Annotated in this window: 34 protein-coding genes; 26 read left to right on the top strand and 8 right to left on the bottom strand. The window is 33.7% G+C overall.

All coding sequences use genetic code 11. The annotated features are described in order from the left end of the window. Positions 1 to 210 precede the first annotated feature (210 nt). Together FLACOL7796_RS17125 and FLACOL7796_RS17120 are read left to right on the top strand one after the other, a co-directional pair. Entirely contained in the window at positions 211 to 603 is a 393-nt protein-coding gene (locus FLACOL7796_RS17125; RefSeq protein WP_173971949.1) for an SRPBCC family protein, read from the top strand. A 204-nt stretch (positions 604 to 807) separates the two neighbouring features. Further along, on the top strand, positions 808 to 1467 hold the full coding sequence (locus FLACOL7796_RS17120) for a hypothetical protein (protein ID WP_173971948.1): 660 nt from the start codon (positions 808 to 810) through the stop codon (positions 1465 to 1467). Between the two features lie 111 nt (positions 1468 to 1578). On the opposite strand, the gene FLACOL7796_RS17115 is transcribed toward FLACOL7796_RS17120, so the two are convergent. Continuing rightward, complete coding sequence (locus tag FLACOL7796_RS17115) at positions 1579 to 2319, bottom strand: biotin--[acetyl-CoA-carboxylase] ligase (protein WP_173971947.1); 741 nt, start codon at positions 2317 to 2319, stop codon at positions 1579 to 1581. A 93-nt stretch (positions 2320 to 2412) separates the two neighbouring features. Here FLACOL7796_RS17115 and rsfS point away from each other — a divergent pair, with 93 nt between their 5' ends. The 8 genes from rsfS (at position 2413) to FLACOL7796_RS17075 (ending at position 9221) form a co-directional block, all read left to right on the top strand. After that, positions 2413 to 2784 carry a ribosome silencing factor gene (rsfS, locus tag FLACOL7796_RS17110; RefSeq protein WP_065447466.1) on the top strand — a complete coding sequence of 124 codons (372 nt, stop codon included), beginning with the start codon at positions 2413 to 2415 and terminating at the stop codon, positions 2782 to 2784. Positions 2785 to 2799: 15 nt separating this feature from the next. Next, positions 2800 to 4725, top strand: a complete 1926-nt coding sequence (gene ftsH / locus FLACOL7796_RS17105; RefSeq protein ID WP_173971946.1) for an ATP-dependent zinc metalloprotease FtsH — start codon at positions 2800 to 2802, stop codon at positions 4723 to 4725. Positions 4726 to 4839: 114 nt separating this feature from the next. Continuing rightward, positions 4840 to 5445: a lactate utilization protein B/C gene (locus FLACOL7796_RS17100; protein WP_173971945.1), complete on the top strand. Its 606-nt coding sequence runs from the start codon at positions 4840 to 4842 to the stop codon at positions 5443 to 5445. A gap of 1 nt (position 5446) precedes the next feature. Continuing rightward, entirely contained in the window at positions 5447 to 6334 is an 888-nt protein-coding gene (locus FLACOL7796_RS17095; protein WP_173971944.1) for a phosphatidate cytidylyltransferase, read from the top strand. Then, positions 6324 to 6977 carry a phosphatidylserine decarboxylase family protein gene (locus FLACOL7796_RS17090; RefSeq protein WP_065447462.1) on the top strand — a complete coding sequence of 218 codons (654 nt, stop codon included), beginning with the start codon at positions 6324 to 6326 and terminating at the stop codon, positions 6975 to 6977. The genes FLACOL7796_RS17095 and FLACOL7796_RS17090 overlap by 11 nt, the downstream gene beginning before the upstream one ends. Continuing rightward, complete coding sequence (locus tag FLACOL7796_RS17085) at positions 6977 to 7246, top strand: acyl-CoA-binding protein (protein WP_173971943.1); 270 nt, start codon at positions 6977 to 6979, stop codon at positions 7244 to 7246. The genes FLACOL7796_RS17090 and FLACOL7796_RS17085 overlap by 1 nt, the downstream gene beginning before the upstream one ends. Before the next feature lie 8 nt (positions 7247 to 7254). Then, positions 7255 to 8037, top strand: coding sequence for a superoxide dismutase (locus tag FLACOL7796_RS17080; protein WP_173971942.1), 783 nt, complete (start codon positions 7255 to 7257; stop codon positions 8035 to 8037). A 239-nt stretch (positions 8038 to 8276) separates the two neighbouring features. Continuing rightward, positions 8277 to 9221 (top strand): hypothetical protein, encoded by a 945-nt coding sequence (locus tag FLACOL7796_RS17075; RefSeq protein WP_173971941.1) that lies wholly within the window; start codon positions 8277 to 8279, stop codon positions 9219 to 9221. A gap of 53 nt (positions 9222 to 9274) precedes the next feature. On the opposite strand, the gene FLACOL7796_RS17070 is transcribed toward FLACOL7796_RS17075, so the two are convergent. After that, positions 9275 to 11143 (bottom strand): alpha-amylase family glycosyl hydrolase, encoded by a 1869-nt coding sequence (locus FLACOL7796_RS17070; RefSeq protein ID WP_173971940.1) that lies wholly within the window; start codon positions 11141 to 11143, stop codon positions 9275 to 9277. A gap of 404 nt (positions 11144 to 11547) precedes the next feature. Between FLACOL7796_RS17070 and FLACOL7796_RS17065 the strand changes: the two genes are divergently transcribed. The 7 genes from FLACOL7796_RS17065 to FLACOL7796_RS17035 all read left to right on the top strand — a co-directional run bounded on the left by FLACOL7796_RS17065 (position 11548) and on the right by FLACOL7796_RS17035 (position 20952). Beyond that, positions 11548 to 13194 carry an OstA-like protein gene (locus FLACOL7796_RS17065; RefSeq protein WP_173971951.1) on the top strand — a complete coding sequence of 549 codons (1647 nt, stop codon included), beginning with the start codon at positions 11548 to 11550 and terminating at the stop codon, positions 13192 to 13194. Between the two features lie 263 nt (positions 13195 to 13457). Continuing rightward, the gene (locus tag FLACOL7796_RS17060) at positions 13458 to 14654 is read left to right on the top strand and encodes an aspartate aminotransferase family protein (RefSeq protein ID WP_173971939.1); all 1197 of its coding nucleotides are present in this window, start codon (positions 13458 to 13460) and stop codon (positions 14652 to 14654) included. Between the two features lie 276 nt (positions 14655 to 14930). Then, positions 14931 to 16328, top strand: a complete 1398-nt coding sequence (locus FLACOL7796_RS17055; RefSeq protein WP_173971938.1) for a tetratricopeptide repeat protein — start codon at positions 14931 to 14933, stop codon at positions 16326 to 16328. Next, a complete protein-coding gene (locus FLACOL7796_RS17050; protein WP_173971937.1) occupies positions 16328 to 17077 on the top strand; it encodes a shikimate dehydrogenase family protein in 750 nt (249 codons plus the stop codon). Before FLACOL7796_RS17055 ends, FLACOL7796_RS17050 begins: the two co-directional genes overlap by 1 nt. Positions 17078 to 17147: 70 nt before the next feature. Beyond that, the gene (locus FLACOL7796_RS17045) at positions 17148 to 17897 is read left to right on the top strand and encodes a lipid A phosphoethanolamine transferase (protein WP_173971936.1); all 750 of its coding nucleotides are present in this window, start codon (positions 17148 to 17150) and stop codon (positions 17895 to 17897) included. A gap of 248 nt (positions 17898 to 18145) precedes the next feature. Beyond that, a complete protein-coding gene (locus tag FLACOL7796_RS17040) occupies positions 18146 to 20137 on the top strand; it encodes a DUF349 domain-containing protein (protein WP_173971935.1) in 1992 nt (663 codons plus the stop codon). Positions 20138 to 20532: 395 nt separating this feature from the next. Beyond that, positions 20533 to 20952: an OsmC family protein gene (locus FLACOL7796_RS17035; RefSeq protein ID WP_173971934.1), complete on the top strand. Its 420-nt coding sequence runs from the start codon at positions 20533 to 20535 to the stop codon at positions 20950 to 20952. Between the two features lie 74 nt (positions 20953 to 21026). Here the strand turns inward: FLACOL7796_RS17035 and FLACOL7796_RS17030 are convergent, their stop codons facing one another. Both FLACOL7796_RS17030 and gyrA read right to left on the bottom strand, forming a co-directional pair. Next, complete coding sequence (locus FLACOL7796_RS17030) at positions 21027 to 22295, bottom strand: tetratricopeptide repeat protein (RefSeq protein ID WP_173971933.1); 1269 nt, start codon at positions 22293 to 22295, stop codon at positions 21027 to 21029. Positions 22296 to 22333: 38 nt separating this feature from the next. After that, a complete protein-coding gene (gyrA, locus tag FLACOL7796_RS17025; protein ID WP_173971932.1) occupies positions 22334 to 24973 on the bottom strand; it encodes a DNA gyrase subunit A in 2640 nt (879 codons plus the stop codon). Between the two features lie 258 nt (positions 24974 to 25231). On the opposite strand from gyrA, the gene FLACOL7796_RS17020 reads away from it, so the two are divergent. From FLACOL7796_RS17020 to FLACOL7796_RS16995, 6 genes are all read left to right on the top strand, one after another. Continuing rightward, entirely contained in the window at positions 25232 to 27778 is a 2547-nt protein-coding gene (locus tag FLACOL7796_RS17020; RefSeq protein ID WP_173971931.1) for an ATP-dependent Clp protease ATP-binding subunit, read from the top strand. Positions 27779 to 27921: 143 nt separating this feature from the next. After that, on the top strand, positions 27922 to 29292 hold the full coding sequence (gene rimK, locus FLACOL7796_RS17015; RefSeq protein WP_173971930.1) for a 30S ribosomal protein S6--L-glutamate ligase: 1371 nt from the start codon (positions 27922 to 27924) through the stop codon (positions 29290 to 29292). Between the two features lie 104 nt (positions 29293 to 29396). After that, positions 29397 to 29912, top strand: a complete 516-nt coding sequence (locus tag FLACOL7796_RS17010; RefSeq protein WP_173971950.1) for a DUF421 domain-containing protein — start codon at positions 29397 to 29399, stop codon at positions 29910 to 29912. Positions 29913 to 30019: 107 nt separating this feature from the next. Continuing rightward, positions 30020 to 30355 (top strand): PadR family transcriptional regulator, encoded by a 336-nt coding sequence (locus tag FLACOL7796_RS17005; protein ID WP_173971929.1) that lies wholly within the window; start codon positions 30020 to 30022, stop codon positions 30353 to 30355. After that, the gene (locus FLACOL7796_RS17000; protein ID WP_173971928.1) at positions 30352 to 30969 is read left to right on the top strand and encodes a hypothetical protein; all 618 of its coding nucleotides are present in this window, start codon (positions 30352 to 30354) and stop codon (positions 30967 to 30969) included. The genes FLACOL7796_RS17005 and FLACOL7796_RS17000 overlap by 4 nt, the downstream gene beginning before the upstream one ends. Next, entirely contained in the window at positions 30966 to 32279 is a 1314-nt protein-coding gene (locus FLACOL7796_RS16995; protein ID WP_173971927.1) for a serine hydrolase domain-containing protein, read from the top strand. The genes FLACOL7796_RS17000 and FLACOL7796_RS16995 overlap by 4 nt, the downstream gene beginning before the upstream one ends. A gap of 79 nt (positions 32280 to 32358) precedes the next feature. Here the strand turns inward: FLACOL7796_RS16995 and FLACOL7796_RS16990 are convergent, their stop codons facing one another. The 4 genes from FLACOL7796_RS16990 to hutH form a co-directional block, all read right to left on the bottom strand. Then, positions 32359 to 33744 (bottom strand): SMI1/KNR4 family protein, encoded by a 1386-nt coding sequence (locus tag FLACOL7796_RS16990; RefSeq protein WP_173971926.1) that lies wholly within the window; start codon positions 33742 to 33744, stop codon positions 32359 to 32361. A gap of 171 nt (positions 33745 to 33915) precedes the next feature. Continuing rightward, on the bottom strand, positions 33916 to 35256 hold the full coding sequence (locus tag FLACOL7796_RS16985; protein ID WP_173971925.1) for an inorganic phosphate transporter: 1341 nt from the start codon (positions 35254 to 35256) through the stop codon (positions 33916 to 33918). A gap of 32 nt (positions 35257 to 35288) precedes the next feature. Next, on the bottom strand, positions 35289 to 35933 hold the full coding sequence (locus tag FLACOL7796_RS16980; RefSeq protein WP_173971924.1) for a DUF47 domain-containing protein: 645 nt from the start codon (positions 35931 to 35933) through the stop codon (positions 35289 to 35291). Positions 35934 to 35981: 48 nt separating this feature from the next. Continuing rightward, positions 35982 to 37496, bottom strand: a complete 1515-nt coding sequence (hutH, locus tag FLACOL7796_RS16975; protein ID WP_173971923.1) for a histidine ammonia-lyase — start codon at positions 37494 to 37496, stop codon at positions 35982 to 35984. 725 nt (positions 37497 to 38221) lie between these two features. Here hutH and thrA point away from each other — a divergent pair. From thrA to thrC, 3 genes are all read left to right on the top strand, one after another. Continuing rightward, on the top strand, positions 38222 to 40669 hold the full coding sequence (gene thrA, locus FLACOL7796_RS16970) for a bifunctional aspartate kinase/homoserine dehydrogenase I (RefSeq protein ID WP_173971922.1): 2448 nt from the start codon (positions 38222 to 38224) through the stop codon (positions 40667 to 40669). Positions 40670 to 40818: 149 nt separating this feature from the next. After that, the gene (locus FLACOL7796_RS16965; RefSeq protein WP_173971921.1) at positions 40819 to 41754 is read left to right on the top strand and encodes a homoserine kinase; all 936 of its coding nucleotides are present in this window, start codon (positions 40819 to 40821) and stop codon (positions 41752 to 41754) included. Positions 41755 to 42160: 406 nt separating this feature from the next. After that, positions 42161 to 43450, top strand: coding sequence for a threonine synthase (thrC, locus tag FLACOL7796_RS16960; protein ID WP_173971920.1), 1290 nt, complete (start codon positions 42161 to 42163; stop codon positions 43448 to 43450). Positions 43451 to 43917 lie beyond the last annotated feature (467 nt).

The following is a 43917-nucleotide window of genomic DNA, read 5'->3' as shown; positions in this document are numbered from 1 at the left end:
TAGATTTTAGATTTTAGATTTTAGATTTTAGATTTTAGATTTTAGATTTTAGATTTTAGATTTTAGATTTTAGATTTTAGATTTTAGATTTTAGATTTTTAGATTTTGAAATTTCATTTCAAATTCTTAAATTGAGTTTGGAATTTGGAATTTAAAAAATTGGAATTTATCCTTTCTCTCTTAAAAAAACAATTAGTAAAAAATTAAAATATGAACTTAGAAAGTCCAAAAGTTACTGTTCAGAAATCAGCTCAAGATTTATTTGATTTATTGACTGATGTTAAGAATTTTGAAAAATTAATGCCGGATAATATTGCTAAATTTGAAGTGATTGGCGAAGATGCTTTTATTTTTGGATTGAAAGGTATGCCGGAAATAAAACTTAAGATGAAAGAAAAAACAGCACCAAGCAAGATTGTTTTGGGAGCTGCAAGTGATAAACTTCCGTTTACTTTGGTTTCGAATATCGATAGTATTTCGGCTGCTGAAAGTGCTGTTCAATTGCAATTTGAGGGTGAATTTAACCCAATGATGGCAATGATGATCAAAGGACCTATTAGCAAGTTCATCGAAACTTTAGCAACTAATATGACGAAACTATAATTATCATTATAAGTTATAAATTTAAAGCCTGATTGTAAAATCAGGCTTTTTTTTGAAAAAAAACCTTTGAACCTTTGCCCCTCTAACCTCTGTGCCTTAAAGAAAAAACATTTCATCCTAAAAAAATAACAGTTCAGAACTATAAATTATTAAACCCAAAATTATTCTTCGAAGTTTGATCCATCAAAACTAACAAACATCAAAATGGAACAAACTATTAAGATTTTAATTTACATTCATGCCTTTTTTGGAGGAATTGGTTTAATTACCGGAATTGGAAGTGTATTGGTCAAAAAAGGAGGTTTACTTCATAAAAGAATGGGAAAACTATTCTCTGTAGGAATGGTTGTCAGTTCTCTTATTTCTATACCAATTTGCTGGATGCCCAAACATCAAAATATCTTTTTATTTTTAATTGGTTTGTTTACAATCTACCTCGTAATTGCCGGAAACAGGGTTTTGACTTTTAAAACTAAAACAAAAGCTGACACCATCGATTTTATAATCTCGGGAAGTATGTTGTTCTTTTCGGTAATAATGATCGCTTTGGGAATTTATTGTCAGTTGTCAAATATCGAAAACGGAATCTTATTTACTTTCTTTGGTGGTTTTGGTCTATATATGACGATTAAAGATTTTATATTCTATAAAAATACTTCGGAAATAAAAAAGCAATGGTTATCTAAACACATTGGTAAAATGATCGGAGCTTTAATCGCATCTGTAACTGCTTTTATCGTAGCCGGAATAGGCATTGGAAACATAATAGCATGGATGACACCATCGATTCTGGGAACCATCTACATTATGTACTGGAATAGAAAAATAGCGCCTAAAAAGCCAATATTACAAAGTGCAAACTAATGTGATAGCACGCGGATTTGGCGGATAAAACAGATTTACACAGATATTTTGATGAGATGAAAATCAAAAAAAGCTTAGAACCTTAGCAACTTAGAATCTTAGCACCTAAAATTAATACAACATTTGAATTTCCTTGATTTCGAATTCTGAAACTGAATCGTCTTCTAATAAAATTTGAATTTTACCCACAGAAGAAACTCCCTGAATGATTCCCATAAAGTTTTGTTCAGGATTTTTAGTATTTAGTTTTTTAAATGGCATTGGCACTCCCTGACGAAATAGTGAATTAAAGTATTCTTTCCATAAATCTAATGAGGTAGTTTCCCAGATTTTAATTTTATGCTGTAGTTTTTCTGCTATAAGTAATACCAAAGCATTTTTATCAAACTCGGTTTTACAAATTACTGCCAACGAAGATGCATTGGGCAAATGATCAAAATTGGTTTGATTTACGTTTAAACCGATTCCAATGACTGACACAATCCTGCCATCGCTTTTTATGGTATTTTCGATAAGTATGCCACCAACCTTTTTATTGTATGACATAATGTCGTTAGGCCATTTTATACATAAATCAGGAATATTTAACGATTTTAAAGCGTCGATTACTGCCAAAGAAACAATAACACTCAGGTTAAAAACCTGCTCATTATCATACAGAAATTCCTTCACCAAGACACTCATAATTAAGTTTTTACCTGATTCTGATTGCCACTTAGAGCCCATCTGCCCTTTTCCTTTTGTCTGATTTTCAGCAGTTACTACGGTAAAATTATCGAGTTCATCCTGACTTGCCAATGATTTAAGGAAGTCATTTGTTGAATCTATGGCATCGAGTTTGATTAGTTTCATTAAACGAATTTAATTAACTTAATTTAATATTTTGTTAAGGTTCAAAAATAATCACAAATTTTGGTAACTTTACAAAATCATATAAAATAATTCATGGCGAAAAAGACTATTAACAATGATGTTCTATTGGCGAACATAATCAAAGGGATTGAAGAAGTAAAAGGTAATGACATCGATATTCTTGACTTAAGAGATATAGACACGGCAGTTTGTGACTATTTTGTTATTTGCAACGGAAACTCAAATACCCAAGTTAACGCCATTGTAAGCTCAATTCAAAAAACAGTATCTAAAGACTTAAAAGATAAACCGTGGCACGTAGAAGGAACCGATAACGCAGAATGGGTTCTTATGGATTATGTGCACATTGTTGTACACGTTTTCCAGAAACATATTCGCGAATACTATAATATCGAGAGCCTTTGGGGTGACGCCAAAATAACTACAATCGAAAACAAATACTAAAAGAAACTTTCTCTAATGGCTAAAGATAATAATCCAAATCCGAGTAAATTTAAAATAAGTCCTTGGTTAATATATACCGCAATACTTCTAGTTTTTTTATTTATAAGTTTTGCAACCGGAGGATCAAATTTAAGCGAGCCTGCACAATTAACCTCTTCTAAATTCAACGTATTATTAGAAAAAGGTGAGATTGAAAAAGTAAACGTATACAATAAGGCTGAAGCTGAAGTATATTTAAATGCTGCCGCACTTAAAGACGCTGCGAATAAAAAAGTAGCTAAAGATATTTTTGAAAGACCAAATAAAGGTCCTCATTATACTTTAGAAATTGGTAACGACCAGATTTTTCAAACTAAATTAGAAAAAGCAGTTGCTGAAGGTAAACTGAAAGATTTTAATTTTCTTCAAAAAAATAACTGGAGCGATATTCTAATAAGCTTACTTCCTATCATCATCATTATTGGTGTTTGGATTTTCATTATGCGTAAAATGTCAGGTGGCGCAGGTGGCGGTGGCGGACAAATCTTTAACATTGGAAAATCGAAAGCGAAATTGTTTGATGAGAAAACAGACATTAAAACTACATTTAAAGATGTTGCAGGTTTAGAAGGTGCTAAAGAAGAAATACAAGAAATTGTAGAATTCCTTAAAAACCCTGAAAAATACACAAATCTTGGAGGTAAAATTCCTAAAGGAGCTTTACTTGTAGGACCTCCCGGAACCGGTAAAACATTATTAGCAAAAGCAGTTGCCGGAGAAGCTCAGGTACCTTTCTTCTCTTTATCAGGTTCTGATTTCGTAGAGATGTTCGTAGGAGTTGGTGCTTCACGTGTTCGTGACTTATTTAAACAAGCTAAAGAAAAATCTCCTGCTATCATCTTCATCGATGAGATTGATGCTGTTGGTAGAGCAAGAGGAAAAAGCAATATGTCAGGCGGAAATGACGAAAGAGAAAATACTCTGAACCAATTACTGACAGAAATGGATGGTTTTGGTACAAACTCTAACGTAATTGTTCTGGCTGCAACAAACAGAGCTGATGTACTTGATAAAGCTTTAATGCGTGCCGGACGTTTCGACAGACAAATTTTTGTTGATTTACCGGACATTCGCGAAAGAGCTGAAATATTCGCAGTACACTTAGCGCCTATTAAAAAAGTAGAAGGTCTTGACCTTGATTTCTTAGCAAAACAAACTCCGGGATTCTCTGGTGCTGATATAGCAAACGTTTGTAACGAAGCTGCATTAATTGCTGCACGTAATAACAAAACTGCTGTAGACAGACAAGATTTCTTAGATGCTGTTGACAGAATCATTGGTGGTCTTGAAAAGAAAAATAAAATTATTACTCCAGAAGAGAAAAGAGCAATCGCTATTCACGAAGCTGGTCACGCGACTGTAAGCTGGATGTTAGAGCATGCTGCACCACTTATTAAAGTAACTATTGTACCTCGTGGACAAAGTTTAGGAGCTGCATGGTACCTTCCGGAAGAAAGACAAATTGTGAGAACTGACCAAATGCTAGACGAAATGTGTGCTACTATGGGAGGAAGAGCTGCTGAAAAGGTAACTTTTGACAGAATTTCGACTGGTGCATTAAGCGATTTAGAAAAAGTTACACGTCAGGCTCGTGCCATGGTAACTATTTACGGTTTGAATGAAAAAATCGGAAATGTTACTTATTACGATTCAACTGGTCAAAGCGAATACAACTTCTCTAAACCATATTCTGACGAAACGGCTAAAATTATTGACAAAGAAATTTCAGAATTAATTGAAGGTCAATACCAAAGAGCTATTCAAATTCTTGAAGAAAACAAAGACAAGCTAAATCAACTAGCTGATATATTAATTGAAAAAGAAGTTATTTTTAAAGATGACTTAGAAACAATTTTCGGAAAACGTACTTTTGATAAAAATTTAGAAGAAGTGGTTTCGTAAACAATTCAATAAATATGTAATATTTTTTAAAATCTTAATTCAAAATAGCCTTTTGAATTAAGATTTTTTTATCTTTGAACGTTTTCAATTAACATGTAAAGTATTTCATATAAAATGAATTTTTTCAAAAAAATATTTGGCTCTAGCGATACCTCTTCTGATGAAGAAAATGAAAGCGAGTATGGAGGGAATCATACTCCTGACAATCATTTATCTATAGATGAAAGATTTATTTTTAACTTCAAAAAAAATGGCGGTAAATTTTTGTATTGTGAGAACAAACAAGAAGTCGCTGAACAATTTGAAAACATCTTAGAAGAAAACGATTGGTTCGAAAATGAAGTTTTATGCTACGAACCAGCCTTATTCAGTTTACTGGAAGAAAATAAACTACAATACATTTCTCCAAGAAATCCAAAATTTTTACTGGCAACTTGCGAGAATTTAATTGCTGATGAAGGTTCTATCTTATTTTCATCAAAACAAATCAGACAGGACAAACCAAACGAATTACCTGCAAATATTGTAATTATTGCTACTACAAGTCAGTTGCAATTGATTAAGAGTGACGGTCTGAGCGCCATTAAAAGAAAATACGAAAGAGACTATCCTACTAACATTACCACAATAAAATATTTCGAAAAAGCGAAAGAAGAGGATTTTACACAATACGGAAGTGTTGCAAAAAATCTTTATTTATTGCTCCTAGAAGACCTTTAAGATGAATGAAACACTCAAGAGAACCATTTCTGGTGCTGTTTATATCGCTTTATTACTAACTTCTATTCTGTTTTCTACCGAAAGCTTTATTATTCTTTTTGGCATTTTTCTAATCATTGCAACTTATGAGTTTTGCAACTTAGTAAAGCTAAATAAGATATTTTCTATTTTATTTGTTACTCTTTTTTATTCGACCGTATCTTTAATTAGTTTTTACAAAACCGAAACGGAAAATTACATTAGCAAACTCTTAAAAGAGAATATTATAATTACTGTAGATATAGATCGTTTGTTTACGATATTACTTATCATTACATTAATTGTATCCATAAAATGTATTGTATTTTTATTTGATGACACCCAGGAAATAAGCAGGGCATCTAAATACATTTATTTAGTAGGTTACATTATGTTACCCTTTCTTTTTATTACCAAGATTTCTTTTGGTATAAAAGATTATAATCCGAAAATCATTATTGGATTATTTGTTTTAATCTGGACCAATGACACTTTTGCTTATCTGGTTGGAAAATCAATAGGAAAACATAAATTATTTGAACGCATTTCTCCTAAAAAAACCATTGAAGGATTTCTTGGCGGAGTAGTTTTTGCCGCTTTTGCCGGTTTTTTAATCTCAAAACTATACATTCAGCCTAATCCGGAATTTAGCAGTAAATCGATCCTAATCTGGACGATCATCGCTTTAATCGTAAGTGTTTTTGGAACAATAGGCGATTTGATTGAATCAAAGTTTAAGAGAGTTGCAGGCGTAAAAGACAGTGGCGCTATAATGCCTGGCCACGGAGGCGTATTAGATCGATTAGATAGTGTTATATTTGTAGCACCAATTATATTTTTATTTTATCAAATTTTATACTATGTTTCATAAAGAAGGAGGCCCATCCATTTTATTAGGTACTGCATTTGCAGTAGCTGTACTTTTAATTGCTGACAAATTCATTGATATTACCTGGCTAAGAATGCTTGTTCAGATTGCTGGTGTGGTAGTTTTGATTATTATTTTACAATTCTTTAGAAACCCTAAAAGAATTGCAATTAGAAACAGCGATCAGATCCTTGCTCCGGTTGATGGAAAAGTTGTCGTTATTGAAGAAGTTTATGAAGGCGAATATTTTAAAGATAAGCGTTTACAGGTTTCTATCTTTATGTCGCCAATAAACGTACACGTTACGCGTTATGCAATGGATGGAATCATCAAATTCAGTAAATACCACCCTGGAAAATTTTTAGTTGCATGGCACCCAAAAGCAAGTGAAGAAAACGAAAGAACTACGGTTGTAATCGAAAATGAAACTTTTGGACAAATATTATACAGACAAATTGCTGGTGCATTAGCACGAAGAATTGTAAATTATGCTCAGGAAGGTATGCAAGTTGTACAAGGTACCGATGCAGGTTTCATAAAATTTGGTTCAAGAGTAGATTTATTTTTACCTTTAGGTACTCCAATTAATGTAGTATTAAACCAAAAAGCAATTGGCGGTAAAACGATTATTGCTACAAAAGCTTAATGAGCGAAAAAGATTTAGATACTCGTTTTTCTGAGGCTGTAGAAACGGCTTTAAAAATGACTCAGGCCTCACTGCCGCAAGATGTGCAGCTACGCCTTTATGCCTATTACAAACAGGCCACTTTTGGGACTGCTGTCTACAATCAATCTGAAAATTTTGATTTAAGAGACGCTTTCAAAACAAATGCCTGGATGCAAATTAGTCATATATCTATTGATGAGGCAAAAGAATGCTACATTGAAATCATTAATTCACTAACATCAAAATAACTAATATTATGAAGAAATACATTGTTCATTTCAGCATTTTAGCTTCATTTTTTCTCTTATTTTCATGTAATGATAACAACAAATTAACTGAAGTTGTAGAGGTTCCGTTACCAACTAAAGAAGAGAAAATAACAATAGGATCACCAAATGATGTAAAAGCAGATCCTGGTTCTTTTGAGATGACTAAGTTGTCTTATTCATACGATGGTCTGGCTCCTGCAATAAGAACACTTACTTTAGAAACCCATTATTCTAAACATTATTTAACGTACACGAACAATTTTAATAAAGAAATTGTAAACACTGAATTCGAAAATATGCCTATTGAAGATATCCTTAAAAAAATGGATCTCAGCAATGCAAAACTTCGTCAAAATGCAGGTGGTTATTACAATCATACCCTTTATTTTAATGTTCTGACTCCTAAAACACAAACACCTAAAGATACTCTTGCGGGCTCGATTAATAAAGAATTTGGTTCTTTTACTAATCTTACCAATCAATTTAAAGGTCAGGCTACAAAGCAATTTGGATCCGGATGGGTTTGGCTGGTTGTTGACAGATACGGAAAACTACAAGTGACTACAACCGATAATCAGGATAATCCTTTAATGAAAAATGCCCTCATTCCGGGAACACCAATTTTAGGAATCGATTTATGGGAACATGCTTATTATCTCGATTATCAAAATAGAAAAGGAAGTTATATTGATGCTTTTTACGAACATATTAATTGGGAAAAAGTAAACGAAAACTACATTGAGGCTTTAAAGAAAGTCAAAAAGGTATAAAAGATAAAAGCTGATACAATTTAAGTATCAGTTTTTTTTTGCTTTACATCTTCCCTATTCCCTTTCTACCGCGCTATTTTTCAATATTAAAACCTATTCTAATACTTAAATAACTTATTTACCCTGTTAAGTATCAATCATCAATTTATATTTATCGTTTCTATTTCCTCTTTAGCATTTAAAAAAGACGATGAAAAATACATAAATATGTATTCTATAATTTACTTAATCAATAACTGATGCAAACGAAACAAAACAGACCAACCAGAATTATCCTTTATTTTATAATTGCTTTTGTGCCTTTTCTTTCATTTGCGCAAAAAAGAACCGAACTTCCGTCATCGTATTATTTATACAGAACCAATCCCAGAACAAAACCTTATCTAATAAAAAATGAAGATGTTCAACTATACGCCAATCAGGACAGCATAAAACAATTTAGCGAAGAAGTTCAAAAGAAATTTTACGAAAAATTAGCTGAATCTGAAATTGTAATTCTAAATGCAGGCCGTTATCATTTTAAAAACAAATACGAAGATTTTACCTTCTCAATCAATGAAAATGGTTTGATAAACGGAGAAGCGAATTATTTCAGATTTAAGAATACGGCATACCAATCAACTTTTACTTTTGTAAACGGGGTACTTGTAAAAACGAAAACTATAAATACCATTAAAAATGAGATCTTTTCGCAATCAGAATTAAAAGACAAAGTTTTAACCGAAGAATCATTTTATCCGTCAGGAAAACTAAAAGAGCAACAAATTGAGGATTTTAGAATAACCGACTATCAAAAAAATACTATTAGAACCGTATATTTTGAAGATGGATCTATAAATGACTACAACAATACGATAGATGGTATTTTTAAAGTTTACAATAGTAGTGGTACTCTAAAAAGGCATGCTGATAACAAACAGGGATTTGATAAATTGTATAATAAAGACGGAACTCTTGATATGATATTTTACAATAAAGGAGATGAAAGCCGTACAGAATATTATGTAAAAGGCATAATCAATAAAAAACAAACTGAAAACAAAGAAGAATCAAGAGAATATTTTTACGAAAATGGAAAGATGATCTATTACGAAGTGTACAATCTAAAAACCAGGGAACGCAAAGTTTTTGATTCAAAAAACAAACTAATGCCTGGCAAAACAATTCCCAGAATATCGATGTAAGAAGAAACAAAAAAAGGAGAATAAATCTCCTTTTTTTTTTGTTTCAATAGGTTTTATTTCACCTCATAAATAAACGATTCAGATGGCGCTATTTTTACTTTAGCCCTTCCTTCACCATTACTTACATTTAGTTTTGTTTTATTTTGCAAATACAATTGATCTGTAAGCGTATATTCACCGTCTTTCAAATTCCATTTTGAGATAATATCTGCGGGAATTTTCAATTCAAACTCACTTGTTTTTTCAGAAGAAAAGTTTGCAACTACAATCAGTTTTTGATTTTCAGACCAACGAACATACGAATAAAGCAACTCATCATATCCTGCATTATTCTGACGATTTGCAAATTGAATTTCCTGATAGCTTCCCATCAAAGCCGGGCTATTAATAGAGAAATTTAATAATCGTTTATAAAAATCACGTAGATTTTTCTCTGAATCTGATAATTTTCCACCGTCAAATTTACCTTCATTCATCCAGCGTTGGTGATTAGGAACTCCGATATAATCAAAAATAGAAGTTCTGGAACGAGTCCCAAAACCTGCATTTTCGTTTCCTGCCTCTCCTACTTCCTGCCCGAAATAAACCATTGTTGGCGATGTGCTAATCGTAGTAGAAACCACCATTAAAGGTTTTCCTCTTTCCGGTGTTCCTGCAAATTCAGGCGAAGCCAAACGCTGTTCGTCATGATTATCTAAAAAATGAAGCATATTATGTTCAATATCCGACAAGCTTTTCTGAATATCCGATAATCCATCAGGAGATGATTTCCCGCGAATAACATCTTTCAGTTTATCATAAGTTTCGACCTTATCATACAAGTAATCCATTTTTCCTAAACGAATATAATTTCGGTATTCATTTGGGTTATACACTTCTGCCAATAAAAAAGCATTCGGATTTTTCATTTTAATCGCCGAGTTCATATAACTCCAAAATTCATACGGAACCATTTCGGCCATATCATATCGGAAACCATCTACACCTTTTGCTGTCCAATACAAAGCGATTGATTTAAATTTCTTCCACGAATCCGGAACATCTTTATCCTGCCAAAAAGCAAAATGTTCCTCATACGATTTCTGATCAAATCCAGCCGGAAGTTCCAGAAAATCTTTAGATCCGTCAGGACGAACTCCGTAATTTACTTTTACCGTTTCGTACCAGTCATTTTGATCCGGTTTTACTTTACGAGATCCGTTTCCTGTCCATTTTGCAGGTTTCTCATCAAACACTCCATCTACTAAAGGATTTTTTTCTCCATTTAACGGAATATCATTGTCCGGAATTTCAAAATGACTGTTTGGGATATAATAAAAATTGTTATTTCTGCTATATTCTACATTTACATCATCATCGGCACCAAAATCCTTAACCCCTTCAGGATTATTTTTTCCTTCATATTTTCTTGCAATGTGATTCGGTACAATGTCAATAATAACTTTCAGACCTGCTTTGTGAGTGCGTGCAATCAAATCTTCAAATTCCTGCAATCTGTTTGCCGGATTCAACGCCAGATCAGGATTTACATTATAATAATCTTTTACTGCATATGGCGATCCTGCACGGCCTTTTACCACTTCCGGATCATCATCAGAAATTCCGTAAGCTTTATAATCCCTCACCAAAGCATGATGCGGAACACCGGTATACCAAATATAAGTTACGCCTAAATCTTTAATTTCGTGAAGCGCATTGTCTGTAAAATCATTAAATTTTCCAACTCCATTTTCTTCAATCGTTCCCCAGGACTTATTGGTTGTATTTTTATTTCCAAACAAACGGGTAAAAACCTGATATACTACAATTTTCCTATAAGCAGGAGTTTCTTCTTTTTTATTCATTTTTAAATCTTTGGTTTTACATGCAGAAAATAGCATGGTTGCAGCCAATCCTGCAACAAAAACTTTTTTATTTATCATAATTCGTTCTATAAACTAATTCGTTTCTGAATTTCTAAATTTAGCTTTATTTTTAAATGGAAAAGGAAACAAAAATCATTTTTGCTTTTATTTTAGTTTAAAAAAACAACTACAACGAAAGAGTACTCCATTTTGTTGATAATTAATATAAGGTTCAAAGTCGCAAAGATGCAAAGGAACAAAGATTAAATGCCTGCAAACCTTTGCCAACCTAAACCAAAAAGAATTAATTATTAAAAATTAGAAGAATTTATAAAACCTCTGAACCTTTGTTACTTTGAACCTTTGCACCTAAAAAGAAACAATTAAATTAATCACAATATCACTAAAGGTTCTAACCTTTTTCATAAATTTGACAAAAATTTAATCAATTGAGGAAATCATTCTTTTTCATATCATATTGTCTGCTATTGTTAAGCGTACAATCCATTTTTGCCCAAGCACCAAAGCCGAAAACAATTAATATTGAAAATGCAGATTTGGTAGAAGTCAATGAAGTCCTTGTACCAGACGGAGTTTTATTGACCGGAAACGTAAAAGTAAATCACGACGGGATTGTATTAACGTGTAATAAAGCCTACGTTTTTAAGAAAGAAAACTACCTTAAAGCTTTTGGTAACGTACAATTAGTTCAAGGTGATACTTTGTTCCTGAACAGTAAATATGCCGAATATAGCGGAAATTCAAAAAAAGCTTTTGCAACCGGAGATGCCGTAATGAGTTCTCCAGATGCTACTTTGCGCACAGATACGATTAATTTTGATCGCAATATTCAACAGGTTTTTTACAATACAAAAGGTACAATCGTTAATAAAGACAATACTTTGGTAAGTAAATCAGGAAGATATTTTGTTGCTGAGAAGAAGTTTCAATTCCTGACAGAAGTTACGATTACCAATCCTAAGTATGTTATAAAATCAAATCATTTAGACTATTACAGCAATTCAGGACACACCTATTTGTTCGGACCATCAACAATTACAAGTCAGGCGAATTATATTTATACCGAAAAAGGATTTTATGATACGAAAAAAAATCTCGCTCATTTTTTAAGGAGATCGTACATAAAATACGATGATCGACTGATAGAAGGCGATAGTTTATACTACAATCGAAATATTGAATTTGCTTCTGCAACCCGAAATGTAAAAATTACTGACTCTATCAATAAAGGAATCGTAAAAGGTCATTATGCCGAAATTTACAAACTAAAAGATTCGATGTTTGTAACCAAAAGAGCCGTAGCCATAAATCTTGTTGAAAAAGATTCCCTTTACATTCACGGACAAAAATTAATGGTTACGGGCAAAGAAGGCGAACGAATTTTAAGAGCTTATAAAAACGTTCGTTTCTATAAAATAGACATGAGCGGAAAATGTGATTCAATTCATTCAAATTCTAAAAGTGCCTTAACAAAACTTATCGGAAATCCGATTCTATGGAACGGAGAAAGTCAGATCACAGGAGATATCATGCATTTAATTGGTGACAATACGACCAAAAAAATAGATTCCTTAAAGGTCCTCAACAATACGTTTATAGTCTCGCGGGATACCCTCGGAACCGGTTATAATCAGGTCAAGGGACTCAATTTATTTGGAAAATTCAAAGACGGAAAATTACATGATGTCGATGTAATCAAAAATACCGAAGTCGTCTATTACATGCGAAATGATGATCATGAGCTTATCGGAATCAATAAAAATGTAAGTAGTAAAATCAATCTTATTTTAGAAAATAATGACATCGAAACCATTACATTTTTTAATAAAGTCGACGGAGATATTTATCCCGAAGCCGATTTGCCAGAAAACGCACGTAAACTAAAAGGCTTACGCTGGCGAGGCGATGAACGAATAAAGTCGAAAGACGATATCTTTAGCGCCGAAGACAATGAACTCAACGACAAATTAGTACAGGAAGGAAAAGACCAGGAAGCCAAGGACAAAACCACCCCGATGAAAGTCAGGAAAGAAACCCTTGATTACGACAAAAAGAAACCCGCTGCTAAAACAAGTACTACGAAAGCAACCGCTAAGACCAAGAAATAGTTTTCAGTCGCAGTCGCCGTTTTCAGTTTCTTATCTTTGCAGTAAAAAAAGTCAAAGTCGCAGTTTTCAATCGTAAAGCTTTGCGAACTTTGCATTTTAATAATATAAACTTGACTCCAGCTTTGCGACCATTGCATAAAACTTTGCGATCTTTGCGGTTAAATTCAGTTACAGTATTTAGTCACAGTATCAAGTCATAGTTTTCAGTTTTACACTGAGACCGAAATCCGAGACTGAGACTAAACTTAGAACCTTAAAAAAAAATGAATCCAGATTTTATAAAATACCAGGCACAAACTTCTCCTTACCCACTCGGAATGGAAGTTTCTCACGCCATTGGTTCCTATATTTACGATACAAGCGATAAAAAATATTTAGATTTTGTTGCCGGAGTTTCGGCATGTACACTTGGACATCAACACCCGAGAGTCAATCAGGCTATTAAAGATCAGCTTGATAAGTATTCTCACGTTATGGTGTATGGTGAATATTCTCAAAGCCCGGCCGTAGAATATTGCAAACTTATGGCTTCCCTCCTGCCAGAATCTTTAAACAAAACTTACTTAGTCAATTCAGGTACAGAAGCTATCGAAGGCGCGTTAAAATTAGCCAAACGAACCACAGGTCGCAGTCAGCTTATTTCATGTCACAACGCTTATCACGGTAACACAATGGGATCTATGAGTGTTATGGGATTCGAAGAACGCAAACAAGCCTTTCGACCATTGCTTCCCGATGTTGATTTTGTCACCTTCAATAACGAGGAAGATTTACAAAAAATAACCACCAGAACAGCCGCTATACTTTTAGAAACCATTCAGGGAGGCGCCGGATTTATTCAGCCGGAAAATAATTATCTGCAAAAAGTACGCGAACGTTGCGATGAGGTTGGAGCGATGATGATTGTAGACGAAATTCAGCCTGGATTTGGAAGAACTGGAAAACTATTTGGTTTTCAGAACTATGACGTAGTTCCGGATATCGTCGTTATGGGAAAAGGAATGGGTGGCGGAATGCCCGTAGGAGCTTTTACAGCCTCGGCAGAAAAAATGGATCTTTTGACCGAAAACCCAAAATTAGGGCATATAACCACTTTTGGAGGTCATCCTGTCATTGCGTCAGCCTGTTTAGCCACTTTGCAGGAATTAACTGAAACAAATTTGATGCAAGAGACCCTAAACAAAGAAAAACTCTTCAGATCGCTTTTGGTACATCCTTTGATAAAGGAAGTTAGAGGAAAAGGATTAATGCTTGCCGCCATGACAGAAAGTGCCGAAATAACCAATCAGGTTATTTTAAACTGTCAGGATAAAGGCCTCATTTTATTCTGGTTGCTGTTTGAAGGATGCGCAATACGAATAACACCACCATTAACCATTTCTGACGAAGAAATAAAAGAAGGTTGTGCCATAATCTTAAATGTTATGGATGAAATATTGAAAAAAGAACAAGTAGTTTAATTAGGAGCTATTTCCTGCTGTTCGCTAAATCTTTTGTCCGCCGTGGCGGAAACAAAAGGATATCGCTGCCATCAGGGCCAGAACTCCCGGTTAAAAACAAGATATAGAATAATAATCGAATTTAATCTTTTAAACATCAAAAGATTATAACCTAAAACAGAATAGAAATTCTGTCCATATTGTTAATTAAATTGTTCACAACAATTAATTCTCATTCCTCACAACAATAATATGGTTGCCTAAATTTATAACAGGCTAATTTCAAATAAAGACAGTATGCAATTAAGCAACGAAGAAGAAGATTATAACCTATCCCTATCCAAATTTGAGTCGATGTTAAAAACTAACAAAGTACTCTTTTTTGATTCTGAAGAATTCGAAGAAATTATTCTTCATTATTTAGACATAGGCAAGGCTAATTTAGCAAAGAAGGCCTTGAAACTTGCATTAGACCAACACCCAAAATCTACGGGCTTAAAATTAGTACAAGTAGAAATGTTGGTTTACGACGACAAACTAGAAATCGCCGAAAAACTCCTGAACGAGTTATATGCAATAGAACCTAATAACGAGGAAATTTACATCCAGAAAGCTAATATTTGCTCTAAAAGAGATCAACACGAAAAAGCAGTAGAATTACTTAAAATTGCCCTGCAATATACAGATGACTACGCCGATGTGTACAACCTGATTGGAATGGAATATCTTTTTATGGATAACCTTGAGATGGCAAAAGACAGTTTTATCAAATGTCTTGAAGAAGATTTAGAAGATCAGTCTGCCTTATATAACGTGGTATATTGTTTTGAATTTTTAGATCAAAACCAGGAAGCCATTGTATATTTAAACGAATACATCAACAAAAACCCATACAGCGAAATCGCCTGGCACCAGCTCGGACGTTTGCATTATGGTGTAAAAGAATACGAAAACGCAATTCGTGCTTTTGACTATGCAACCCTAATCGACGATGAGTTTTTAGGTGCTTTCATGGAAAAAGCAAAAGCGTATGAGCGTCTTAAAAAATACAGCGAAGCAATCGAAAGCTACAACCGCACCATCGAGTTAGACGATGCAACATCTTATGCGCTATTGCGTATTGGTAAATGCTACGAAAAATTAGGTAATGCCGTAAAAGCGCTTCAATATTACAATCAAACTGTACATGAAGATCCGCTTTTAGATAAAGGATGGATTGCCATTACTGATTTTTATGTTCGCCAGAAAAACTTTCAAAAAGCGTTATTTTTTGTTAATAAAGCATTAGCTATCGACAATCAAAATCGTTTGTACTGGAAACGTTATGCGACAATCAATAAGCAAATGAACTTTTTTGAAGAAGCTGAATTTGGTTATAGAAAAGCAGTAGAATTTGGAGATTATGCTTTAGACACCTGGTTGTTTTGGGTTGATATCCTTCAATTTTTAGGCGAGTTCGAAAGTGCTATTCAGACTTTATTACAAGCATCTGAATATTTTCCTGAAGAAAACGAAATCGAATATCGTTTGGCAGGATTGTATTTCATGATTCAGGACAATACCAAAGCAAAATTTCATTTAAGCAATGGTTTGCGTTTAAACTTTGATAATTACATCTTAATCGAAGATTTATTTCCGGTAGTATGGACAAAAAAAATGGTTAAAAATTACATCGAAAAACACAGAAAACAATAATGATTGATATTTTAAGAAGACGTTTTGGCTTGTTAGGCCGTAATATTAGTTACTCATTTTCAAAAGGATATTTTACAGAAAAATTTAGTGATGAAGTTTTCGCCGGCAACAGCTACGAGAACTTTGACATCTCCGAAATTAATTATTTCACTGAATTAGTAAAAAACAATCCGGATTTAAAAGGTCTAAACGTTACGATTCCGTATAAAGAGCAAGTGATTCCCTTCTTAGATAAACTTTCAAAGAAAGCGGCTTTAATTGGCGCCGTAAATACGATTAAATTTACCAAAAACGGTAAATTAAAAGGATATAACACGGATTATTATGGTTTCAAAAAATCATTAGAACCATTATTAGAACCGCATCATAAAAAAGCACTTATTCTGGGCACAGGCGGCGCCTCAAAAGGTGTTGCCTTTGCACTGGATGAACTTGGCATTCCGTATACATTTGTATCAAGAGAAGCAAAAGAAAACATCATCGATTACAATTTTATCAATGCTACTACTTTTGATAATTTTAAAATCATAATCAATTGTACGCCTGTTGGTACAAGCCCTAATATAGAAGCTTGTCCTGATCTTCCTTATGAGTTTTTTACAGATAAACACATCGCTTACGATTTAATTTACAATCCGGCAGAAACTCAGTTTTTAAAAAATGCCAAAGCAAAAGGTGCCGTAATAAAAAACGGTTACGACATGCTTATTTTTCAGGCAGAAAAAGCCTGGAAAATCTGGAACAAATAAAAAAACTAAAGACATAAAGAAAAAATAACTGTAATTTACTTAATTTTAGACTACTCATTAATAAGTAGTTATGAATAAATTACAGTTATTTTATTTATTAAGCTTTTTAATTACTCTTTCGGTAAAAGCTCAGGATACTTTAGAACCTAAAGAGAATCCTTACACTGAGGCGCGGTATCATTATTATTTAAAAACTATTTTACTTTTTAATGAATATCTGGATACTGATTCCGGATCGTATAATACTACACAACTTCGTTTTTTACATCCTATTGCTAACAGAGCCTGGAATTTACGAGTAGACCTTCCTTTAATCTCTACCAATACTTCTTCTGTCAATAAAACCGGAATTGGAGATATTGGTGTTGGCATAAGTTATATCCCTTATTTAGAACATAACAAAGGAATCGCATTTAGAGCCCGGATTATTTCAAACTCGGCTGCACATCCCGCCATAGGCACCGGAAAATGGGTTTTCGCCCCTGCCCTATTTTACGGAAGTTATCTTATAGAAAAAAAGATGCTTTGGATCGCTTCTTTAGAAAACCAGATAAGCTTTGCCGGATCAGACAATAGACAAGATGTAAATACAACGGCATTCGAAAATTATTTCATGTACATCATCGGAAAAAACTGGATTGCTGCTGATGTTGCATTTCGATATAATGCCACGACCAAAGGTTATCCCAATAATGCTTTTATAGAATTCGGACGAAAAATAACCCAAAATGATATGGCTTATATTCATCCCAGCATTGCTTTTGGAGGACATAAATCTTACAATTACGGTATCGAAGTTGGCATGCTTATTTTATTTTAATTTGAAAGAAAACTAAAATTTCAACTTTAGAATATTAATTTAATTTGATTTTTCTAAAATTTCTATTAATCCGAAATTTAAATTTACTTCAAAAAAATCAGCCAAAAAACCAAGATCATATTCCTAAAATACCGCAATAAATAGGAATTTCATCTTAAAAAAGCGTATAAACAAACGATTTATTTTGTATTTAGAAACACCTTTAGTATCTTTCGCTCTGTTTAAAATAAAAACCTTATACATTTAAAATGTTAGAAGAAAAGAATGATAACCTGCAAGAAGCAGACGGAAAATTAGAAATCGAGATTAGCGATTCTATACAAGATAATGCAATTGAAACATCGGAGCCTGAAACAGCTGCTGAAATTTCGACTTCAGAAACTGAAACTGAAGCAGAAGCTACAGCCGAAGAAACAGAAACCAATCATCAGACTGCATTAGATGCTATAACCAATTCGAACGCCGAAGAAAGTGAAGATGAAACGCTAAAAGAGCGTCATGACATTCCTATGCAGGATTATGATACTTTTTCTTTGGATGCACTTGTTGATGAGCTTAAGAAATTGATCAATACAGATAAAGTAATGTCTGTAAAAGATCATATCGAAGAAATTAAAAAATCATTTTTACTACAATACAACCACCTTATAGAGGAGAAAAAAGAAGAATTTAATGCTTCTAAACAAGACCCGAATGAGGAATTTGAATATCATTCTCCGTTAAAATCTAAATTTGACGAATATTATAATGTTTTTAGAGAAAAAAGAAATGCTCATTTCAAGCATTTACAAACTAATCTAAAATCGAATTTAGACAACAGACTTGCGATTGTAGAAGAACTTAAAGAACTTATCAATCCGCAGGAAAACATCAAAGACACTCTGAAACATTTTAATGATTTAAGAGAAAGATGGAAAAATGCCGGAGCAATCCCAAAAGACAAATACAATCACGTTTGGAATAATTACCATTTTCATGTAGAAAATTTTTATGATTATCTGCATTTAGATCGTGAGGCCAGAGATTTAGATTTTAAATACAATCTGGAGCAAAAGCAAAAAATAATTGCTCGTGTAGAAGAGTTAGCAAACGAAACTGACATTAGCAAAGCATTCCGTGAATTACAGGATTTACACAGAATATGGAAAGAAGATATCGGACCTGTTTCCAAAGAACACCGTGATGTAATCTGGAATAAATTTAGCGAACTGACTAAAAAAATTCACGATAAAAGAGAAGTTTTGTTTGAAAGTCAAAGAGCAAACGAACAAAAAAACCTTGAAGTTAAAAAAGAAATCATTGGTAAAATTGAGGTTTTAGGAACTGAAAAAGTAAACTCTCACTCTCAATGGTTAGTACAAATTCAAAAAGTAGAAGCACTTAGAAATGAGTTTTTTGCTGCCGGAAAAGTACCATCTGAAGTAAATGAAGAAACCTGGGCTGCTTTTAAAACTGCCGTTAGAAACTTTAATTCTTTTAAAAATTCGTTTTACAAAGACATTAAAAAGGATCAAAACGACAATTTGAATAAAAAAATGGCTCTTGTTGCAAAAGCCAAAGAATTGCAGGAAAGTACAGATTTTGCTGCCACTACTCCAATCATGAAACAAATTCAGGAAGAGTGGAAACAAATTGGTCACGTTCCTAAAAAATATTCAGATAAAATCTGGAAAGAATTTAAAGATGCGTGCAATCATTATTTCGATAAATTAAAAGAGCACAAATCTGAAGAAAACGTTGACGAAGTTGCTGCTTTCGACAATAAAAAAGCATACTTAGACATTTTAAGAGCTTACCAATTAACCGGTGATCACAAAACTGATCTTGATGCTATTAAAGCGCATATCGAAATCTGGAAAGGCTACGGAAAAGTTCCTTTTTCAAGACGTCATATTGAAGGAAAATTCAACAAAATACTGGATGCTCTTTTTGAAAAACTAAGTTTGAGTAAAAAAGAAACTGAAATGATGCGTTTCTCTAATCGCATTGATTCATTATCTGACAGTAACGATACTCGTAAATTAGATAACGAAAAGATCTTCTTAATGCGTAAAATTGAAGAAGTTCAAAATGAGATTTTCCAATTAGAAAATAACATTCAGTTCTTTGCTAATACCAAAAACGCTAAAAAAGAGAATTCAATTGTTCTTGAAGTTCGTAAAAACATCGCCATCCATAAAGAAAGCCTTGAGCTTTGGAAAGATAAGTTGAAACAATTACGAAATTTAGGTCAGGAATAAGATTTAAACAATTAAAAAATAAATTAGGTGTAATAAATTCATTGCACCTTTTTTGTTGGGGTAATTTTACCGCAAAGCTCACAATCCCGATAGCTATCGGGATACGCAAAGTTCGCAAAGCTAGATAAACACAAAGCTTTGCGAACTTTGCGTTTTATCAAATCCTAGTATATAAAAAAATCTTTGCGTGCTTTGCGGTAAAATTCACTACAACCTTTATTTCACTCCAAACTTAATCTCATTTCAACCTAAAACTTAAAACCCTAAGCTTAACATTTCCAATTCAACTTCATAAAATAATTCTGTAAAATATTGATTATATTTGATAAACCACATTATCTATTGATAATCAATAAAAAGAACAAATTCAATTATTAATCCTAATAACAACGAAAATGAAATTTACAAGAAAAGCAAATGCCAACTGGAAAGGAACTGGCATGGAAGGAACAGGAAAAATCAGTACTCAAAGTACTACACTAGATAATGCTCAATTATCATTTAAAACAAGATTCGCAGACGGAGTTGGAACAAATCCTGAAGAATTAGTTGCAGCAGCTCATTCTGGCTGTTTTACGATGCAATTAAGTTTTTTACTTAACGAAGGAGGTTTTACTGCAGATGATTTAAATACAGAAGCGACAGTTACTTTTGAAAACGGATCTATAACTTTAATTCATTTAGATTTAAAAGGTAAAGTTCCTAATATTTCAGCTGAAGAATTTGAAAAGACAGCAAACAAAGCAAAAGAAATCTGCCCGATTTCAAAACTTTTAAACACAACAATTACATTGTCTGTTGAACTAGTTAGCTAATTATTTTCAGGCATAAAAAAAAGATCCCGTTTTGCAACGGGATCTTTTTTTATGTAATAAGCTTTTTTTTAGAATTACATTGTAGCTTTTAATGCTTTTGCCTCAGCAGTCATTTCTAAAGCTTTGTAAACTCCTAATAATGTTTTAGAAACATCTTCGTTTTTAGGATCTAACTCATTTGCTTTTTTAAGGTAAGGAATAACTCCTCTAAAAACGTTTTCTCTTTGTGCTTTCAACACATCGTAACGTTTCATATCTTTTGCAGAAGTACCCAATTTGTTCATCTCATCAATAATTGGCTTTTCAGCTTCTAATTTTAAAGCTGCAAGGTTAAGATAAGCATTTGTGTAATTTGGATTGATTTCTAACGCTTTTAAATAGTATTTCTCAGCATCTGCATTATTTTTTGCATTAGCACTAAGAACTCCAAGGTTAAATACTAAATCGGCATTGTTTGGTTCTTTTTCTAAAGCTTCACCAACTAATTTTTTGTAAGTTTCAAAATCTTTAGACTCTAAGTATAAGTTAGCTTCAGTAAGAATCAAAGAAGTATCTTCCGGATTTGCTTTTCTTGCATCAGCGATTGCTTTTTTAGCATCTTCACTACGTCCTTTTTGAACTAAAATTAAAGCTAAGTTTTTGTAGATCTCTCCTCTTTTAGAAGGAATAGCTTCTGTTTTAGGTTTTTCGTGAGTTCCTAATTTTACAGCTAAATCTCTGTCTTTTGCACTGTTAAAAACATCCTCATTACCAGAAATTTTATTAACTGCTAAATAGCTAGTTCCTTTTCCTGAGTAGTTTAATTGTTTTAACTCTTCGTACATTGGCAATGCAAGATCAAAATCCTGAGCATTTACTGCTGTTGAAGCTGCATAATACAAATTGATTGTATCTTTTTTCTCTAACAAATAAGCATCATATAATTTTTTTGCTCCTTCAACATTTTTACCAGCCTGAGAATCTGCGATAGCTGAGTTAATCAACTTTCCTTTGATTTCAGTGATAGAAGCTGCAGCCTGAGTAGAATATTTTAATTTTCCTGAAGCTTTTTCAACATCAATTAACTTTTTATAGTTTTCAGCAGCAAGAGAAAGGTTTTTACTTTCGTCTGTTTTTTTGTTTGCTAAATCTAAATAAGCATTTGCTTTTACAGAGTAGAACTGAGCTTGCTCAACATCTTTAGCATTTGCTATCATATTTTCTGCATCATTAAGGATTGTAATTGCTCCCTGAGAATCTCCTCCTTTTAAAGCCTTTTCAGCACTTTTTATCTGATCTTTTTGAGCAAAAGTAGCTACTGAAATCAATAATGCTGACGCAAGTATTACATATTTACTTTTCATAATATTCAATTGTATATTTAATTATAAGTGGGTTTTATTTATTCTTCAGATTCTTCTTCGTCAGAATCATCTTCGTCTTCGATTTCTTCATCAGTATCGTCGTCGTCATCTTCTACAGGACCTTCGTCTTCAAGAACTTCTAAATCCGGTTTTACTCTTTCGATAGCAGATTCGATAACATTTCCGTCTTCGTCAACAACAACTTCTGCAACATCATCTTTCATTACTTTTGTTACAGCAGCGATAGAATCTTTACCTTTTAAGTTAATCAATCGAACACCTTGCGTTGCGCGACCCATTACACGTAAATCTTCAATTGCCATTCTGATTGTTAATCCAGATTTATTGATGATCATTAAATCATCAGCATCAGTTACGTTGCTAATAGAAATTAATTTTCCGGTTTTCTCTGTGATATTAAGTGTTTTAACACCTTTACCTCCACGGTTTGTGATTCTGTAAACATCCTCTCCATCGTCATCAACTAATTTAGTACGTTTACCGTATCCGTTTTCAGTTACAACTAAAATCTGTGTATCGTTTACATTTTCTTTATCAACTGTAACCATACCAATTACTTCATCAGTATCGTCTTTTAAGGTAATTCCACGAACTCCAGAAGCTGTTCTTCCCATCGGACGTGTTTTAGTTTCCTCAAAACGAACCAATTTACCAGACTTAACAGCTAAGATAATTTGGCTTTCTCCGTTAGTTAATTTTGCTTCAAGTAACTCATCACCTTCTTTAATTGTAATTGCGGCAACACCATTTACTCTTGGTTTAGAATATTTCTCTAAAGAAGTTTTCTTAACCTGACCTTGCTTAGTTACCATTACAAGATTATGACTGTTGATATAATCTTTGTCTTTTAAGTCTTGTGTACAAATGAAAGCTTTTACTTTATCATCGCTTTCAATGTTTACTAAGTTCTGAATTGCTCTACCTTTTGCAGTTTTGCTTCCTTCAGGAATTTCGTAAACACGCATCCAGAAACATTTTCCTTTTTGCGTAAAGAACATCATATATTGGTGATTGGTTGCAACGAACATATGCTCAAGGAAATCCTGATCTCTTGTTCCTGCGCTTTTTTGCCCAACTCCACCTCTATTTTGAGTTTTGTATTCTGTTAGGTTAGTACGTTTGATATAACCTGCGTGAGAAATTGTAATAACCACATTTTCATCAGCAATCAAATCTTCTATACTTACATCTCCACCAGAATATTCAATAGTAGAACGACGCTCGTCTCCGTATTTCTCACGGATTTCTTCTAGCTCTTCTTTAATTAAGTTTGTTCTTAAATCTACATCTGCCAATAACGCTTTCAAATGTTCGATTAACTTCATCAATTCGTCAAACTCAGCTCTTAATTTATCTTGCTCCAGACCTGTTAACTGACGTAAACGCATCTCAACAATTGCACGAGCCTGAATATCTGACAAATTAAATCTTTCGATTAATTTCTCACGAGCTTCTTCAGTATTTTTAGAACCTCTAATGATTGCAATTACTTCATCAATATTATCAGAAGCAATAATTAATCCTTCTAAAATATGCGCTCTTTCTTCTGCTTTACGTAATTCAAAACGAGTTCTACGAACTACTACATCATGACGGTGCTCGATAAAATAGTGAATCATATCTTTTAGATTCAACATTTGCGGGCGACCTTTTACTAATGCAATATTGTTTACACTAAAAGAAGATTGTAATGATGTAAATTTATATAAGGTATTCAATACTACGTTTGGCGTAGCATCACGTTTCAGGATATAAACGATACGCATACCGTTTCTATCTGATTCGTCACGAATATTTGCAATACCTTCAATTTTTTTGTCGTTAACCAAATCAGCCGTACGTTTGATCATTTCAGCTTTGTTCACCTGATACGGAATCTCCGTTACGATGATACATTCTCTTCCGTCAACTTCTTCAAAACCAACTTTAGCACGCATTACAATACGTCCTCTACCGGTTTTAAAAGCTTCACGAACTCCTTCATAACCATATATCACACCACCGGTTGGAAAATCCGGAGCTTTAATATGTGTCATTAATTCGTCAACTTCAATATCGTTATTATCAAGATACGCTAATGTACCGTTGATAACTTCAGTTAAATTGTGTGGAGGCATATTTGTCGCCATACCAACTGCAATACCTGTTGCTCCGTTTACTAATAAAGTAGGAACTCTTGTAGGCATTACTTTTGGCTCATATAAAGTATCATCAAAGTTCAATTGAAAATCAACTGTTTCTTTTTCGATATCCGCCATAATATCTTCAGATATTTTGCGCATTCTGGCCTCAGTATAACGCATTGCTGCAGGACTGTCACCATCAACAGACCCAAAGTTACCCTGACCATCCACTAATAAATAACGCATACTCCATTCCTGAGCCATACGAACCATTGCATCATAAACAGAAGTATCCCCGTGTGGGTGATACTTACCCAGAACCTCTCCTACGATTCTTGCAGACTTTTTGTGGGCAGATCTTGAAGTTACACCTAAATCATACATTCCGTAAAGAACTCTTCGATGCACTGGTTTCAAGCCATCTCTAACATCAGGAAGCGCTCTCGATACAATTACTGACATCGAATAATCGATGTAAGCAGATTTCATTTCATCTTCAATGTTAATAGGAATTAACTTTTCTCCTTCAGACATAAGTTGTTATGTTTAAATAATTATATTAGTTTCAAAGCGTGCCAAGATACGTTTTTTTGGAATTTTTTCAGCTATTTCCTTACACTTATTTCAATGATTTATTAACAACTTTATTTTCGCTTTTAGTTAATAAATTAAGCACATTTTAACGCTTTTATTGCTATTTTTTTTGTCTCTTAGCTGTCAGGAGTTCCTTAAGGGTATGGTTTTTGTTTTTCAAACACTAATTCACTAAATTTACAATACCAATTATATATTATGGATGATAATTTTTCACCAAGAGTAAAAGATGTTATTACCTACAGTAAAGAGGAAGCCTTACGTTTGGGCCACGACTTTATTGGTACTGAACATCTAATGCTAGGCATTTTAAGGGATGGAAACGGAAAAGCTATTCATATTCTTAATAACCTTGCAGTCGATCTAGATCATTTACGCAGGAAGGTAGAAATACTGAGCCCAGCCAATCAAAGCGTTGAAGTAAATGCAGAGAAGAAAAATCTTCATCTTACGCGTCAGGCGGAAAGAGCACTGAAGACAACCTTTCTTGAAGCTAAAGTATTTCAGAGCTCGTCTATTAGCACGGCGCACTTGCTATTGTGTATCTTACGAAACGAAAACGATCCAACAACCAAGCTATTGAATAAACTAAAAATAGATTATGACATAGCTAAAGAACAATATTTAAATATGACTCCAAACGAAGAAGAATTCTTAGAAAACTTGCCAAGAAACGAATCGTATAATGACGATTCAGGACAAGATGACAGTCTTAAAGAAAGTAGTTTCAATAATCCAGCCAATAAGTCAAACAAAAAATCTAAGACTCCGGTTTTAGATAATTTTGGGAGAGATTTAACAGAAATGGCAGAGGAAGGAAAACTAGATCCGGTTGTAGGACGCGAGAAAGAAATCGAACGTGTTTCTCAAATTCTAAGCCGTAGAAAAAAGAACAACCCACTTTTAATTGGAGAACCTGGAGTTGGTAAATCTGCTATTGCAGAAGGACTTGCACTACGCATCATCCAAAAGAAAGTATCTCGTATTCTTTTCAACAAACGTGTGGTTACACTTGATCTTGCCAGTTTAGTAGCAGGAACAAAATACCGCGGTCAGTTTGAAGAGAGAATGAAAGCCGTAATGAACGAGCTGGAGAAAAATGACGATATCATCCTTTTCATTGACGAAATTCATACTATTGTAGGCGCTGGCGGAGCAACAGGATCTCTTGATGCTTCGAACATGTTTAAACCTGCATTGGCAAGAGGAGAAATTCAATGTATTGGTGCTACTACTCTTGATGAGTACAGACAATATATCGAGAAAGATGGTGCACTTGAAAGACGTTTCCAGAAAGTAATTGTAGAGCCAACATCTGTTGAGGAAACTATTGCGATTTTGAACAACATTAAAGACAAATACGAAGATCACCACAATGTAACCTATACTCAGGAAGCTATTGAGGCTTGTGTTAAATTAACAAACAGATATATGTCTGAGCGTTTCTTACCAGACAAAGCTATTGATGCTCTTGACGAAGCGGGTTCTCGCGTACACATTACTAACATTGATGTTCCGAAACAAATTTTGGATTTAGAGCGTCAGTTAGAAGAAGTTCGTGAAATGAAAAACATGGTAGTCAAAAAACAAAAATACGAAGAGGCTGCCAAACTTCGCGATGATGAAAAACGCATTGAAAAAGATCTTGCCGTTGCACAAGAACAATGGGAAGAAGATTCTAAAAACAACAGAATTGAAGTTACAGAAGATAATGTAGCTGATGTTGTATCTATGATGACCGGAATTCCTGTAAACAGAATTGCACAAACAGAAAGCAACAAACTGGCTAAATTACCTGAATTGATTCAGAATAAAGTAATTGGTCAAAACGAAGCAGTTTTAAAAATTGCACGTTCTATTCAGCGTAACAGAGCCGGACTTAAAGATCCTAACAAACCAATTGGTTCGTTCATTTTCTTAGGTCAGACTGGAGTTGGTAAAACCCAATTAGCAAAAGTTTTAGCAAAAGAATTATTCGATTCTGAAGATGCGTTAGTTCGTATCGACATGAGCGAATACATGGAAAAATTTGCTATCTCCCGTTTAGTTGGAGCGCCTCCGGGATACGTTGGTTACGAAGAAGGTGGTCAGCTTACTGAAAAAGTTCGCAGAAAACCATATTGTGTGGTACTTTTAGACGAAATCGAGAAAGCGCATCCGGATGTGTTTAATATGATGCTTCAGGTTTTAGATGACGGATATTTAACAGATAGTTTAGGTCGCAAAATCGACTTTAAAAACACTATCATTATCATGACATCGAATGTTGGAGCACGTCAGTTGAAAGATTTCGGACAAGGTGTAGGATTCGGAACTGCTGCGAAAGTAGCTCAGGCCGATGAAAACTCTAAGAGCATTATCGAAAATGCATTAAAGAAAACTTTTGCACCGGAATTCTTAAACAGAATTGATGACGTAATCGTATTTAATGCATTAGAAAAAGGTGATATTGATTTGATTATCGAAATCGAACTTACAAAACTATATTCTCGTATTGCTGAATTAGGATACAAATTAAATCTTACTGACAAAGCAAAAGCATTTATTGCAGAAAAAGGCTTTGACAGACAATTTGGAGCCAGACCTCTAAAAAGAGCAATTCAGAAATATGTTGAAGATTTATTGGCTGAAGAGATTATCACTTCAAAAATACATTCAGGTGATGAAATCCTGATGGATTTGAAAGATGATTCTCAAGAGTTATCAGTAGAAATACATAAAGCCGAAGAGCCAACTAATCAATAAATTAGTTAAGTTTTATAACAGAAATAACAAACCCGTTACGTTTTCATAACATAACGGGTATTTTTTTTAGATAAATTAGTATCTTTAGTAAAAGCAAATAGCTATTTTTGGCTATTAATCTCTATAAAAACAAATAATAACGTATGCTTCAAAACAAAGTCATTTTAGGTAGCGAAGAATGGTGCTCATTTCCAGAACTAGGAATCCCAACAATCAAAGCTCGTGTGGATTCCGGTGCCAAAACTTCGGCAATGCACGCCATAAACATAGCTCCTTTTATAAAAAATGATGCCAATTGGGTGAAATTTGATATTAATCCAATTCAGAATAATATTAAAACCATCATTCATTGTGAAGCTCCGTTGGTTGACAAAAGAATTGTAAAAAGCTCAAGTGGTTTTAGAGAACACCGCTATGTGATTCAGACTCAAATAAAACTTGGCGATATCAAATGGCCAATAGAAATGACTTTGACCAACAGGGATTCAATGGGTTTCCGTATGCTACTAGGCCGTGAAGCCATGAGCGGACGTGTACTGGTTGATCCGGAGGAAAAGTACATGTTAGGCCAGCCTACAACCGAAGCTTTAAAAGAATTATACCAAAACTCAGAAAAAGCAACTTCTGGTTTACGAATTGGGCTTTTGGCCAGTAATCCTGAATTGTACAGCAATAAAAGAATCATGGAAGCCGGCGAAATGCGCGGTCATGAAATGCACTTTCTAAACATCAAGGAATGCTACATGAAACTGGATGCTAAAACTCCGGAAATTCATTATCGTGGCGGAAAAATATTAAATCAATTTGATGCTATTATTCCAAGAATCCGACCAAGCATTACTTTTTACGGTTGCGCTCTGACACGTCAGTTTGAAGCTTTGAAGGTTTTCGTTTTAAATTCGGCTACAGCCATAACTCAATCACGAGATAAATTATATTCACTGCAATTGCTTTTGAATAGCGGAATCGACATTCCTACCACTGGTTTTGCCAACTCTCCTCTTGATACTGACAATTTGATTAAAATGGTTGGAGGCTCGCCTTTAATCGTAAAATTACTTGAAGGAACTCAGGGAAAAGGAGTTGTTTTAGCCGAAACCAAAAAAGCTGCAGAAAGTGTTATCAATGCTTTTAAAAGCTTAAATGCCAATATTTTAGTTCAGGAATTTATCAAAGAAGCCAACGGAAAAGACATTCGTTGTTTTGTAATCGACGGAAAAGTGGTTGCAGCGATTCAGCGTGAAGCAATGCCTGGAGAATTCAGAGCAAACATTCACCTTGGCGGAACAGCCTCTGTAATTAAAGTTACTGCCGAAGAAAAAAAGATCGCTATAAAAGCCGCAAAAGCAATGGACTTAAAAGTGGCCGGAGTTGACATTATTCGTTCTTCAAAAGGGCCTTTATTACTTGAAGTAAACTCTTCGCCTGGTCTTGAAGGAATCGAAGGTGCAACAAACAAAGATGTTGCCGGAGAAATGATCAAAGCAATCGAAAAGAACTTTAAACTAATATAACTTAAGTTCATTTGAACTTAATCGCACATAATTAATTTAGTAGCTTTGTCAGAGTGTAAAAACTTAGACAAAGCTTTTTTTATTACTTAAATCCTCAAAAAATGATGTTATCCCCCTATTTTGATATTATTCTAAGAAGTGTTGCCGTTTATTTTTTCATGACAATCGCCCTTAGAGTGTTTGGTAAAAAAGAGCTTTCGCAATTGAATACTGCCGATATCATTCTGATTTTATTGATTAGTAATTCCGTTCAAAACGCCATGGTCGGACCTGACACAAGTCTTTCAGGAGGATTAATTGCAGCCTTGGCTTTGTTTATCATTAATTACATCATTAAAAAACTAACCCATAAATACAAAGGGCTTAACAATTTGCTGTTAGACAAACCCGAAATTCTGATTCACAACGGAATAATTGATTTTAAGACTTTGAGTAAACTGGATATCTCACACGAAGAATTAAAAGAAGCTGCACGCGAACATGGTTTAGAGCATTTAACAGACATTAAACTTGCCATGCTCGAAGTTGATGGTACCATAAGTGTAATTTCTGATGATAAAAAAAATATCAAGGAAACACATTTTAAACGAAAACACAATCACAAGAACTTACAGAAATAACTTTTAAAAACATTTAATCATTTGAAAATCAAATAATTAATTGTTTACATTAAAAAAACTTAGCTATACACTTTGTTATACTATGTATTTTGTTATACATTAGCAGAATGAACGAAACATTTGTAACAAACTGGAAATCGCAGGTAAAGAAAGGCACATTGACTTTCATTATCCTTAATGTGCTCAAAAATAATGAGTACTACGGTTATGAACTTATCGAACAAATAAGAAAACATACTGAAATAGAAATTGCCGAAGGAACTCTCTATCCTTTAATGAATCGATTAAAAACTGAAGAATTAGTAGATTCTAAATGGGTAGAACAAGAAACCGGTATTCCAAGAAAGTATTATTCATTAACCAAAGCCGGAATAGAAACTCTAAGTCAGATGAATATTTACTGGGAGAATCTTGAGAAATCAATTAAAAAAATCATCCAATGAGAATAGAAGATATCAAATTCGAACAGAAAGCTTCGCAGCGAATTTACAACGACTACATGAAGCGCGTTAGAAAAGCGACGGCATCACTATCAAAAATGAATCAGGATGATATTTATATGGAATTCAACAGTCATATTTTTGAAGCGATTCAGCATAGAAATAATGCCAACGAACTAGATTCACTTTTAGATATTATCGAAAAATTAGGTTTTCCGGAAGAAGTTCTAAAACCACTTGTAGCCGATAAAAAACTAGAACAGGCAACGAGAACATTCAACCCTGTTCATGTTTTTAAAGCCTTAATTTTAAACTTTACAAACGGTATTTCGTACATCTTTTTCTTTGTTTTGTACCTGTTTCTGTTTGGTTTCGTTTTTCTGATTTTTGCAAAAATCTTCAATCCAGATCTTGTTGGTCTTCACATAAAAAGCGAGTCGCCTTCTGTGTTTGTCTTAGGAATAATGAATCCTGAAAGTAAAACTCAATACGGAACTCACGAAGTACTGGGCAACTGGTTTATTCCTGCAATGTTATTAGCAATCTTAGTTTTCTATTTTCTTATCACCCTTTTATTAAAATTAAAAAAATCAATTAATCAAAAATCATCATCATGAAAAAAATCATCAGCTGCTTGTTTGCTCTCGTCTTTACGAGTGCATTTTCTCAAACCTTCAATGCAAAAAAACTGGACAGTTTGTTTCTCCTTTTAGAGAAAAACAACAAATACATGGGAAGCATAGCCCTTTCTGAAAACGGAAAAACAATTTATACAAAATCAATTGGTTTTGACGATGTTGCGACTTCAAAAAAATCAAGTATAAATACGAAATACAGAATTGGTTCTATCTCTAAAACTTTTACTGCCGCGCTTATTTTTAAAGCTATCGAAGAAAATAAAATCACTTTAAATCAAACTATTGACAAATATTTTCCAACGGTAAAAAATGCAAAAACAATTACAATTAGTAATTTATTAAACCACAGAAGCGGTATACACGATTTCACAAACGACGATGATTACCTAACCTGGAATACTCAATATCAATCGAAAGCTAAAATGATCGAACGAATTGCAGCGGGTGAAATTGCTTTTGAACCAAACACAAAAGGACAATACAGCAATTCTAACTATGTTTTATTGTCTTTTGTATTAGAAGATATTTACAAGAAGCCTTTTGGCGAAATTTTAAACCTGAAAATTGTTACTCCATTAAAATTAAAAAACACTTATTTAGGTAAAAAAACCAATATTGCGAACAACGAATGCTATTCGTATACAGCTGAAAATGGGAAATGGAAAAAAGAAAGCGAAACAGATATGTCTATTCCGCTTGGTGCCGGTGCAATTGTTTCTAACCCAACCGACTTAAACCTCTTTTTTGAAGGTCTTTTTGCCGGAAAAATTGTTTCAATAGATCATTTAAATCAAATGAAAACTGCACAAGATAAATTTGGAATGGGATTATTTGAATTTCCTTATTACGAAAAGAAAAATTACGGTCATACAGGAGGAATTGATGGCTTTAAATCTGTTGCAGGCTATTTTCCAAATGAAAAATTAGCTTTAGCCTTAACTTCAAACGGTTTGGATTACGACAATAACAACATCTTATTATGCGCTTTAAACTCTTATTTCAACAAACCATTTACAATGCCGGTTTTCGGAAGCGTTGCTGTTAGTCCTGAAATTCTGGATCTGTATTCCGGAACTTATGGCAGTACTCAAATTCCAATAAAAATAACGATTTCAAAAAAAGACAATACATTAATCGCACAAGCTACCGGACAACCTTCTTTTCCGTTAGAAGCTACAACTACTAAAGTATTTAAATTTGATGTTGCAGGTATTGTTCTTGAATTCAATTCTGATAAAAAAGAAATGATTTTAAAACAAGGCGGACAAGAATTTTTATTCACCAAATAATAAATAAACCTAAAACAGCAAACAAAAAAAGCTAGTTTCTTTACTGAAACTAGCTTTTTTTTACCTCTAAAACTTAATGCTACTTGCTATTATTAACATCAATTTCTGAATCTGTATTGATCTTTTTAATTGTTTTATTGGTCAAGCCAAATGGTTTTAATCTGTGATTAAGATTCACTAAAATATAATCTTTTTCGACCGGAAATTTTTCAGCTATCATTTTATAGTGCTTTAAAAGCTTCTTGTCTTCTACTCCATTCAAAGCCTGTAAAACAATATGAATTACCCTGTTTGATTCATCATTAAGGCCGGATATAAAAGCATCAATATAATTGCTTTTATTCTTCAATTTTCCCAGCGCATAATAAGCATCAACCCTTATATCTTCGTTTTTATTATAAGTAAAAGGAACAATAATAGCTGCATAATCAAGATTCATTGCTTCTAATACGTAAGTACAAAAACTAAACGTTTCTTCATCATGAATGTTTTCAATATTCGCCTTTATAACTTCCAGCCAATCTGAACTTTTATCTTTTGCGTACCAAAATACAAACTGAAAAACATCTAACAAACTTTCATCCGAATAAGAAATTAGACGAGGTTTTGCACGTTCATAATCAAACTTGGTCAATATTTGAAGAATCGCTTTTTTAATTTCGCCCGAACTTAATTGGTATTGTTCTTCTAGAATATCTAAAGTTGCTGCATCTAATTTTTCCTTTTTCAGGATTCCGTTCAGGCATTCTGTTTTAATATCATTATTTTCTGTAGCGAAAAACACTTCTAAAATATAACCAGCCAATCCGCTTAAAGTGTATTTAAACAAATCAGGTTGAGTTACCATTATACTTTCTGGCATAATCTGATCTAACCATCTTTCGTACCAATCTAAAAAGTTAGATTCAAACGCAAAGTATGGTTTTTGCCTGTCACTATCAACATTCACTATTCTTCCCTTAAATTCACCATTTAAAACAAGCGCATAATAATACGTACAGCCTTGCGTACCAACAGGCAGTAATCCTGAAAATATTTTACCTAATTCAACCTCAAAATCTTCGGTAGAAATATCATCATCTTCTTCAATATTTTTATTCAAATCAGCCCAAAATTCATCCGTCATTTCAGGATATAATTTGCAATCTTCTTTTAGATATTGCTTATCATTTTCATAGATTAGCTCATTGGTATTTTTTCCAAGCGGATAAATTCCATAGCCTGGCCCTGCAGCAGAATTTGCGTACGAGATTCCCCCATTACCAATATGAAGTAAAAAGGCTTTATAATCTTCCGGAAGCACTATATTATAGTCGTTTTCAAAACTTAGAATCTCATCAATACTAACCGTTTCCCCTAAAGTATATTGATGACTACTCGCGCCAAATACTTTTAGATCATTATCAGCATTTTTTGCAAGAATCAGCTTATTTTTTATTCTTTGTATTTGGTTCAATTCACCCATTTCCTAACCTTTATCTCTTCTTTTATTATAAAGTAAAAGTAAATACATTATAACTTTAAAACAACTCATACTACAAAACAAAAAAGCTGGCTTCAGTAAAGAAACCAGCTTTTTTTTATCTATTTTAAAATGCGATTTTACATCTCACATTTTACAACAATCATTTTACTATTATATAAAAACGCTTAAAACATAATATATAATACCTGCTAATAAAGCTGAAATTGGAATGGTTAATATCCATGCCCAAATTAAACTTACTGTTACTCCCCAACGAACGGCAGAAACACGTTTTGTTAATCCAACCCCGATGATAGAACCCGTAATAGTATGCGTTGTACTTACCGGAATTTTTAAATGCTCTGTAAAATAAAGCGTTAAAGCTCCAGCAGTTTCAGCAGCAACACCTTCAAACGAAGTTACTTTTGTGATTTTGGAACCCATTGTTTTCACAATTTTCCATCCACCACTTAAAGTTCCTGCAGCAATTGCAGAATAACATGCTAACGGAATCCAGCTTGGCATTTTGAAAGCACCATCTTCAGAAGGAAGCGCTACATCTAACCACGAATCCATATGAACACCAGGATTTGTATTAATATAAACCACAACAGCTGCTGCAATAATACCCATTACTTTTTGTGAATCATTTCCTCCGTGACCTAAACTAAAAGCCGCAGAAGATAATAATTGCATTTTCTTTAAAGCTGCATCTGCCTGATGTAGATTCAAACTACTAAATATCAAACAGAAACCACTTACTGTCAATACAATAAATGCAACTAAAAACCATTTAATATTGTGCGGTTCAAAAGCAACACTCCAGAAAACAGAAGAAGCAAAACGAGGTTTGTGTCCGTCTTTTATAATTTCTTCGTAAGGAATCATTTGTGTGTAAACGAACCAGATAGTTGCAATCATTAAAGCTACTGTAAAGATCTTTGGTCCGATACTTTTACGAGAAGCATTCAACAACCAAATCGAAATTAAGTAGGATGCCAAAGCTCCTAATAAAGGCGCTAAAACAATAAAAGCAATAATAATAAGAACCCCGGAAGGCATTCCGCCATCTTTACCGGCCTTATACCAGCTTACTATATCATACCAATGATGTGTAACTCCTTCTGCATCAACATAACCTGAAAAACCATGTATAGCGATAGCGTGAGCAACTGCTGCTCCGGCAAAACCACCAATAAGAGTATGTGATGAACTTGAAGGAATCCCTAACCACCAGGTCAATAAATTCCAACAAATAGCGGCAATAACTCCCGCTAAAATAACCACCAGGTCAATTTGCATTGTATCTGCTGTTTTAGCAACAGTATCCGCAACACCAAATCCGAAGACCCAATAAGCTAAAAAGTTAAAAAATGCTGCCCAAAGAACCGCCTGAAAAGGCGTTAGAACCTTTGTGGCAACAACTGTTGCAATAGCATTTGCCGCATCATGAAAACCATTGATGTAATCAAAAATTAAGGCTAATACTATAATAATTATAAGTAGCGTCATAAATTATAACTTCAGAATGAAATAAATTGAATTTAAGAATGTTTTACTGAAATAGATTCTAGTATGTTCGCAACACTCTTACATTTATCTGTTGCTGATTCTAAAACAGATAACACTTCTTTATATTTAATAATATTTTTAGCATCTGTTTCGTTTTCAAAAATTTCAAAAACTGCTTTGTTATAAACGTTATCTGACTTGTTTTCCAGTTTATTAATTCTGGCACAAGCATCTTTTATGACTTTGAAATTCTGTAAATTTCTCAATTCTTTTACCGCACTATCAATGTTTTGACAAGCTTCAAGATTGATTTCGGTCATTTTTCTGATTGATTTTGTAATCTTATCAACCTGATACAATCTCATTCTGCTTGCAGCTCCGTGCAGGTAATCTGCAACGTTATCAATAGAAGTAATTAAGGTATGAATATCTTCTCTATCAAATGGCGTAATAAAGTTTCTGCTCAATTCAAGATTGGTCTGACGTGTAATGTCTTCTCCTCTTTGCTCTAATTCGTCAATTCTCTGAAAAAGAACTTCTCTTTCTTTTAATGGAAGATTTACAGCTTCGTGTAAATTAGAAGCTAATTCAATTAAATTGCTTGAAGCCTCTTCAAAAAGTGGAAAGAATTTCTTGTCTTTCGGCACTAAAAATTGGAAAATACTGTTTATTGACATTTTTATATTTTTGATAGTGCAAAATTACTTCATTAATACTTTACAATGTTAAGCCATTGTTAACAAATCGTTTTCAATTTGGAAACTGTCAAGGAATTCAACGGTTTTTTCAATATCGTAATGCAGGATTCTATCCTCCTTAACTAACGGAACCACTTCTCTGTAGCTGCTCAAAAACATCTCGATAAAATCACTCGATTTTAGCGGTTCTCTATACGCAATTGCCTGAGAAGCATTCATCAATTCGATGGCCAGAATACGTTCTAAATTATCTAAAACGCGTAACGCTTTTGTCGCTCCGTTTGCCCCCATACTTACGTGATCTTCCTGTCCGTTGCTCGACACAATACTGTCTACACTTGAAGGTGTCGCCAATTGTTTGTTTTGACTTGCAATACTTGCCGCTGTATATTGCGGAATCATAAATCCTGAATTCAATCCCGGATTATCTACCAAAAATGCCGGAAGATTGCGCAATCCAGAAATTAACTGATAGGTCCTTCTTTCAGAAATACTTCCTAACTCAGCCAAAGCAATTGCCATAAAATCTAAGGCTAAAGCCAAAGGTTGTCCGTGGAAGTTTCCTCCGGAAATAATCTTATCGGCTTCGATAAATATATTTGGATTGTCTGTAACCGAATTAATCTCGGTTTTAAATACTTTTCGAACATAATCGATCGCATCTTTTGAAGCGCCGTGAACTTGTGGCATACAACGGAAAGAATACGGATCTTGTACATGCTTTTTCTCCTGAGCAATAATCTCGCTTCCTTCAAGAAATTCATTAATGCGTTGCGCGGTAACAATTTGCCCTTTGTGAGGACGTATAAAATGGATCAATTCATTAAATGGTTCACTTCTTCCGTCAAAACCTTCTAATGAAATGGTACCTATTAAATCAGCTAAATAAGAATATTTATAGGCTTTTATTAAAATATGAGCTCCGTAAGCGCTCATAAACTGAGTTCCGTTTAATAATGCCAAACCTTCTTTTGATTGTAAAACAATTGGTTTCCAGTCAAAACGCTTTAAAACCTCGCTTGAAGCTACTTTTTTTCCTTCAAACAAAACTTCTCCTTCTCCTAATAAAGGCAAAGATAAATGTGCCAAAGGCGCTAAATCTCCAGAAGCTCCCAAAGATCCCTGAGTATAGATAATTGGTAAAATATCATTATTATAAAAATCAACCAAACGAGATACCGTTTGCAATTGAATTCCGGAATGTCCGTAACTTAAAGATTGAATTTTAAGCAACAACATCAACTTAACAATTTCAGCAGGAACTTCTTCTCCGGTTCCGCAGGCATGCGATTTTACCAAATTCTCCTGAAGTTTTGATAAATTTTCATTCGAAATTTTCACATTACATAAAGATCCAAATCCTGTGTTGATACCATAAATAGGTTCAGAATGTGAGGCCATTTTTTTATCTAAATAATCACGACATTTTTGAACGTTTACTTTTGCTTCTTCTGATAGTTCAAGTGTTTTACCATTGACTATGATTTCTTGTAAAGCTTCTAAAGTTAGGATTTCAGTACTTATATAATGGATTTCTCTCATGTTGTTTGTATTTTAAGACATCAAAATTCAGCAAATCAATATTAAAAAGCAACATTTGTTCATAATAATTAAAATTTGCACTAATTCGATTTCGCTATTTTATTTATTTCATAATCATTATCAGACAAAAAATCAGGTCTTTGTTTGTAAAAAATTCAGATTAGAATTTTATTCGATAAACTCAAAAAAAAGCATTTCCTACTTAGTATATAGGTTAAATTCGATGAATTTTGAATCAATTTCAAAAATAATGATCCTTCAAAACATTTTAAAGCATTAACAAAAAAAGCCTTAAATATAGGAATAAGTCATCTTTAGAGTTTTAATTTTAACGAATACTCAATATTGAATTGATGAGATTTGAATTTTTAAAATATTCGTAAAAAGGGAATTAGGTTTTTTAACTTTTAGAAAAAACTGTACTTTTGAAAAATCAAAATGAAAAGTAACAGCACAAAATATCAATCTACAATGGCAACTCCAACTAGAGTTGCAATTGCTGCTACAACAATTTCTACAACAACAACTACTACCCCTTAGGGGTATACATTTTACATATAATTCAGGTTATCTATACTTTTCTCATGAAAGAAGAAAGGCAATGGGTACATAAAAAACATTTACAAAACAAAAAAAATAGTCGCAGTTTTTAGTTTCAGTTCACAGTAAATAATCTTTGAACCTTTGTTACTCAAAATCTTTGCACCTTATTAAAAAACATCAAAATGAAAGTATTAAAATTTGGCGGAACTTCGGTTGCCAATGCTCAAAATATAAAACTCGTTCTCGAAATTATCAACCAGAATTCTAAACAAGATCAATTAGTAGTTGTTGTTTCAGCTTTAAGCAAAGTAACCGATTTATTGCAATTGGCAGCAGCAAAAGCAGCAGCAAACGACGAAGGCTTTAGAGATATTGTTGCTGAAATCGAGAAAAAACATCTTGATACCTTAAAAGATTTAATTCCGGTAAGCGAGCAAAGCAGCTTGTTAAGCCACGTAAAAAGAATCATCAATCACTTAGAAACTTTATTAGATGGTTGTTTTTTATTGGGCGAATTATCTCCTAGAACTGCCGATACTATTTTAAGTTTTGGCGAATTGCTTTCGTCTTATATCATCGCACAAGCGTATCAGCAAGTAGATAAAAACGTAGTATATAAAGACAGTCGCGAATTGATCAAAACCAACAATAACTTTGGTAAAGCGGTTGTAAACTTTGAAGTTTCGAATAAATTGATTCAGGAATATTTTGGTGGAAACCGATATCAAATCAATATTTTACCGGGATTTATCGCTCAGACTACTGACGGAATCACTACAACTTTAGGTCGTGGAGGTTCTGATTATACTGCGGCCATTATTGCCGGAGCACTTAACGCATCACAATTGGAAATCTGGACAGACGTAAACGGAATGTTTACTGCTAATCCTAAAATTGTAAAACAAGCGCAGCCTATTGCTAATATTTCGTATCAGGAAGCGATGGAATTATCGCATTTTGGTGCCAAAGTATTGTATCCGCCAACAATTCAGCCTGTTTTAAGAAAAAATATTCCCATTTTAATCAAAAATACTTTTGAGCCGGAAGCTGTAGGAACTTTAATTTCGAATCAGGTTTCATCAAAAGATACGGTTGTAAAAGGAATCAGCCATATCGATCATATTTCGTTAGTAACTTTGGAAGGTCCTGGAATGATTGGAGTTTCAGGTTCATCAAAACGTTTATTCGAAGTATTGTCTCAGGAAAAAATCAATGTTATTTTTATTACTCAGGCTTCTTCTGAACATTCTATTTGTATCGGAATTTTAAATTCTGATGCTGAAAATGCAGAAGCTGCAATTAATAAAGCTTTTGAAGTTGAGATTTTACAAAACAAAATTGATCCTGCTATTGTAGAAAAAGACCTTTGCATTATTGCTTTGGTGGGTGAAAACATGAAAAATCACCAGGGTTTAAGCGGAAGAATGTTTAGTACTTTGGGTAAAAACAACGTAAATATCCGTGCTATTGCGCAAGGCGCTTCTGAACGTAATATTTCGACTGTAATTAACGAAAGAGACGTTAAAAAAGCGTTGAATACATTGCACGAAAACTTCTTTGAAGAAAACACCAAACAGCTGAATTTATTTGTAATGGGAGTTGGAAATGTAGGTGAAAAATTCATCGAGCAAATTCATAATCAAAGAAAGTTTTTAAAAGAAAATTTAAAAATTAATGTTCGTGTAATTGCTTTATCAAACTCCAGAAAAATGCTTTTTGATGAAGACGGAATTTCATTAAAAGACTGGCAATCGGCTTTAGACAAAGGAGAACACGCGATTCCAACAGAATTTATCGCACGCGCCAAAGAGCTTAATTTACGTAACAGTATTTTTGTGGATATTACTGCAAATGCAAGTGTTTCTGAAACTTACGAAAAATTCTTAAAACAAAGTATTGCCGTTGTAACTTGTAATAAAATTGCCTGTTCATCTGCTTACGATAATTATAAAAAACTAAAAAGTTTATCTCGTCAATACAACGCACCGTTTTTGTTTGAAACGAATGTTGGCGCGGGATTACCTATTATTGATACTGTAAAAAACTTAATTGCTTCCGGCGATAAAGTGCATAAAATTCAGGCGGTTTTATCAGGAAGTTTAAACTTCATTTTCAACAATTTTGATAAGAATAATTCTTTTCATGACGTTGTAAAAGAAGCCGGAGTTCAGGGATTTACTGAACCGGACCCAAAAATTGACTTAAGCGGAATCGACGTTGCGCGTAAAATCTTAATCTTAATTCGCGAAAGCGGTTACGAAATGGATATTGATGCCATCGCAAACGAATCATTTTTACCGGCAGATTGTTTGGCAACAACTAATAATGAAGACTTTTTTGCTTCTTTAATTAAACATGCAGATCATTTTAATAAAATATATGAAGAAGCTTTAGCCAAAGATTCAAGATTAAAATACGTTGCTCAATTCGAAAACGGAAAAGCAAGCGTTGGTCTTCAATTCATCCCGAAAGATCATCCTTTCTATAATTTAGAAGGAAAAGACAATATCGTACTTTTCTATACAGATCGTTACGTAGATCAGCCGTTATTGATCAAAGGAGCTGGAGCCGGTGCAGCCGTAACCGCTTCAGGAATTTTTGCGGATGTAATTAGAATTGGAAATATTTAAACAAGGGACCAAGGCTCATAGGTGCAAAGGGACAAAGTTAAACCCCTTTGAACCTATGAACCTTTTGTCGCTTTCAATCTTAAAATAAAAAACATCGAGCAGCAAAGCCTTTGTTCCTCTGAACCTTTGCCACTCTGAACCTATAAAAAATGACACAAATAAAATTATTCTGTCCCGCTACAATTGCAAATCTTTCGTGCGGATTTGACGTACTTGGACTTTGCTTAGACAATGCGGGTGATGAAATGATTGTTCGAAAAACAGAACAAAAAGGAGTTCGTATTACTAAAATTGTGGGTGCCGATTTACCTTTAGAAACCGAGAAAAACGTTTCGGGTGTTGCGGCTTTAGCGATGTTAGAAGCTTATGAAAGAGATTTTGAATCGATAAATTTTGGGTTTGAAATCGAAATCTATAAAAATATCAAAGCCGGAAGCGGAATTGGAAGCAGCGCTGCAAGTTCTGCCGGAGCTGTTTTCGGGATTAATGAGTTATTAGGACAACCTTATTCCCGCAAAGATTTGGTGCAGTTTGCGATGCAAGGCGAGAAATTAGCCAGCGGAAATGCTCATGCTGACAACGTTGCTCCTGCCCTTTTGGGTGGTTTTACTTTGGTAAGAAGTTATGCGCCGCTGGATATTATCAGAATTGATAGTCCGGAAGAATTATTTGCAACGGTGGTTCATCCTCAAATTGAGTTGAAAACATCTGATGCGCGTTCGGTATTAAAACAAACCGTTTCCTTAAAAAGCGCGATCATGCAATGGGGAAATGTGGGTGGATTAATCGCAGGTTTATACACCAAAGATTATGATTTGATAGGAAGATCACTTCATGACGAAATCGTAGAACCATTAAGAAGCGTTTTGATTCCTGGTTTTGATTTGATCAAACAAACGGCACTTGAAAACGGCGCTTTAGGCTCTGGAATTTCAGGTTCTGGTCCGTCGATTTTTGCTTTAAGCAGAGGAAAAAACACCGCAGACCAAATCGCAAAAGCCATGAGCGATGTTTACGAAAACATGAATTTACCTTATGAAATTCACGTTTCGGAAATTAATCCAGACGGCGTAAGAATTCTTTAAAAGGAATTAAAAATTAAAAATTTAGAATTAAAAATTGTTCGTATCGTTTGTCAGGCTGAGCGAAGTCGAAGCCCACACAAAGTATAACACACACAGTTTGTCATTTCGATGGAGGAGAAATCTTCGCGAGAAGCTCGACAAAGATTGGACTCACATTACGGAGTTACTTGCGAAGATTTCTCCTTACGTCGAAATGACAAAAAAGGCGCTTAATTAAAAATCATTGAAATAAAAAAAATAAAAATATCACCACAAAGCTTTGCTCCCGATAGCTATCGGGATTGCGTTTTCAAAAGAAACCATTTCCTTGCGCTCTTTGCGGTAAAAAAAAAATAACTATTGGAATTTGGTCCCGAAGTTTCGGGATAAAAAATTGGAATTTGTTTCCGAAAATCTAAAATAAACCATGAAATACTACAGTTTAAACCATAATGCACCAGAAGTTTCGTTTAAAGAAGCTGTGATACAAGGATTAGCGAGTGATAAAGGATTGTATTTTCCTCAAACTATTACGCCTTTAAATCCTGCATTTTTTAACGTAATCGAAAATTTAAGCCACAACGATATCGCATTTGATGTGATTCAGCAATTTGTGGGCGATGAAATTCCTGAAGAAAATCTAAGAGAAATTATCGCCGAAACTTTAAGCTTTGATTTTCCGGTGGTAGAAGTCGAAAAGGGGATTTATTCGCTTGAATTATTCCACGGGCCAACCATGGCTTTTAAAGATGTTGGCGCGCGATTTATGTCACGTTGTCTGGCGTATTTTAACAAAGATAAAAAAGACAGTAAAAATACGGTTTTAGTAGCGACTTCGGGAGATACCGGCGGCGCTGTTGCCAGCGGATTTTTGGGTGTTGACGGTGTTGATGTTGTGATTTTATATCCGTCAGGAAAAGTAAGCGATATTCAGGAAAAACAATTGACTACTTTAGGTCAAAACATTAAAGCACTTGAAGTTGACGGTGTTTTTGATGATTGCCAGGATATGGTCAAAAAAGCGTTTTTAGACGAGACTTTAGCGCACAAAAACCTGACTTCGGCAAATTCTATCAATATTGCGCGTTGGTTGCCGCAAATGTTCTATTTCTTCTTTGCTTATAAAGCATTGAAAAGCCAAAACAAACCTTTAGTTTTCTCTTGCCCAAGTGGAAACTTCGGGAATATCTGCGCCGGAATTATGGCAAAGAAATTAGGTTTACCAATCGAACATTTCGTTGCTTCTACAAACGTAAATGATACCGTACCAAGATTCTTAGAAAGCGGAAAATACGATCCGAAACCTTCTAAAGCCACAATTTCTAACGCGATGGACGTTGGAAATCCAAGTAACTTTATCAGAATTCAGGAATTATACAACAACGATTTAAAAGCTTTCGAAAAAGATTTCTCTTCTTATAGTTATACTGATGAAGAAACGTTAGCAGCCTTAAAACAGATTTACAATACCAACGGTTACATTGCAGAACCACACGGCGCTGTTGGATATTTAGGATTGAAAAAAGAATTACAAAAGCATGAAAATGCGATTGGTGTTTTCTTAGAAACGGCTCACCCAATTAAATTTCTAGATGTAGTTGAACCTGCTTTAGGAATTACACTTCCTATTCCGGAACAAATTGAGAGTGTTATTAATGAGGAGAAAGTGAGTGTGAAGATTAAGAGTTATGAGGAGTTGAAAACATTTTTAGGATAACAACTCACCTTATACAGTAAAATTTTAAAACCATAGATTATAACATATTGTAATCTATGGTTTTTTATTTTGATAACCATTTTTTAAGAATACAAATCTTATATTTACAACGTTATACTGAATAAAAAATAGAATTCGAAAATGAGGCTTTTAAATATATTAATTAACAAATTAAAGGAAAAAACTGAACCAAACATATATCAGACTGATCATACACAAACACCAGAAATATTCATTCATATAAAAGAACATAAAAATGAAGAAGCTAAAAAATATTTAAAACATAATCCATCTGAAATATTTCTAAAAGGATAATGTCCCTCATTATAAAAACCTAAAAAACCACAAATCATACTTAAAACAAGCTAGTACAATTTGTGGTTTTCTTTTAGAAAAATGTTTTATTTTCTCCTATTAATTATAAGTAAAAGTAGCTTTAGCATCTTTAAAATCTAAACCTACATAAT

The organism is Flavobacterium bizetiae (assembly GCF_902804475.1).
Taxonomy (GTDB): domain Bacteria; phylum Bacteroidota; class Bacteroidia; order Flavobacteriales; family Flavobacteriaceae; genus Flavobacterium; species Flavobacterium bizetiae.
This window is presented reverse-complemented; position numbering and strand designations above follow the sequence as displayed.

What these genes read in the sequence shown, in the direction of transcription:
- FLACOL7796_RS17125 (WP_173971949.1), top strand. Translation starts at nt 211, where the DNA reads ATGAACTTAGAAAGTCCAAAAGTTACTGTTCAGAAATCAGCTCAAGAT.
- FLACOL7796_RS17120 (WP_173971948.1), top strand. Translation starts at nt 808, where the DNA reads ATGGAACAAACTATTAAGATTTTAATTTACATTCATGCCTTTTTTGGA.
- FLACOL7796_RS17115 (WP_173971947.1), bottom strand. Translation starts at nt 2,319, where the DNA reads ATGAAACTAATCAAACTCGATGCCATAGATTCAACAAATGACTTCCTT.
- rsfS (WP_065447466.1), top strand. Translation starts at nt 2,413, where the DNA reads ATGGCGAAAAAGACTATTAACAATGATGTTCTATTGGCGAACATAATC.
- ftsH (WP_173971946.1), top strand. Translation starts at nt 2,800, where the DNA reads ATGGCTAAAGATAATAATCCAAATCCGAGTAAATTTAAAATAAGTCCT.
- FLACOL7796_RS17100 (WP_173971945.1), top strand. Translation starts at nt 4,840, where the DNA reads ATGAATTTTTTCAAAAAAATATTTGGCTCTAGCGATACCTCTTCTGAT.
- FLACOL7796_RS17095 (WP_173971944.1), top strand. Translation starts at nt 5,447, where the DNA reads ATGAATGAAACACTCAAGAGAACCATTTCTGGTGCTGTTTATATCGCT.
- FLACOL7796_RS17090 (WP_065447462.1), top strand. Translation starts at nt 6,324, where the DNA reads ATGTTTCATAAAGAAGGAGGCCCATCCATTTTATTAGGTACTGCATTT.
- FLACOL7796_RS17085 (WP_173971943.1), top strand. Translation starts at nt 6,977, where the DNA reads ATGAGCGAAAAAGATTTAGATACTCGTTTTTCTGAGGCTGTAGAAACG.
- FLACOL7796_RS17080 (WP_173971942.1), top strand. Translation starts at nt 7,255, where the DNA reads ATGAAGAAATACATTGTTCATTTCAGCATTTTAGCTTCATTTTTTCTC.
- FLACOL7796_RS17075 (WP_173971941.1), top strand. Translation starts at nt 8,277, where the DNA reads ATGCAAACGAAACAAAACAGACCAACCAGAATTATCCTTTATTTTATA.
- FLACOL7796_RS17070 (WP_173971940.1), bottom strand. Translation starts at nt 11,143, where the DNA reads ATGATAAATAAAAAAGTTTTTGTTGCAGGATTGGCTGCAACCATGCTA.
- FLACOL7796_RS17060 (WP_173971939.1), top strand. Translation starts at nt 13,458, where the DNA reads ATGAATCCAGATTTTATAAAATACCAGGCACAAACTTCTCCTTACCCA.
- FLACOL7796_RS17055 (WP_173971938.1), top strand. Translation starts at nt 14,931, where the DNA reads ATGCAATTAAGCAACGAAGAAGAAGATTATAACCTATCCCTATCCAAA.
- FLACOL7796_RS17050 (WP_173971937.1), top strand. Translation starts at nt 16,328, where the DNA reads ATGATTGATATTTTAAGAAGACGTTTTGGCTTGTTAGGCCGTAATATT.
- FLACOL7796_RS17045 (WP_173971936.1), top strand. Translation starts at nt 17,148, where the DNA reads ATGAATAAATTACAGTTATTTTATTTATTAAGCTTTTTAATTACTCTT.
- FLACOL7796_RS17040 (WP_173971935.1), top strand. Translation starts at nt 18,146, where the DNA reads ATGTTAGAAGAAAAGAATGATAACCTGCAAGAAGCAGACGGAAAATTA.
- FLACOL7796_RS17035 (WP_173971934.1), top strand. Translation starts at nt 20,533, where the DNA reads ATGAAATTTACAAGAAAAGCAAATGCCAACTGGAAAGGAACTGGCATG.
- FLACOL7796_RS17030 (WP_173971933.1), bottom strand. Translation starts at nt 22,295, where the DNA reads ATGAAAAGTAAATATGTAATACTTGCGTCAGCATTATTGATTTCAGTA.
- gyrA (WP_173971932.1), bottom strand. Translation starts at nt 24,973, where the DNA reads ATGTCTGAAGGAGAAAAGTTAATTCCTATTAACATTGAAGATGAAATG.
- FLACOL7796_RS17020 (WP_173971931.1), top strand. Translation starts at nt 25,232, where the DNA reads ATGGATGATAATTTTTCACCAAGAGTAAAAGATGTTATTACCTACAGT.
- rimK (WP_173971930.1), top strand. Translation starts at nt 27,922, where the DNA reads ATGCTTCAAAACAAAGTCATTTTAGGTAGCGAAGAATGGTGCTCATTT.
- FLACOL7796_RS17010 (WP_173971950.1), top strand. Translation starts at nt 29,397, where the DNA reads ATGTTATCCCCCTATTTTGATATTATTCTAAGAAGTGTTGCCGTTTAT.
- FLACOL7796_RS17005 (WP_173971929.1), top strand. Translation starts at nt 30,020, where the DNA reads ATGAACGAAACATTTGTAACAAACTGGAAATCGCAGGTAAAGAAAGGC.
- FLACOL7796_RS17000 (WP_173971928.1), top strand. Translation starts at nt 30,352, where the DNA reads ATGAGAATAGAAGATATCAAATTCGAACAGAAAGCTTCGCAGCGAATT.
- FLACOL7796_RS16995 (WP_173971927.1), top strand. Translation starts at nt 30,966, where the DNA reads ATGAAAAAAATCATCAGCTGCTTGTTTGCTCTCGTCTTTACGAGTGCA.
- FLACOL7796_RS16990 (WP_173971926.1), bottom strand. Translation starts at nt 33,744, where the DNA reads ATGGGTGAATTGAACCAAATACAAAGAATAAAAAATAAGCTGATTCTT.
- FLACOL7796_RS16985 (WP_173971925.1), bottom strand. Translation starts at nt 35,256, where the DNA reads ATGACGCTACTTATAATTATTATAGTATTAGCCTTAATTTTTGATTAC.
- FLACOL7796_RS16980 (WP_173971924.1), bottom strand. Translation starts at nt 35,933, where the DNA reads ATGTCAATAAACAGTATTTTCCAATTTTTAGTGCCGAAAGACAAGAAA.
- hutH (WP_173971923.1), bottom strand. Translation starts at nt 37,496, where the DNA reads ATGAGAGAAATCCATTATATAAGTACTGAAATCCTAACTTTAGAAGCT.
- thrA (WP_173971922.1), top strand. Translation starts at nt 38,222, where the DNA reads ATGAAAGTATTAAAATTTGGCGGAACTTCGGTTGCCAATGCTCAAAAT.
- FLACOL7796_RS16965 (WP_173971921.1), top strand. Translation starts at nt 40,819, where the DNA reads ATGACACAAATAAAATTATTCTGTCCCGCTACAATTGCAAATCTTTCG.
- thrC (WP_173971920.1), top strand. Translation starts at nt 42,161, where the DNA reads ATGAAATACTACAGTTTAAACCATAATGCACCAGAAGTTTCGTTTAAA.